This is a genomic window from Pseudomonas asiatica (assembly GCF_009932335.1).
Taxonomy (GTDB): Bacteria; Pseudomonadota; Gammaproteobacteria; order Pseudomonadales; family Pseudomonadaceae; genus Aquipseudomonas; species Aquipseudomonas asiatica.
Genome location: NZ_BLJF01000001.1, coordinates 3060162 through 3117832, shown reverse-complemented (window position 1 = coordinate 3117832; position 57671 = coordinate 3060162). Strand labels below are relative to the sequence as shown.

Here is a 57671-nt window from a genome sequence, read left to right as displayed (position 1 = left end):
CTGCACAAGCAGGAACGCGAGGCTGGTTTCGCGCTGCTCAGCGAGGCGCCGTTCCACCTGCGCCTGGTGCGTGTGGCCGACGAGCGCTACTGGTTCATGATGAGCAACCACCACATCCTCATCGATGCCTGGTGCCGTTCGCTGCTGATGAACGATTTCTTCGAGATCTACCAGGCCCTCGGCGAGGGGCGCCAGGCCCGCTTGCCGGTGCCACCGCGCTACCGCGACTACATCGGCTGGCTGCAACGCCAGGGCCTGGACGACGCGCGAGCCTGGTGGCAGGCCAACCTGGCCGGCTTCGAACGCGCTACCACCATCCCCAGCGACCGCCCGCTGCGCCACGACCATGCCGGTAGCGGCATGATCGTCGGCGACTGTTACACCCGCCTGGCGGTGAGCGACGGTGTGCGCCTGCGCGAACTGGCCCAGGCCCACCAGCTCACCGTCAACACCTTCGCCCAGGCGGCCTGGGCACTGGTGCTGGCGCGCTACAGTGGCGACCGCGACGTGGCCTTTGGCGTGACCGTGGCCGGGCGCCCGGTGAGCATGCCGCAGATGCAGCGTACCGTCGGCCTGTTCATCAACAGCGTCGCCCTGCGCGTGCAATTGCCGGTGGCGGGTGAGCGCTGCAGCGTGCGGCAGTGGCTGCAAGGCCTGCTGGAGCACAACATGGAGCTGCGCGAGCATGAGTACCTGCCGCTGGTGGCCATCCAGGAATGCAGCGAACTGCCCAAGGGCCAGCCGCTGTTCGACAGCCTGTTCGTGTTCGAGAACGCGCCGGTGGAAACCGCCGTGCTCGACCACGCCCAGCACCTGAATGCCAGTTCCGACTCGGGTCGTACCCACACCAACTTCCCGCTGACCGCAGTGTGCTACCCGGGCGATGACCTTGGCCTGCACCTGTCGTTCGACCAGCGCTATTTCGACTACCCGACCGTCGAGCGCCTGCTGGCCGAGTTCAAGCGCCTGCTGCTGGCGCTGGTGCAAGGCTTTGAAGGGGAGATGAGCGCACTGCCGTTGCTGGGTGCGGAAGAGCAGCGCTTCCTGCTGGAAGACTGCAACCGCACCGCGCGCGCCTATCCGTTGGAACAGAGTTACATCGCGCAGTTCGAGGCGCAGGTGGCCGCGCATCCGCAACGTACCGTGGCCCGCTGCCTGGACGCATCCTACGACTACGCCGGCTTGAACCTGGCGGCCAACCGTCTGGGCCATGCCTTGATCGCGGCGGGTGTGAACGTGGACCAGCCGGTGGCACTGCTGGCCGAGCGTGGGCTACCGCTGCTGGGCATGATCGTCGGCAGCTTCAAGGCCGGCGCCGGCTACCTGCCACTGGACCCGGGCCTGCCGGCGGCGCGTCTGCAAAGCATCATCCAGCTCAGCCGTACACCCGTGCTGGTGTGCAGCGCGGCCTGTGCCGGGCAAGGGCGGCAGTTGCTGGACCAGCTTGCGTTGGCGGCACGGCCGCAGCTGCTGGTCTGGGAAGACATCCAGGCCAGCCCGGTGGCCAGCCACAACCCCGGCATTCACAGCGGGCCGGATAACCTCGCCTATGTGATCTACACCTCAGGCTCCACCGGCCTGCCGAAGGGGGTGATGGTCGAGCAGCGCGGCATGCTCAACAACCAGTTGAGCAAGGTGCCGTACCTGGCGCTCGGCGAGCAGGACGTGATCGCCCAGACGGCCTCGCAGAGCTTCGACATTTCGGTGTGGCAGTTCCTTGCCGCGCCGCTGTTCGGCGCCAGGGTGGAGATCGTGCCGAATGCCATCGCCCATGACCCGCAGGGCCTGCTGGCGCATGTGCAGGCCACCGGCATCAGCGTGCTGGAGAGCGTGCCGTCGCTGATCCAGGGTATGTTGGCCAACGACCACCAGGCCCTCGATGGCCTGCGCTGGATGCTGCCGACCGGCGAGGCCATGCCTCCGGAGCTGGCGGCGCAGTGGTTGCAGCGCTACCCGCAGATCGGCCTGGTCAACGCCTACGGCCCGGCGGAGTGCTCCGATGACGTGGCGTTCTTCCGCGTCGATGCCGCCTCGACCCGTGGCAGTTACTTGCCGATCGGCACGCCGACCGACAACAACCGCCTGTACCTGTACGGCGAGGACCAGGCACTGGTGCCACTGGGTGCGACAGGTGAGTTGTGCGTGGCCGGCACCGGCGTGGGCCGTGGCTATGTCGGCGACCCGGTGCGCACAGCGCTGGCGTTCATTCCCCATCCTCATGGTGCACCGGGCGAACGCCTGTATCGCACTGGCGACCTGGCGCGGCAGCGCCTGGACGGGGTGCTGGAGTATGTCGGGCGCATCGACCATCAGGTGAAGATTCGCGGCTACCGCATCGAACTGGGCGAAATCGAAGCCCGCCTGCACGAACAGCCGGAAATCCGCGACGCTGCCGTTGGCGTGCAGGAGGGCGTCAATGGCAAGCACCTGGTGGGTTACCTGGTGGCGCATCAGGGCGTTGCAGCCGACGCTGCGTTGCTGGAACAGCTCAAGCAGCGCCTGCGTGCCGAGTTGCCGGAGTACATGGTGCCACTGCACTGGGGCTGGTTCGACAGCCTGCCGCACAACGCCAACGGCAAGCTCGACCGCAAGGCCCTGCCAGCCATCGACGTCGGTGGCCAGCACAGCCAGGCCTACCAGGCGCCGCGCAATGAGCTGGAAGAGGTACTGGCCGGTATCTGGACGGATGTGCTCAAGGCCGAGCGGGTCGGGGTGCACGACAACTTCTTCGAGCTGGGCGGGCATTCGCTGCTGGCCACGCAAATCGCCTCGCGGGTGCAGAAGCAGCTGCAACTGAACGTGCCGCTGCGGGCGATGTTCGAGTGCAGCACGGTGGAGGAACTGGCGGTGTATGTGCGGGGGCTGCAGGGCAGTGTGCTGGATGACGATAAAGTCGACCGGCTCAGTGACCTTATGGCTGAGCTGGAGGGGTTGTGACCTGAGCAGGTGAGGCCTGCACCGCCCCTGGATTGGTGCACAAAAGTTGAAATTGCTGGGGCCGCTATGCGGCCCTTTCGCGACACAAGGCCGCTCCTACAGATACGGCGTTGTTTCGAGGTTTGGCGCTGCACCTGTGAGCGGGCATGCCCGCGAACACCGGCGCAGCCGGTGCCATACCTGCAACCCCACCTTTCCCATGGTTCTTCGCCGTCATGATGCGGCCCCGATTTTTTCCTGCGACATCGACGCATTGATGAATGCTTCATCATAAGAGTTCGCATGGTAGCGAGCGAGAAACTCATGAGCATTCTCAAATGGCTCGAGGTGTTGATGAGCGAGCATGTAGAAACGATGGCAGTTTGTGGCAATTTCCTCGGTATAGTGAGATGAAATCAAAACACTAGCCCCGTTTTTGCACGCGTTTTTTATACCTAGCCATATGTGGTGTCTGAATTCTGGGTCTACCCCCGCAGTAGGCTCGTCGAGGATGATCAGGTCACTGCCCATGAGCAGTAGCGTCAGTGTGACAAAGCTCCGGACTTCGCCATAGCTGCAAGTAGATGCCTTCTTCTTGTAGATTTCAGCATACCGTTTCGACAGGGAATGTGACCATTCAGAGAGGCGTGAAAGCACCTCGCAGTGATCCGGTGCTGATCTGGAGTTTAACTGTGTAATCAGTTGGTAGACTTCGCTCATCCTGAGCAAGGGCGGTGGTGTCAGTACTTGAGTCAGATAAGCCTGCTGTCTGGATGAATTTATGATTGTGCCGTTGCTTGGTTTTCTGATGTTGCAGATCAGGTCGAAAAGCGTGGTCTTTCCTGCTCCGTTACTGCCCAGTACGCCTACGGCCTCTCCTTTTTTCAACTGTAACGTGATGTTTTGTAAAAGAGGGCTGCTGTTGTATGAGAAGTCCAGGTTTTTGATGGTGAGAAGGTGCATTTTAATAGCGGCTCCATATGGGGTGGATTCTGAATAGCTTTCCTGTTGCATAGAGCCCCGCTGTTGAAATGGCAAAAGCTGTCAGAAAACTAATAGTGAGTGGTATCTCTCCGGTAATTATTCTTGTGCTCAGGTGCAAGGGGTTGATCAACGTTGACCAGTGGGTCAGTTCGTCTTGTGTGGTGCCCAAATAGCCGGAAAGTAACATCAGGAATGAAAGTAGCGAAAATAGCGTCCCGGCTGTGCTGAATTTGATGGGCATCGCTGCAATTGCCAAGCCGATGCAGGCGAATATCAGGTAACTCGTATAGAACGCGGCTGTAAGGTACAGGAATTCTGATGGCGAGTAGGATCCGTATAGAGGCTTGGAGATGAAGTAGAAAAAGCTGGAGTACACGACACTGACCAATGTGTAGCTGACGGCGTGCGATGTGAGGAAAAGTGCAATTGCCTCGCGTTGGTAAATGAATGACCGGACGAAGCCACTTTCTCGTCGTCCGATTAGATAAAAGCCGAGGCCGAAGAAGGCAACGTTTGCAGCGATGTAGGCGTAGAACCACGCAGCAGAGGATATATAGAGAGTGTCTGGTGGCGCTGCAAGGGAACGGCTTTGCCTCAGTAGTATGAACATCAAGCAAGGCGCCGCCGCTGTCCACAGCAACGCAGTGGGTTCTCGCAGGTGTTCCAGGATCAACACCTTGGTGATCATGAGGATCTGTTTTCTTCGCGTTATGGGGTATGGCTTTTTGTTCATTTTTCTCGCCTTTAGTGTCTTCGCGAATGCAGGGGGTAAGGGTTTTATATTCAGGCTGCATGTACGTCAAGTTTGATGGGGCAATGTGTTGGCTGGGGTGTAATCTAGTTGTTTGAATTGCAGTTGGTATTGTGAGATGTATCTGAGGGGTATGTCTGATCGCGATCTGTTCACTGGTCATGGGAGTGAAAAAGACGTCTGTTTTTTGTAAGGCGGATCTGAAATTGTTGTGGGATTGTTATATGTTTTATCGCCGGGCGTTGTTTTCCGATGATCGGTTCGGAAAAGTGTTTGTCGCCTTAGGTGGTATAACTTAGTGTTGCCAAATGTGAACTTGGCCATTGGCTGGCATCTGGGCCGATGTGCTCGAGGACGAGCTGGAGGGGTTGTGACCAGAACAAGTGAGGTCTGCATCGCCCCTTGTAGGAGCGGCCTTGTGTCGCGAAAGGGCTGCACAGCAGCCCCAGCAATTTCAGCTTTTATGCAGCAATTTGGGGGCCGCTATGCGGCCCTTTCGCGACACAAGGCCGCTCCTACAGATACGGCGTTGTTTTCGAGGTTTGGCGCTGTACCTGTGGGAGCGGGCATGCCCGCGAACACCGGCGCAGCCGGTGACATAACACCGCGTTGAGTTCTTCGCGGGCTTGCCCGCTCCCACAGGGCCGCCACAGCCTTGTGCTACGAATGGGCTGCAAGGCAGCCCCGGCGATTTCACATCAGCGCTTGCCGAGAATCTTCCCAAGCAACTCCGGCCGCGGCGCGCCTTGCTGGCTCTGCAGGTTGCCCTGCTCATCCTGATAGAAGATCGCCGGGGTCGCCTGCAAGCCCATTTCTTCCATCAGCGCCATGTTCGCCGCCAGCTTTTGCTGCACCGCCTCCGGCACCTGCTCCAGTGCCTTCAACTTGCTGGCCTTGCCGGCCTTTTCATGTTCCTGTAGTGCCTTGGCCGGGTCTTTCGCCGCCAGCAGCGCCGCCGACTTGCCCGGGCTGTCCTCGCGGATGATGCCGACCATGATATGGCGCAACTGCACCTTGCCCGACTCCACCCATGGCCGCGCCTGTTCCCAGAACATGTTGCAGTACGGGCAGTTGGGGTCGCTGAACAGGTACACCTTGCGCGGTGCATCGTCCTTGCCGTCGGCGATCCAGGAGGTTTTCTCCATCTTCGCCCAGATTTCCTTGCTCATCGGCGCATACACCAGCTTTTTCAGCGGCTCGGCACTGAGGTCGTTGCCCTGTTCGTCGAACAGGCTGCCGACCAGTACATGCTTGCCGTCAGGGGTGAGGTACAGCGCCAGGCCGTTGTTCTGGTACTCGGCGGCATACCCGCGCAGGCCGTTGGGGGCGTCGAAGCTGCCTTTGATCACGGCGCCCTTGGCTTGTAGTTGCGCAATCGCCTTGGGCAGCTCTTCGGCCTGCAGGGTGGGGGCAGCCAGCAGGGCCAGGGACAGGGGCAGCAGTGCAGTCAGTCGCATGTCAGTTTCCTTGTGCGGCAGGGGCGGGCGCGGTGGCCCGGTCGAAAGGCTCCAGGGCGTGGCGCAGGCTGGCCCGGGACAGCTCGCCCAGATGGCTGCCGACCAGGCGCCCGTCGGCGTCGTAGAACAGGGTGGTGGGCAGCGCCATGGAGCCGACGCGCTGGGCCAGCAGACCGGTGCCGTCGAACAGCACGTGGGTCAGGCTCAGGCCGGTGGTGGCGAGGAAGGTGCTGACGTTTTCCGGGGTCTCGCCCTGGTTGACGAACAGGAAGGTCACGTGCGGGTAAGCGCTTTGCGCCTGTTGCAGCACCGGCATTTCGCGTCGGCAGGGTGGGCACCAGGTGGCCCAGATGTTGATGACCAGCGGATTGCCGCGGTAGCTGTGCAACGCCACGGATTGGCCGTTGGCCTTGCGCAGGCTCAAATCGGGCAGTTCGGTGCCCTTGCTGTACAGGTGGCCCCCGAGGCTGGCCAGGCCCCAGAACAGCGCACCGCTGAACAGCGCCCAGCCCAGCGGGCGGCGCAGGCCCGGATGGCGCCAGCCCTGCCACAGGGCGCCGAGCACGATGCCGGCAAGGCCCGACCAGAACAGGAAGCCGCCATCACGGATATCGATGATCTGCAGCAGATCGTCCTGGTACATCGGCCAGTAGGCCAGCACGAAGCCGGCGCGTGCGCACAGCAGGCCGATCAGGAACAGGTTGAACAGTGCCGATTCCGGGCTCTCGCCGCCACGCCGGGCGACCCACCAGCCGACCATGCTGGCGATCACCAGGGCGGTGAGCATCAGCAGGTGGTTGAGGGCCATGGTCAGTGGCCCGAGGGTTACGGTCAGCATCAGCCTTGGCTCCTGGTCTGGGTCCAGTGTTGCAGGAAGGCGGCTGCATCCACCTCACCAGTGATGCGCCGCGCGCGGCGTTCGTCGCCTTCCGGGCCGACCCAGATGATGCTGGGCGGGCCGGGTACCTGGTAGCGCTGCAGCAAGGCCTGGCTGGCCGGGGTGTCGGCGGTCACGTCCAGGCGCAGCAGGTGCACACCGGCCAGGCCGGCCTGCACGTCGCTGCGGGCGAACACCTGTTTTTCCATGACCTTGCACGACACGCACCAATCGGCATAGTAGTCGAGCATCACCCACTGGCCACGGGCCTTAGCCGCATCCAGTTCGCGTTGCAGGTCTTCGGGGCGGCTGACGGTGACGAAGGCGTCCTCGATGTGCTGGCCGGTGGCCGGCGCAGCGCCGCCACCGGCGAACGGGCGCAGCGGCTGCCAGAGGTCGTCGCCACCAGCCGCCGCACCCACCAGCAGCAGGCCGCCCCACAGGGCTCCCAGCAGTGGCAAGGCGCGCAACGCCGGCAACCGCTGCAGGGCCGGCCAGGCAGCCCAGGCCAGGGCAATCAGCAAGGCGCCGCTCAGGGCCAGCAGCAATGCTGCGGGCAGCAGGCTGCGCAAGGTGTATAGCGCCATGCCCAGGAACACGAAGCCGAACACGCCCTTGACCCGGTTCATCCAGGCGCCCGGGCGGGGCAGGTAGCGGTTGCCCAGGGTTACCAGCAACAGCAGCGGCACGCCCATGCCCAGGCCGAGGCTGAACAGCACCAGCGCCCCCTGCAGCACGTCGCCGCTCTGGGCGATGTACAGCAGCGCGCCGGCCAACGGCGCGGTCATGCACGGGCCCATCAGCAGGCCGGACAGCGCGCCCAGCAGCGCCGCGCCATACAGGTTGCCACCACGGGTGCCTTGCCCGGCGCGGTCGAGGCGGTCACGCACGGCGGCGGGCAGTTGCAGTTCGAAGGCGCCGAACATCGGCAGGGCCAGCAGCACGAACAGCCCCGCCAGGCTGCCCAGCAGCCAGGGTTGCTGCAGCCAGGCCTGCAGGCTGGCACCCAGCAGTGCGGCGACCACGCCCAGGGCGGCATACACCAGGGCCATGCTCAGTACATAGACCCCGGCCAGTATCCAGCCGCGCCGGGCGCTGGCGCCATTGCCCAGCACCAGCCCGGCGAGGATCGGCAGCATCGGCAGCGAGCAGGGGGTAAAGGCCAGCAACAGGCCCAGGCCGAAGAACGCGAGCAGGCTCCAGGCCAGGTGGCCTTTTTGCAGGTCGCTGGCCAGGGCCTGGTCACTGGCTTGTTCGACCGCCGGCGCCACACTGCCACCCAGGTCGACCAACGTGGTTTGCGGGGGGTAGCACAGGCCGGCGTCGGCACAGCCCTGCCAGCCCAGGCGCAGCTGGCCCTGGGCATCGGCCGGGAGCAGCAGTTCGAGCTGGTCGCGGTACACCGCACTGTCGCCGAAGAACTCGTCGTGGTGGTTGAGAGCGGCCGGCAGTTGCGGGTGCTGTTCGGCAGGCAGGCCGTCGAACTTCAGCCGTTTCTGATACAGGTAGTAGCCAGGCTGGATCTGGAAGAACAGGCGCATCTGGCCGTCGGCCTGGCGGTCGTGGGTAAGCACGAAGGCCTGGTTGACCGGCAGGAAGTCCGGTTTGACATCGAACGGGTTGGCCTGCAATGGGCCGGCCAGCAGTAGTGTCAGGAAGAGCAGGAGGACGCGCATGTCTTCGCCTTGGCAATACGTTGAAAGGGGTCATGCTGGCTTGGGTCGATTAACCCAAGGTTAACTCTGGTTTTTGGTCAGGGGGGGCGCATCAGGGCTTGCAGGTGTTTGCCGTGGGATTGTCTGCGCCTGGGAGATCGAGCGCCGCGCGGGCGGCGCTCGGTCTCCCAAGCGCCGAAGATCCTAAGACGAACGCCTACCAGCCCCAGAGCAAATTCCGCCCCAGATCCCAGACATGTCGCGACATATTGTCGGCTTGACTTTGCCTGCGCCAACACAATTGCTGTAAAGTTGACGTACAGGTCAGCTTTTCAGGCTAGTACCAGAATCAAAAAAAGGGCAGACCCCCTGCTGCCCAGAGGATCAAGCATGTCCAACCGTGATATTTCCCGGCGCGCCTTCCTGCAAGGCGGCCTGATCGCTGGTGTCGGCGTGACCATGGCGCCGCTTGGCAGCCAGGCATTCGCCGCGCTGATGGAGGAACGCGTCACCACCTCGCCGCAGAAGTGGATGAACCATGATGGCAAGGCACGTTTCCGTAACGATGCCTTGTCCAAGGTGTGCGGCGACAAGGTGTTCGCTCGCGACATCCGTGCCAAGGACATGCCCGGCTGGCCCGCACAGCAGGGCCATGCGCTGCTGCTCAAGGCGACCAAGGCCGATCGTATCTATGCCGGCCATGACCTCAGCCTGCTTGGCGCCGACCTGCAGCCGGACCGCATCGTCACCGCTGCCGACCTGGAAAAGGACGGCATCGCCTGGCCCGAGGCCCACTCGCCCGACCCGCTGCTGCCGCCCGGCAAGGTGCCTATGTTCATCGGCCACCCGGTGGCGATCCTGATCTGGCACGACTTCGAGCGCTTCCGTCAGGCCAAGCGCAAGCTGCAGTTCAATGACCAGGCGATCCGCTATGGCGCCCAGGCGCCGCTGTACCAGCGCGACCCCTACGGCAGCTTCCGCTTCGTGCGCGTGGGCGGTGCCACACCGTTCGACGACGATGAATTCTCCAGCCTGAAGAATTCCATGCTGTTCCCTACCATCCTCAACCGCAAGCCGGTGTGGTCGAAGCAGCCCAACCAGCATGGCGACCTGACCGAGCAGGGCCTGTTCTACGCCAAGCGCATGGCCGAGCAGCTGGACAACCCGCCCGAGGACTGGCTGGTGTTCGACGAGCGCTACAAGACGCCGTCCATCGAGCCGGCCGCCCTGGAGCCGGACAACGGCAACGGCTGGTACGACCCGGCCAGCGGCACGCTGCACTTTGTGGTGGCGACCCAGTGCCCGTTCGAAGTGGCGCAGGAATGCGTGCACATGATCAAGCCGTCGCGCTTCGCCCTGAACACGCTGAACATGCACCCGGGCTATACCGTGGGCTACGGCTCGAAAGACAACAACATCTTCGTCTTCTACGCCGCCGTGGCCGCGCTGTATGGCGCCGGTGTGCCGATCCGCCTGGCCAACGACCGCTACGAGCAGTTTCAGAGCGGTATCAAGCGCCATGCCTTCGATATCCGCTACCAGTTGGCGGTGGACAAGAAGGACAACAGCTTCAGGATCTTCCGCGCCGACATGACTTGTGACGGCGGCGGGCGTATCAACTACAGCCCCTCGGTGGCGGCGGTCGGCGCCACGGCGGCGCAGTCGATCTACTACATGCCGCAGAATGATCTGTCGGTCACTGCCTATCATTCCCGTGGCGTCGAGGCCGGCTCCATGCGTGGCTACGGCACCCTGCAGACCATGGCCGCCACCGAAATGATGGTGGATGAGATCGCCGGGCGCCTGGGCGTCGATGCCATCGACCTGCGCCGCGCCAACGCGCTGAAGTCGGGCATGAAGAACACCCAGGGCGCGGTCCCGGCCGGCGCCCTGCGCCTGTACGAGATTCTCGACAAGGCCGCCGTGCACGACTGGTGGCGCAACCGCGACACGCGCAAGCAGCAGATGGATGCCAAGGACCCGGACCACTGGTATGGCGTGGGCTTTGCCATCTGCCAGAAAGACTTCGGCACCGGCTCCGAAGCCCCCATGGCCAGCATCGAGTTCAGCCGCGACGGGCGCATCAGCCTGCGCCACATCGGCACCGAGCTGGGTACCGGCATGTCCACCTCCCAGGCCCTGGTTGTCAGCGATTTCCTCGGCCGCTCGGCCGACGAGGTGAAGACCGCGGTCACCGAATGGCCGGAGCTGCAGCTGACCACCAGCGGCAACCCGTACCTGATCAGCCAGCCCGAGCAGGACGCCGCGCTGCGCAACCCGCGCTGGGTCGGCAAGCTTGCTTCGCCGTCGTCGGCGACCAACTCGGCCTTCTACTTCAGCCATGCCACCCGCGAAGCGGCACGCGTGCTGTTCAACCACGGTCTGTGGCCGGCGGCCATGGCCATCTGGCGCCAGGGCCCGTACGGCGGCCAGGCCAACCCGCTGGTGGTGCGCCGCGAGAATGCGGTATGGGTCAACGGCGAGCTGACCGGCAACGGCCTGTCACCTATCCCGTTCGCCCAGCTGGCCCAAAAGGCCCATGAAATGGGCCTGGTCACCGGCGTCAGCGTGCACGGCTTCAACCGCTGGAGCTGGGCCGAGGCCGACTTCGTCATCGATGGCGTGCGCGAACGCTTCCCGCTCGATGCGGTGGCAGTCAAATACGGCGATGGCGCGGTGAGCGCCAAGAAGGCGCAGATGAGCAGCCACGGCTACCACCTGCTCGACCGGCAGAACGCCGCCTACCCCGACACCCAGCTGAACAACGCCATGGTCACCTACTACAGCCCGGTGGCGACCATTGTCGAAGTCAAGGTGAACAAGGGCACTCACGAAGTGCAGGTACTCAACCATCACAGCTGGGTCGAGTGCGGCCGGGTGCTTGTGCCGGAACTGGTCAAGGGCCAGCTCGAGGGCGGTATCGCCATGGGCATCGGCCATGCCTTGACCGAAGAAATGCCGTTGTACGAGGGCGGGCCCGGGGAGGGCGACTGGAACTTCAACCGCTACCGCCTGCCGCATGCGCGCGACGTGGCGGTCTGGCAGCAGACCAGTGAAATCCTACCGCCGCTGTCACCGACCGACCCGTCCAAGGGCATTGCCGAGGTGGTGATGATCCCGGTCGTGGGGGCCATCGGCAATGCTGTCGCGCATGCCATCGGCAAGCGCGTTCGCGATCTTCCCATCACCCCAGCCCGTATCAAGGAGGCCCTCAATGGCTAACCGTCCACTGCAACTGACCCTCAATGGTCAACCGGTCGGCCCGGTCGAGGTCCCCGACGACCTGGCGATGATCGACTACCTGCACGAACACCAGAACCTCACCGGCTCGCGCCTGGGCTGCGGCCAGGGCATCTGCCACGCCTGCGTGGTGATCGTCGACAACCCCGACGGCACCAGCGAGGAGGTGCGTACTTGCATTACCGGCGCGCATTACTTCGAGGGCAAGAAGGTCCGCACCATCGAGGGCCATGCCAAACAGGACGAGGCCGGCAACCTCACGCTGAACCCGATCCAGCAGAAGTTCGTCGACCTGTTCGCCTTCCAGTGCAGCTACTGCGCGCCGGGCTTCGTCAATGCCGCCACGGTGCTGGTGGAAACCGCCCAGCGCCAGCCGCTGAAGAAGAGCGAGGTGGAGGATCGCATCGAGGCGAGCCTGGGCCACCACATCTGCCGTTGCACCGGCTACGTGCGTTACTACGACGCCACCCGTACGGTGCTCAACGACCTCGGCCTGGTCAAGGAGGGTTGAGCATGGGTCTTGTTCGTAGCGCAATGGCGCTGGCTCTCGGGCTTGCCGTTACCTCGCTTGCCCAGGCAGCCGACCAGGCGCAGGTCAAGCGCGGTGAATACCTGGCCCGCGCGGCCGACTGCATGGCCTGCCACACCGCTGAAGGCGGTGCGCCGTATGCTGGCGGCCTGCCGATCCATTCGCCGTTCGGCACCATTTACGGCAGCAACATCACCCCGGACAAGCAGTACGGCATCGGCAACTACAGCGCCGACGAATTCTTCGCCGCGGTAACCGAGGGCAAGCGCAAGGACGGCGCCAACCTCTACCCGGCGATGCCGTACACCTCGTACCACCTGATCAAGCGCGAAGATTCGGACGCGATCCTCGCCTACCTGATGACCGTGCCGCCAATCAACCGCCCGGCACCGCAGACTGCGTTGCGCTTTCCGTTCAACGTGCGCCAGGGGCTGAGCGGCTGGAACATGCTGTACGGTAAAAGCGTGCAGTTGCAGCCGACCGAGGGCAAAAGCCCGGCCTGGCAGCGTGGGCAGTACATGGTCGAAGTCATGGGCCATTGCGGCGAGTGCCATACCCCGCGCAACCCGATCGGTGCGTTGCAGCAAGACCAGCGCCTGAGCGGCGGCCTGCTGGGTGGCTACCTGGCCCCGAGCCTGCTGGCCCAGGACCTGGCCGAGCGCGGCTGGACCCAGCCGGACCTGACCACCTTCCTCAAGCACGGCATCAGTGCTCAGGGCAGCATGTTCAACGAAATGTTCCCGGTGGTGCACCACAGCACCCAGCACCTGGAGGATGCCGACCTGGCGGCCATGGCCACCTACCTGCTGGGCGACCAGCCACCGTCGGCCAAGGCCATTCAGGCGGTGGCACTGGAGCAGATGAGCGACAGCGCCAGGCGCGGCCGCCAGCAGTACCTGAACGTCTGCGCCGGCTGCCATGGGGTGGACGGCGAGGGCAAGCCGCACATCGCCGTGGCCATGCGCGGCAACACGGTGCTACGCCAGGCCGACTCGCGCAACCTGGTCAAGGTGGTCCTCGAAGGCATTCGTGAACAGCAGTTCACCGGCTTCGAGCGCATGCAGCCGATGCCGGGCTTTGCCGACAAGCTCGATGACCAGCAGGTGGCGGATATGGTCAACTACCTGCGCCAGGCCTGGGGTGGATTGCCCGGTGACCTGAGCGTACAGCAGCTCGCCGAGCTGAAGGCGGAGTAAAGGGTGCAGCATCTCGATCTACAGGTGGTCCGCCAGGCGTTGCAGTGGTCGTGCGGCGGCCAGCGGGTGTGGTTGTGCACGGTACTCGCCACCTACGGCTCGGCGCCCCGTGCGCCGGGTTCGCTGCTGGCGGTGAACACCAGCGGGCAGTGGCTGGGTTCGCTGTCCGGTGGTTGCGTCGAGGACGACTTTCTCGAGCGCGTGGGCCGGGGGGAGTTTCCCGAGCCGGTGGCCATCGTGCGTTATGGCGATGGCAGCGACTCGCGTTCGAGCATCCGCCTGCCGTGTGGCGGCGTGCTGGAAGTGCTGGTGGAGAACCTGCCGGCCGAATGCGAGGTACAGGCGCACCTGCGTGAGCTGGAAAGCGCATTGCAGGGCCAGCGCCGTGTGCTGCGTGAAGTGAGCCTGCCCGAGGGCAGGCGCCTGCTTGCCGATGACCACAGCCAGGGGCCGCGTGTGCAGCGTGAAAGTGCCTGTGTACGCTTGCGTGTGGGGGCCGCCCAGCGCCTGCTGCTGGCCGGGTACTCCAGCGTCGCGCATTTCTGTGCCGAGTTCGGCAAGGGCATGGGCTTTGAAGTCATCCTCTGCGAGCCGCGTGACGAAGTGCTCGACGGCGTGCGGCTGGATGGCATCGAGGTGCGTCGCGAGCTGCCATCGGAGTTCATCGCCCATGGCGGTTGCCATGCCGACACTGCGGTGGTGGCGCTGACCCACGACCCGAAGATCGATGACCTGGCCATGCTCGAAGCGGTGCGCACCGAGGCGTTCTATATCGGTGTGATGGGCTCCCGGGTGACCTCCGACAAGCGCCGCGAACGCCTGCGGCGGATCGGTGGCCTGGGCGAGGTCGAACTGGGCCGCATCCACGCCCCGATCGGCCTCAACCTGGGCAGCAAGACCCCGGCCGAGATCGCTTTGGCGGTGCTGGCCGATATCCTTCGCGTGCGCAATGGTATCGAGCGGGTGGCGCTGTGAGTGTGGTTGCACTGATATTGGCTGCTGGCAGCAGCGTGCGTTTCGGGGCTGACAAGCGTCGGGCGCTGTTGGTTGATGGTCGCAGCTTGCTGGTGCACAGCGTGGAGCGGGCCTGTGCAGTGTTCGACGATGTGCGGGTGGTGTTGCGCGAGGGGGAGCGGGGCGTGGATCTGGGGCTGCCTGCGGGGTGCCGGGTCATCTCCAGCCCGGACTTCGCATTGGGCATGGGCCATAGCCTGGCGGCCGGCGCCGCCTCGCTGGCCGACAGTGAGGCGCAGGCAGTAGCGATTCTGTTGGGTGACATGCCCTGGCTGGAGCAGGCAACCCTTGCCCGGCTGGCTTCCAGGGCCAGCGCGTCGACCATCGTGTTGCCTTGCCATGAAGGGCAGCAAGGGCACCCTGTGCTGTTCGGGCGCGATTTCTGGCCGGCGCTTGCGCGCCTGACCGGCGATGAAGGGGCGCGTTCGGTGGTCAAGGCCAACCCGGCGAGTTGTGTCAGGGTAGAAGTGCCGGATACCGGTGTGCTGCTGGATGTCGACAAGCCTGATGCGGTGCACCGGTGAACGCACTTGTCAGGGCCTATTCATCTTCTTCGTCAGCCAGCTCATAGGGTTGAAGCTCGCTCAGTTGGGCGAGCAGTACCAGATGCTCGACTGCTTTGAGCTTTTCAAGCCGCTCGAGGCTGTCTGACCCTCCCAGCATCAAGGCAGGAACAAAGCCATACATTTCGTCTGCGGCCAACGTGCCGAGCCGTTCCCTGGCGGGTTCGAACAGGTCGTCGAAATAGATGCATTCGGTCATCAGCCACATGAGCAGGCCGTGGATCTTGTTGTCCCGCTCTTCGTCGCCTGAGCTGTGGGCGCCATCGAGGTAACGGGAATGGTACGCCGCAATGGTCAGCACCGAGCCGGTGTTCTCACCCCACAGGTACAGGTCGCCAAAAGCGCTACGGGCGATGAGGTGATAAGTGTCGCGTGCTTCGAAGTGCGTGCCTGACAGCCAATACGCTACTACGTCTTCGTAATCCTGAGGGTTTACCAGCCAGAACAGACCACCGCCGTAGCCGCACCAGCCGTGCTCTTGCCAGTAATCCAGGAGACGATTGGGGAGTTTGCCTTGGTAATGATCGAGGGCAGAGGGCGGTACTGGTTGGTGGCCGACGGGGTCGCCGAAGGTTTCGAGGAAGATGCTGAAGATGACGTCCATTTGATTAAGTCCGTTTTAGTGTTTAGAAGTCGGAGAAGCTGTAGGGTACCAGTGCCGAAAGTTGTGAAAGCATAATCAAGTGTTCAATTGTTTTTACTTTTTTAATTCGCTCCAGTCTTGCTTTTCCGCCGAAGACGAGTGCGGGGACGAAACCATACATTTCATCGTGATTGAGTGGGCCTAGATTGTTTCTTGACGGTTCGAATAAATCCTCGAAGTCATTGCTGTCCTTTTTAACCTGTAGAAAGAAAGATTGAACGTGCCTGTCAATGTTTGCTATTCGGCGGTTGTTGCCGCAATAGTGTGAGATATGGCTCGCAATGCATAGTGAGAAACCGGTTCTCTCTCCGTATAAGTAGAGGTCGCCAAACGCCCCGCGCGCGATCACATGGTAGGTGTCATGTTCGGCCAGGGACGTACCGTCAATCCAAGATGCAACGACGCCTTCATACTCTTGGGGGTCGACGGTCCAAAAAATACCATCACCATATCCACACCAGCCATGTGTCGTCCAATGTTCCAATAATTTCTTCGGCAGCTTTCTCCTGTAACGCTCGATGGTTGAAGGAGGAACCTCTTGCTTGTGAATAGGTGGTCCAATTGTATCGATAAAGACGGAATAGACGTCATCCATCATTTGGCTCCATATCAATCTAGCACTTGATCAGTTTGATGTTCATGAAGGAGGCATCTCCGCCTGATTTCAATGCTTCTTCGGCAGCTTGCTGTATACCCTTGATCTTGCTTTTCCACTGTGGGCCAATGGTGGAGTTGACTTGTTTGTCACCGAAATCGGCAATGACATCTCTTCCTCCAGCGGTCAGGTCCGGGTTGTGCAATGCCGCGAGCGTTGCCATCGTCTCCTTCGCTAATTTTGCAGCCGTCCTTTGGGCTTCACGTGGGCTCAAATCGTCTGGCAAGTCGTCCAGTATCCGTTGCTCTAACTTGTCTTGCATCTGTTTACGAGCTTTGCGCGCTACAATTGGGTTTCGCTTTACGGGATTGGCAACGTTTTCTAAAAACTCCTCAACCGTCAGCCGATTCAACCCATCCTGCTGCCCCTTCAACTGCCGTTCAAACTCGCCATGCTTGGCGGGTGGCAATTTGTCGGCCTTGAAGCACGCCACGGTATGCAACGGCATGCTACCGGGCTTCCCTGTCGAGGGCTCCTTGTCTTTCCCTGCCGGCCGATCAGGCTGCATCGGTTGCGGCTCACCCACCGCCCCCTTGCGCCGCTCCGGCACCTGCAGGTCCGGCCGTTTCTTCAACCCCTCTTCATGCTTGAGCATCCATTGCCCCAGCCGCGCACCTTTGCGGCTGGCCGCCATCTCCTGCGCGAGCACCCGGGCATCACCGCGGCCGCGGGTGAGGTACGACACGATCGCCCCCAACAACAGCAGCACGACTTCCACGTGGGCTTGGGCAATCTGATGCGTCGCCCGGGATATCGCATAGGGGTCGTCCCGGCAGAGCGGGCCCGTGCCTTCATTGCCGCAGGTGCCTTCCCAGGCGAAGCGAATGCCGTCGACGTAGTACTCGCCGATACGCGGCAAGCCCTCGATGAAGAACTCGGCGATGGAAGCCAGCCCTAGCGCGCCGAGGATCCAGCCACTGACCTTGAGGCCCATGGCCGCGCCCGCGCCGGCAAACGGAATGGTTCCGGCGCCGCCGGCGAATGCGCCAACCCCCGCGCCAAGCAGGCCACCGGTAATGGTGCTGCCGGCGACGATCATCGCCATCTGCCGCGCGACCATCAGCAGTTCGTCGACGATGCTGTTGATGTCGAGGTCGGCGAAGCGCTGGCGCAGCATGTGCGCCGCCTGCCATTCGGCGTGGTAGAAGGCGGTGCGGACGGCTTCTATCCGGCGCAGGTTGAGGCCTAGCGAGGCGACCTCTTCATTGAGGCTGGTGCGGAACTGGCCACCGCTTTGGTAGCCCACCATGGCGATGACACGTGACTCGATCTCGTGCCAGGAGGGCACGAGGTAATCCAGGTACATGAGGTGTCTCCCTGACAGCGTGTGCAGGGGGAAATCCCATCATGGATTCGGATCGGAAGTTTCTGAGCCAGTTGTAGGAAAATGCGACTTCGTTTCCGGCGTGTTCGGCGGAGTTAGGCTGTCGGGGTGGGCCTTGGGTGGGGCTTTAAATGTTTGTCGCTCCCGGGAGCGTGTGGCAGTTGCGCGGTGCTCGTTGCCGCAGGCGCCATACATCCCCAATCCCCCACAAAAGGTCCATAATCCCCCCTTAATCCGCCCAAGGTGCAATGCCAGCTACACCATTCCGGGAGCCCCACCATGCACGTTCTGCTCTGCGAGGACGACGACCTGATCGCCGCCGGCATCTGCGCCGGCCTTATCGCCCAGGGCCTGACCGTGGACCGTGTGGGCAACGCCGCCGATGCACGGGCGATGCTGCAGGCCGCGCAGTTCGACGTGATGATCCTCGACCTTGGCCTGCCCGACGAAGACGGCCTGAAGCTGTTGCGCCGCCTGCGCGAGAAAGGCGAGACGCTGCCAGTGCTGGTGCTCACTGCCCGAGATGCGGTCACCGACCGGGTCGATGGCCTGCAGGCCGGCGCCGACGATTACCTGCTCAAGCCGTTCGACCTGCGCGAGCTGGCTGCTCGCCTGCACACCCTGCTGCGGAGGGTGGCCGGGCGGGCGGTGAATGTGATCGAACACGGCCCGCTGCGCTATGACCCGAGCAGCTGCGAGGCAACCCTGGCCGGCCAGCCGGTCGACCTGTCCCGGCGTGAACAGGCATTGCTCCAGGCGCTGCTGCAGAACCCCGGGCGGGTGCTGTCCAGCGAGCAGCTCAAAGACTGCGTGTACGGCTTCAGCGACGAAGTCGAGAGCAATGCCCTGAACGTGCATATCCACCATCTGCGGCGCAAGCTGGGCAACGGCATCGTCGAGACCGTGCGCGGCCTGGGCTACCGGCTGGGCCCGGCGCAGGCGCCGGAGCAGGCCGCATCATGAGCCTGCGGGTACGCCTGAGCCTGATCCTGGGCAGCGCCTTCGTGATCATCTGGGCGCTGGCCGCCGCGTGGATGCTGCGCGACCTGCGCCAGCAGATGATGTTCTCCCTCGACCAGCGCCTGGTGGCTTCGGCGCGCATGGTCGCCGGGCTGATCGACCAGCTGCCGCAGCCGCTGACTGCCAAGGGTGGGGAGGCGCACTTTTCCGCCGACCAGTTCAGCGTGCCGGACGGCATGGCTTGCCAGGTCAGCTCGCTGCGTGGCGAGATTCTCGCCAGCAACCACAAGCACGATGGCGTCATGGACGATGAACGCAGTGGTTTCCGAGACCAGACTATCGACGACGCGCTGTGGCGCACCTTTACCTACAACCATGGCGATGTGCGCATTACTACCGCCGACCGGCACATGGAGCGCGAGGCACTGAACCAGTCGATCCTGCTGGCGGCCTCGGCGCCGGTGCTGATGGCCCTGCTTGGCAGCCTGGGGTTGTTGTGGATCGGCCTGGGCAAGGGCCTGGAGCCGCTCAACCGCATGCGCGATGCCCTGCGCCGCCGGCGCGCGGACAGCGTCGAGCCGCTGCAGGTGGCGGGCATGCCCAGCGAACTGCAACCGTTGCTGGAAACCCAGAACCAGCTGTTCCTGCGCATTGCCCAGACCATCGAGCGTGAGCGGCGCCTGACCGACGATGCCGCGCATGAACTGCGCAGCCCGCTGACGGCGATCAAGACCCACCTGCAGGTGGCACGGATGACCGATGGCGCCGTGCGCGAGCAGGCGCTGGAGCATGCCGAGCAGGGCGCCGACCGCATGCACCGCACGCTGGAGCAGTTGCTGATGCTGGCGCGGGTGGAAGGCAGCCTGTCGTTCGAGGATGGCGTGCAGTGCAGCGCCGAGCAGGTGGCCCGGCAGGCGGTGCAGGATGCCGGCGGCGGTGACAACCGGCGCATCGTGTTGCGTTTGCCTGACGCCGCTACGCAGATCTACCTGGGCATGCCTGCGCCGTTGGCGGTGGCGGCGCTGCGCAACCTGCTGGACAACGCCTTGCGCCATGGCGGCGACGAGGCGGTGGAGCTTGAGGTGCAGATGGCTGACGGCCAGGTGGGCTTCATGGTGCGGGACCATGGGCCGGGGATTGCCGAGGCGGACCTTGAGCACCTGACCGAGCGCTTCTGGCGTAACGGGCAGAGTGGTGGATGCGGGCTGGGGCTGGCGATCGTACAGGCGATCGTGCAGCGTTGTGCCGGTAGCCTGAAGTTCGACAGCCGCAGTGATGGGTTGCGGGTGTTGTTGCAGGTGCCGGCGCGCTCGGGGAATTGATTTTTATTGCCTGTGCCGGCCTCTTCGCGGGTAAACCCGCTTCCACAGGTACTGCATCAACCCTGAGATCTGTGCCAATCCTGTGGGAGCGGGTTTACCCGCGAAGAGGCCGGGCCTGCTTTCAAAAATCCCACAGCAACCGCTAAATCCTCCCCGCACTCAAGCGTTTTCCAAGCGACGAACACCAGCACTTTCGCTTGCTTGCGAGGATTCACCCATGTCCACCGCTTCCTGCCTTGCCCAGGTCCCGCCGGCCAGCGCGCCGCGTGCCTTGTACGAGTTCACCGATTCACCCTTGCTGCAACGCCAGCAACAACAGGAGTCCAACGCCCGCAGCTACCCGCGGCGCATCCCCCTGGCACTCAAGCGCGCCCGTGGCATCCATGTGGAGGATGTCGAAGGCCGCCAGTTCATCGACTGCCTGGCCGGCGCCGGCACTCTGGCGCTGGGCCACAACCACCCGGTGGTGGTCGAGGCGATCCAGCGGGTACTGGCCGATGAACTGCCACTGCACACCCTGGACCTGACCACGCCGGTCAAGGACCGCTTCGTCCAGGACCTGTTCGGCGTGCTGCCCGAGGCGTTACGCCGTGAAGCCAAGGTCCAGTTCTGCGGCCCGACCGGTACCGATGCGGTGGAAGCAGCGCTGAAGCTGGTGCGCAGCGCCACCGGCCGCAGCACCGTGCTGGCCTTCCAGGGCGCCTACCATGGCATGAGCCAGGGGGCGCTGAGCCTGATGGGCAGCCATGGGCCGAAGCAGCCGTTGGGGGCCTTGCTCGGCAACGGTGTGCAGTTCATGCCGTACCCCTACGACTACCGTTGCCCGTTCGGCTTGGGCGGCGAAGCCGGGGTCAGGGCCAACCTGCATTACCTGGAAACCCTGCTGCTCGACCCGGAAAGCGGCGTGCCGCTGCCAGCGGCGGTGATCCTCGAGGTGGTGCAGGGCGAGGGCGGGGTGATTCCGGCCGATATCGAGTGGCTCAAGGGTGTACGCCGTATCACCGAGCAGGCCGGCGTGGCGTTGATCGTCGATGAGATCCAGAGCGGTTTCGCCCGTACCGGGCGCATGTTCGCCTTCGAGCATGCCGGCATCATCCCGGATGTGGTCACCTTGTCCAAGGCCATTGGCGGCAGCCTGCCGCTGGCGGTGGTGGTGTACCGCGACTGGCTGGACACCTGGAAGCCGGGCGCCCACGCCGGCACTTTCCGTGGTAACCAGATGGCCATGGCGGCGGGCTCGGCAGTGATCGATTACCTGGTCGAGCATCGCCTGGCAGAGCATGCCGAGGCCATGGGCCAGCGCCTGCGCCAGCACCTGCAGCAGTTGCAGCGGGATTATCCGCAGTTGGGTGATATTCGCGGGCGTGGCCTGATGCTTGGGGTGGAACTGGTGGATCCGCAAGGCCACAGGGATGCGCTTGGGCATCCGGCGGCCAACCGTGAGTTGGCGGCGAAGGTGCAGCGCGAGTGCCTCAAGCGCGGGCTGATCCTGGAGCTCGGTGGGCGGCATGGGGCGGTGGTGCGCTTCCTGCCGCCGTTGATCATCAGTGGCGAGCAGATCGATGAGGTCGCGCAGCGCTTTGCCGAGGCGTTGATCGCGGCGGTCTGATCGATTGCCTGGGCCGCTGCGCGGCCCTATCGCCGGCAAGCCGGCTCCCACAGGGACTGCGCCGACCGGAAGGCTTGCGCTGTACCTGTGGGAGCCGGCTTGCCGGCGATAGGGGCGCAAAGCGCCCCCTGGCAATCCCGGCTACCAGCCGCGCCCGGAATTCACCCAGAAGTTCACCGACAGCGAGGTGGTCACAGACTCCACCTGGTGGAACCACCCTTCGGGCAGGAACAACAGGTCACCGGCCTGCAGCACCACGCGCAGGAACGGCACCTCGCGCGCCGCCGGGAAGCGCTGGTAGTCCGGGGCGTCGGGGTTGAAGTCGCAGCCGTCCAGGCCGCCCTTGGGGCTGGTCGACCAGGTACCCAGGGCCGGGCGATGGTGCGGCGCGGCAAGGATGAACGACTTTTGCCCCCATACCTGTGCGAACAGGTTGTCGGTGTCGTCGCGGTGCAATGGCGTCAGTGTGCCCTTGGGACCGATCCAGATGCGCGGCGCAATGAACTTCTCGCGGGCGAAGTACTGCGGGTAGCGAATCAGCGTCAGCAGCTTTTCCGGCACGATGTTGTTGCCCATGTAGGCCGGGGTTTCGCCGGGTTTGGCAGGGGTGTCCAGCGAGGCGATGAAGTCGGCCATGGAAGTGGAACGGAAGTCGCGGTCGGTGGAGAAGGTCTTCTTCACGTAGTCGCCGTGCCGGGTGATGCCCTGCAGTTCGGCGAAATGCTCCAGCGAAGCTTCGCGGCCCATGGTGAACAGCGGCCAGTCCTGCAGGGCATCGCTGATGACCACCGGCGTGCCGTGCGCCAGGTATTCGCCCTGGAAGCGCGCCAGCGGCATGTCGGCGCGGGCAATGCGTGCCACCTCGCGCTGCACCGGTTGCGCGGCCGACACCCGTTCGCTGAGGCGTGCCGGTGTCGGGTAGCGTTGGTTCATCGACACCTTGGTCGCCGGCGCGCCGCGCCGGGCGTTGCTGATGATCTGCGGCAGCAGGGTGGCCAGGCCTATGTTGCCGCTGATCTTCAGCCGGGCGCTGGCGAACAACTCTTCGACGTTGGCGGTGCCACCCATGATGCAGATGAAGTCACGCTCGGCCACCTCGATGGTGACGTCCGGGGCGCTGTGCCGGCCGGCACCGGTGCGGCTGCTGTCGCGCACCTCCGACCAGAAGGCCCGGTCCTGGCCGAAGACGAACTGGAAAACGCCTTCGATGCCGACGGCATGGGCGTTGGCGAACAGTTTGCTGAGGATGCTCTGAAGGTCCACGGTATGCCTCTGGCGGTCTTTCGTTGTGCAGGGATAACGAGTGCTTGCACCAACGATTTAGCCGTCTGGGTGGGTAATTTTCCGGGTTGCTGCTACGTCCCGTAGGGAGGCTCGAGTCACATTGTTCACCCAAGGAACCCACATGGCACTGCACCCTGATCTGGCGGCATTTCTGGAACTGGTCGAATTTGGCCGGCTGACGGGCAGGAGCCTGCCCATGCACGCGATGGACGTGGCCCAGGCCCGTGCCGAGTTCGAAGGCAGCTCGCAGGTACTCGACCCGAGCCCGCCCGGCAACGTCAGGGCCAGCGAGTTGCAGATTACCGCGCGCGACGGTGCCCGTCTGGCTGCTCGTCTGTACCGCCAGGGCGATGCTGGTGCTGCCTTGCAGCCAGTGATCCTGTACCTGCATGGCGGCGGCTATGTGGTCGGCAGCCTCGATTCACATGACTCGGTGTGCCGTCGCCTGGCGGCCCTGGGCGAGTTCGCGGTGCTGGCGGCGGACTACCGGCTGGCGCCGGAGCAGCAGTTCCCGAAGGCCCTGCACGATGTACTGGACGCCGCCAACTGGCTCGCTGAGCAGGCGGCCTCGCTGGGCCTGGACAACCGCCGGGTGGTGCTGGCAGGGGACAGCGTGGGTGCCAGCCTGGCGGCGGTGCTGGCCATTACGGCAGTGGAGCAGCCCGAGGCGCTGGCGTTCAAGCCGCTGGCACAGTTGCTGTTCTACCCGGTGACCGATATCTCCTGCTGGCGTGAGTCCCATCGCGAGCATGCCGAGGGTTACCTGCTGGAGACACCTACCCTGGAGTGGTTCTACCAGCACTATGCGCCGCAGCGCGAGCAGCGCCTTGACTGGCGGGTATCGCCGTTGCTGTCGACGCTGCGCGAGCCATTGGCGCCGGCTTGCCTGTTCGTGGCTGAATATGACCCGTTGCATGATGAGGGCGTGGCCTATCGTGACTGGCTGGTGGCGGGTGGGACGGCGGTGACCTTTGCCCGGGTGGAGGGGTTGACCCATGACTTCTTGCGCATGTCGGGGATTGTGGGGCAGGTGGAGGGGATTTACCGGGATGTCGGGGAGTGGTTGAAGCGGGTCGGTGGCCAGTCCTGACTTGAGCTCGCCGGGGGCGCGTTGCGCCCCTATCGCCGGCAAGCCGGCTCCCACAGGCACCGCACATGACTTGAAGTCGGTGCGGTCGGGGTGGGAGCTGGCTTGCCGGCGATAGGGCCGGTACTGGCAACCATCAAGCGCGCAGGTAGCGCTTCAGAATATCCACCAATCGCTCGATCTCCGCCTCGGTATTCAACAGCCCAGGCGCCGTCCGCACCACCGGCCCGACATCCCGGGACACCGCATCGACCACGATGCGCTGGCTGTTGAGATACCGGGCCACCTCGTCAGCATCCTGCCCCGTGACCCGGAAGAAGGTGAACCCCGCCGAATACTGCGTGCTGCGCGGTGTCACCAACTCGACCCCCGGCAGCGCCTCAAGCCGCTGCCTGAGATAGCCATTAAGCCCATGAATCCGCGCCTGCACCGCCGCCTTGCCCAGCTGCAGGTGCAGCTCGAACGCCTTGCCCAAGGCCCAGCGGTGCTCGAACGCGTGGTAACCCCCGGGCGTCATCACCGTGGCAAAGTCCTCGTTCTCGGAAAACGTGGCGATGGTCGGGTTCAGTTGCTTCAGTTCGGTGGACGCCGCGCAGATGATCCCCGTACCTCTCGGCCCGAACATCCACTTGTGCGTGCCGGCGATGAAGTAGTCGCAGTTGAGATCTGCAAAGCGCATGTCTTCGACGCCAAAGCCATGCACACCGTCGATCACGTAGATGATCTGGTCCTGCTCGTCACGCTGGCGATTGACCTCGCGCACCAGCGCGCCGATCTCGCCCACGGGCAGTTTGACGCCACTGCCCGAGTGCACCCAGGTCATGCCCAGTACTCGTGTTTTCGGCCCGATGGCTGCGGCGATGGTGGTCAGTACCTGGTCGCTGTTGACCTTGGCGGGGTCGTCGAACAGGCGCAACCGGTGCACCGGTGTGCCATCGCGCGTGGTGCGAAAGCCTATGGTATGGCGGGCGGCCGAATGCTCGTGCACGGTGGTGAGAATTTCCTGCCCCGGGGCAATCTTCAGCCCGCCATAGATCAGCCCCAGGCCTTCGGTGGTGCTGCCGGTCAGGGCAATTTGCCGGGGCGTCACTTCGAGGTAGCGGGCTGCCCATTCACGCACGGCGGCCTCGTGCTTCCACTCCGATTGGCTGTCCCAGTCGACCATGCGGGCCGGGTGGTGGTCGAAGCGGGCGCGTAGCGCCTCGATGGCTTCGCGCACGGGCCGTGGGTGCGAGGTGATCAGGAAGTTGGCAAAGTGCGCGTACGCCGGGTCCAGTTCGAACAGGTTGCGAAACCCGGCCCAGTCGCTGGCGGTTGCAGGCTGCGCAGCCGCCGCTTGGGCGGCAGGCAGCAGTGGGCCTGTGAGGGGCAGGGCGGCCGCAAGCAGGCCGGCCTGCTTGAGAAAGGTGCGACGATCGTTCATCAAATGGCTCGCAAGGGTCAGGGGGATGAGGTGGCGACAGGATGCGCGGCGCGCTGCACCTGCTCCCACACCCGCAGGAAGTTGCCGCCCCAGAGCTTGGCGATATCTGCTTCGGAGTAGCCGCGGCTGATCAGTTCGGCGGTGACGTTGCGTGCTTCACTGGCGTTTTGCCAACCGTCGATGCCACCGCCTTCGTTGAAGTCCGAGCTCAGGCCGACATGATCGATGCCGATCTTGCGCACGGTGTAGTCGATGGCGTCGCCATAGTCCTTGAGCGTGGCCGGCGGCTCCTCTTCGAGAATGCCGTACAGCGCGTTGGCGTACTGGCCGACCTTCTGCTCGGGCCAGCCGGCGATCACCGGGTCACCTGGCATCAGTGCGTAGTCGAGGTTGGCCAATGGCGGCAGGTCGTAGCGGGCGCGCAGGGCGTTGAGTTTGTCCTGGGTCTTGCTGCTCAAGGGCTTGAGGTAGGTGGAGAAGGCCACCAGCTGGACCAAGCCGCCGCTGTCCTTGATCAGTTGCAGCTCCTTGTCGGAAAGGTTGCGCCTGATGTCGACCATCGCCCGTGGCACCGAGTGCGAGGCCACCACCGGCGCGCGGCTGAGGGCAACGGCCTGGGCCAGCGCCTTGCTGGACATTTGCGACACATCGATGATCACGCCCAGGTCGTTCAGCCGCTGCACGGCGCGCTTGCCGACCGGCGACAGGCCGTCCAGGGCATCGGCGGTGTCATTGAAGAACGGCAGCGGACGCGAGGAGTCGGCCCAGCTGTTGTTGCCCACATAGCTGAACCCGAACATGCGCACGCCGCGCGCGGCCCAGCGGTCGAGCTGGTCGATGTCATCGCCCAGCGCATAGGCGTTGAGCATGCTGAGGAACACCGCGAACTTGCCTTCGCCGTGCAGGCGCCGCATGTCTTGCGGGGTATAGGCAATACCCACCTGCTGCGGGAAGTCGCGGACCATGGCGGTGATGGCGTTGTAGCGCACCTCCTGGGTGTGGCGGGCGGCTTCGACGAAACCTGGGGTCGGGCGGTGCGGGCCGCCGTCTCCGGTCCAGGACTCTGGCCAGGCGAAGATGGTCAGGGCCGCGCCGGACAAACGCCCGCGTGCGGCCTTGGCCAGGTCGAAGCGGCCATCGCCATCCTTGTCGGCCTCACTGCCTTCGGTGCCGAAGGTCAGCGGCAGGGTGACGTGGCTGTCGAACGAGATGATGCGTTCCTGCAGGTCGTTGGCCTGGCGGGTCACCTCCCTGGAATAGCCAGCGGGTGTGGCGAAGTAGTGCCAGGCGGCAAACCCGGCACCAGCGGCAACCGCCGCGGCCAGGCTGATAAACAGGGCTTTCTTCCAGCGTGGAGTCGTCATCTTGGTCTCAGTAGGTTCACCGTCGAGGGATGGGCACAGAGGCCGCCGCTACCTGCAGTGAACGAGCTTGCACCCGGGAAATTTAGCCGCTATCAGGTCGCTGGCGCAGGGCCCTGTAGGAGCGGCCTTGTGTCGCGATAGGGGTGCGCAGCGCCCCCAGGATCTTCGCACCTCTGCAAAATTGCCGGGGCCGCCTTGCGGCCCTTTCGCGACACAAGGCCGCTCCTACATTGACCGAGTTGCCCTCAGGGGCGGGGGTGGCAAGCCGCTAAATTTCGCCTGCCGTGCAACGTTCTAGCCTTGGACGGGCCGTGCTCCATGGCCGCAATGAATGCACAGGTATGCAATGACGATTTCCCGACGCGGTTTCATCGCCGGTGTGGCACTGACGGGTGTGGTGGTGCCCGGTGCGCTGGGGGCGCTGTATGTGCAGCGCCAGCGTGCCGCCGAGGAATTCCCGGAAACCCCTGGCGAGGCCGTCGTCGAGTTGGCCGATACCCGCCTGCAGCAGTTGGGCGATACCCTGCGCGGCATCTGGCGCTGGACGCTGCTGGGCAAGGATGCGGGGCTGGACGGCCTACCCACGAGTGAACTGGAGCTGTTCCTGGATGTGGCAACCAGCGGACGCGCCCTGCGCGGCTACCTGGATACTCCCGAGCGCCTGCGTGGGCAGGATGAGCCGCGCTACCGCGTGATAGGCGACCTGCTGGCGGACAAACCGGGCACCCTGCGCTGGCGCCTGTTTTCGGCCCAGGCCCGCTATGAATGCCATATCGTGCTTGACGAGGTCTGGGGCCGGTTCGGCAACGCCGGGCCGGCGACCCTAAACGGGCGCATTGCACGCCTGGACCGCGCTCTGACATTGCCCGTGGAGGACAACCAGTTCCTGGCCTTGAAGCGCACCTTCCCCGAGGCGCGCGAGCGTACCCCGCTGAACCCGCAGTTGTTGGCCTGGCTGACCACCCCGGAGCATCGCCTGTTCCACCAGCTGTGGCACTCGTCGCGGGACAAATGGCACAAGCTGGGCAAGGACAAGCAGGGCGCCCTTCGTGGCCTGGGCTGGCAGCCCGGGCCACGTGATCGCGAGCGTGACGCGCGGGGCCGGCACAAGGACCGCAACGGCTCGGGAGAAGACTTTTTATTCATGCACCGGCACATGCTTGGCAGAGCCCGTGCCTTGCAGGACTTACCGTCATGGACGCGCTTCCCGCTGCCGCAGCCGGAACTGGAGCGCGACCGGGCCGGATTCGCCCGCTACTTCGACAACCATGACGGCAATGCCCTGCCGCCCACCTGGCTGGCCAGCGGTGATGCGGAATACACCCAGTGGGTGCGCGACATCAAGACGCCGGATACCTTCCATGGCAACTTCCAGGTCTGGGAGTCGCGCTACACCGATCCGGAGTACCTCAGCACCTTGACCCTGGGCCAGTTCGGTTCGGAAGTGGAACTGGGCCTGCACGACTGGCTGCACATGCGCTGGGCGTCGGTACCGCGCGACCCGTCAAACGGTATGCCGGTGCCGACGGCGCGTACGCCGGATGATTTTGCCGAACGCTGGTTCGCAGAACAGAACGATTTTCTCGGTGACCCGTTTTCATCCCATGTGAACCCGGTGTTCTGGCACTTTCATGGCTGGATCGACGACCGCATCGAGGACTGGTTCCACGCCCATGAGCGGCTGCACCCAGGCGAGGTACGGCGCCTGGAAGTCAATGGCGTACCATGGTTTGCGCCAGGGCGCTGGGTGGAGGTGGCCGACCCGTGGCTGGGGCCGGATACCCATGGTTGCTCGACGGTGCCGGGTTTGCGGCCCGGGCGCAGTGTAGAGATGGACCCGGAGACCATGAAGCTGGCGTTGCGCATCATCTACAGCGATGACGACCTGCTCGACAAGCTGCGGCCCAAGGTACCGCAGCGGCCGTGGTATGCGCGCAACCTGAAGGTGGCGCAGCGCTCGCGTTGAAGCCCCCGAGGCTTGCGCCGCCTTTTTGTAGGAGCGGCCTTGTGTCGCGATGGGCTGCGCAGCAGCCCCCGGATTTCAGCGTTGATGCGGATAATGCCGGGGCCGCCTTGCGGCCCATCGCGACACAAGGCCGCTCCTACAACGGGGCGCGCAGGTGTTCTAGTTGCCAGCCACCCCCCAATGCCTTGTACAACGCCACGCTACCCTGCAACCGGGCCAGGCGCAGTTGGGCCTGCTGGTCCTGCGCCGCATACAAGGTGCGCTGAGTCTCCAGCACGCTCAACAGCGTCTCCGCTCCTGCGCCATAACGCTGCTGCGCCAGGTCGAATGCCAGGCGCGCCTGCGCCACTTCTTCATCCTGCCACTGCCGCTGGCGGTCCACGCCCTGGATCGCATTGAGCGCCTTTTCGACATCGGCAAAACCGGCCAGGATGCTGCTGCGGTAGGTCTCCAGCAACTCTGCCTGTTCAGCCTCGGCCAGTTCACGCGCGGCGCGCAGGCGGCCGTTGTTGAAGACCGGCGCGACCAGGCCGCTGGTGAGGGTGTAGTAGGAGCTGTCGAACAAATGGGCAAAGGTATTGGCGCCAGCTCCCAGGTTGGCCCCGAGGGTGAGCTTGGGCAGCATGGCGGCGCGGGCGACCTGCACATTGGCGCTGGCGGCGGCGAGCCGAGCTTCTGCTGCGGCAATGTCCGGGCGGCGGGTGAGCAGCTCGCTGGGCACGCCGCTGCCAATGGCGGGCCATTGCAGGGTGTTGATCGCGTCCTGGCTAGTGGGCAGCGACTGCACCGGGTCGCCGAGCAGGGTTGCCAGGGTGACCCGGCTGTCTTGCCACTTCTGTTCCAGTAACGGCAACTGACGTTGCTGCGCGGCCACCAGACTGCGCTGCTGGGCCAGTTCCAGGCGCGTGGCGGAACCGCTGCGCTGGCGTGCTTCGACCAGGCCCAGCACGTCCTTGGCATTGCGCAGGTTGAGGCGGGCAATGCGCAACTGTTCCTGCAAAGCCAGGCCCTGCAGGTAACTGTCGGCCACCGCGCTGACCAGGGTCAGCTCCACGGTCTGGCGGTCGAAGCGGCTGGCATCCAGGCTGCGCAGGGCGCTGTCACGGGTCGCTCGCAGGCCACCCCAGAAGTCGATTTCGTAGCTGGCGCTGAGCTGCATGTCGAACGAGGTGCTGGTGGGTTCGCCGCGGCTGACATCCAGCTGGTCGTAGCCGTCACCGTGCAGCAGGCGTTGGCGGCTACCATCCAGGCCCAGCTTCAGCTCCGGTAGCAGCGGCGCGCCGGCGATGACTGCGCGGGCCTGGGCCTGGCGTACCCGTGCCGTGGCAGCAGCCAGGTCGTGGGCATTGTGCAGGGCGTGCTGCACCAGGCGGTCGAGTTCGCGGCTGGCGAAGGCTTGCCACCACTGCGTCGTTGGCAGTTGGGCCGAGGGTGATGCGGCCTCGCCTTGCCAGGCAGATGGCGCGGCAATACCGCTGGCGGGTGTTTGCGGCGTGCTGCAGGCGGCGAGGCATACGCACAGGGGCAACAGGCTGATGCGGCTAGGCAGAGTCATGGGTTATTCGCTGGTAAGGGCTTTGACCGGGTCGAGGCGAGCGGCCTTGCGCGCTGGCATGAAGCCGAACACGATGCCGGTGACGACAGCACAGGCGAAGGCGCCGAGCATGGCAGGCAGGGCAAAGGCCACCGCCACTTCGGCCAGCATCAGGCCGCCACCTATGGCCAGGGCCAGGACGATGCCGGCCAGGCCGCCGACCATCGACAGCATCACCGCCTCGCTGAGGAATTGCCGCAGGATGTCGCGCTGGCGCGCGCCGGTGGCCATGCGGATACCGATTTCACGGGTGCGCTCGCGCACGGTCATCAACATTATGTTCATCACGCCGATGCCGCCCACCAGCAGCGAGATCGCGGCGATCGCCCCCAGCATCAGCGACAGGCTGTTCTGCGTGCGCGCTTCGGCCTGGATCAGCGCCGCGTCATTGGCCAGCTCGAAGTCCTGGCGGCCGTTGTGGCGCTGGCGCAGCAGCTTGTCGATGGCCGCTTCGGCCTCGTTGACACGCGTGGAGTCCAGGGCGGCAACGGCGATGTAGTCCGGGTCACGCTGGCCGAACAGGCGGATGGCTGCGGCGGAGTAGGGCACCACGATGCGCCCGTCGCTGTCCTGGTCGCCAGAGCTGGCGCCCTTGCCGGCCAGGATACCGACCACCTGGAACGGCACATTGCCGATCAACAGGTACTGCCCCAGCGGGTCGCGCCCAGGGTCGAGCATCTTTTCCCGCACTTTCTGGCCGATCACCGCCACCGCGGCAGCGTTGGCTTCATCGGCATCGCTGTAGAAGCTGCCTTGCACCGCCGGCCAGTTGAAAATTTCGGGGAACCCGGTGTTGTTGCCACCCACATAGAACCGCTGGCTGTTGTTGCCGTGGCGCACCATCATCTTTTCGCCGATCACCGGCATCACGTGCTTGACCTGTGGCAGTTGGCCGATGGCGGCGACATCGTCGAGGGTGATGGTGCCAGCCTGCTCGCCCAGGCTCGCCGGCTTGCCGTTCAGGTAGAGGATGTTCGAGCCGAAGGCTGCCATCTGCGCCATGACCTGGCGCTTGCTGCCTTCGCCCACTGCCAGCATCACCACCACCGAGGCCACGCCGATGACGATCCCCAGCAGGGTCAGGGCGGTGCGGAAGCGGTTGACCCACATCACCCGCCAGGCCGCCTGCAGGGCTTCGAACAATTCACCTTTCCATGCCCCGTGCAAGGTTGCGCCATGGTCCAGGCGCTGGCGCAGCTGGTCGGCCTGTAGCCCGCGACTGTTTTCGACCATGGGCTTGTCGGCGGCCGAATCGCTGATGATCAGGCCGTCGCGAATTTCGATCACGCGCTGCGCCCGCGCCGCGACATTGCGGTCATGGGTGATCAGGATGATCACGTGGCCCTGGCTGGCCAGCTCGTCGAGCAACGCCATCACTTCGGTGCCGCTGTGGCTGTCGAGGGCGCCGGTGGGTTCGTCGGCGAGGATGATATGGCCACCGTTCATCAACGCCCGGGCAATCGACACCCGTTGTTGCTGGCCGCCAGACAACTGGTGCGGGCGGTTGCCAGTGCGGCTGGCCAGGCCCAGGCGGCCGAGCAGGGCGCTGGCACGGGCGTGGCGTTCGTTGGCGGCGATGCCGGCATAGGTGGCCGGCATTTCGACGTTTTCCTGGGCCGAGCCCGAGGGGATCAGGTGGTAGCCCTGGAACACGAAGCCGAACGCCTCGCGGCGCAGCCAGGCCAGTTCATCGCTGCCCAGTTCGGCCACATCCTTGCCGGCGAAGCGGTAGCTGCCGGAAGTGGGGCGGTCGAGGCAGCCGAGGATATTCATCAAGGTCGATTTGCCGGAGCCAGAGGCGCCGACGATGGCGACGAACTCGCCGGGATGGATGCGCAAGCTGATGCCATGAAGGATATCGACCTTGGGCGTTTCGATGCCGCCGTAGGATTTACGGATGTCGACCAGCTCGATCAGGGGTGTGCTCATTCAACCTCCGCTGACGCCAGGGGCGCCTATCACCAGGCGTTCGCCTTCGTTGAGGCCGTCCAGCACCTGCACGCGCAGGCGGTCGCTTAGGCCGGTGCGTACCTGGCGCTGTTCCACCTTGCCGTCGCGGGTCAGCACATGCGCCAGGCGCAGGCCATCGCCGTCGTCCAGCGCGGCCAGTGGTACGGTCAGCACCTGGCTGGCTTTGCCGGCGACAAAGAACACCTGCGTGGTCATCTCGGCCATCAGGGCGCCGTCCGGGTTGTCGACATCCAGCAGCACGCTGTACTGCACCACCTGGCTGCCGGCACTGCCATTGCTGACGCTGGCCGGGCTGCCGCCGCCCTGGCTGGCCTGCTCCAGTGGCTTGGGCGGGATCGGCAGCACTTGCCGCACGGTGCTGGTCCAGCGGCGCTTGCCGCCGGCCAGGGTGGTGAAGTAGGCGGTCATGCCCGGGGTGACCTTGCCGATGTCGGCCTCCGACACCTGGGCCCACACGGTCATCGGCGAGAGCTTGGCGATGCGCAGGATCAACGGGGTTTGTTGTTGGGCATTGAGGGTTTGCCCCTCACGGGCGTCCACCGCCACTACCGTGCCGTCCATCGGCGCGTAGATGCGCGTGTAGCCCAGCTCGGCCTCGTCGCTGCGCAGGCTGGCCTGGGCCTGGCGGATCTGCGCCTGGAACATGTCGATGCGCGCCTGGGTGACCTTCAGCTGTGCGGCGGCCGTTTGCACGTCCTCGTCACGGGTGGCACCAGCGGTGGCCAGCTCCCGTTGGCGTTTGAGCTGCTGCCGGGCCAGTTGGAACTGAGCGCGTTGTTCGGCCAGCTGGGCCTTGAGGTTGTCGATCGAGTAGCGGCCGGCATCCAGCCGGGCCTGCTGGGTAGAAGGGTCGATCTCGACCAGCAGCTGGCCTTTGCGCACCGTGTCGCCGACCTCCACATGCAGGGTGTGGATCTGCCCCGATGCCTGGGCACCGACGTCCACGTAGCGCCTTGGTTGCAGGGTGCCCAGTGCGGTAACGCTGCTTTCGATGTCGGCGCGGGTCACGGCAACCGTGCTGATTGGCTGTGCACCGTAGGGCAGGGCCTTCCAGGCCAGCAGGCTGCCCAGGCCGAGCAGGCCCAGGCCGCTGAGCAGGAGCCGGCGCCGGGTGTTGGTTAAAGGTCTCATGCAGACATCCAGGCGAGTGGGTGCCAGATAGACGAAAGCAGCAGGAGGGGATTTAGCGAATATTGAGTAGGGGCTGACAGGTGTATGGCGACAGGCGCTAGATCGCCCATGACATACCCTTGTTGCTGAGAATAATTATAATTTGTAAGATCGCACGTTGACATCACTCGGTCCCGCGTTGCTGCCTGAAAGGGCTTTCTGGCATAGGCTGGCAGGACGATCTCAGGTAACGTCGTGGAACATTACTATCGCGAACTGGTGGGTTTCCTTTCTTCGCGCCTGGGCAGTCGTCAGGCCGCCGAAGACGTAGCGCATGATGCCTACCTGCGAGTGCTGGAGCGCACCGACGCCGAGCGCATCGAGCACCCGCGTGCTTTCCTTTACCGCACCGCGCTCAACCTGGTTGTCGACCGCCACCGCCGGCACCAGGTGCGCCAGGCCGAGCCACTGGAGGTGCTGGACAACGACGAGCGCTGGCACACCCCGGCGCCGACCCATGACATGCAGCTCGACCAGCGCCTGGCGCTTATGCAGCGTGCCCTGGATGAGCTGAGCAAGGTCTGCCGCGACTGCTTCCTGCTGCGCAAGCTCGAAGGCTTGTCACACCACCAGATTGCCGAGCACCTGGGTATTTCCCGCAGCCTGGTGGAAAAGCACATCGTCAACGCCATGAAGCACTGTCGTGTGCGCATGCGCGAGTGGGAATCCTGATCGCCGGGTTGAAGGCGGATGAAAATTCCGTCAGTCGATCACTTGATTTCCACGGTTTTCCCGACTTCTATCAAAGAAGACCCTTGCCAGGCGTAGCCTAGGCAGCAGCCGTTACTGGCGCAGTATGGTCATGGAGCCTAACCATTTCCCAACTGCCCAGGTCCCACCATGGCCAACAAGACCCTGCGCATCCTCATCGCCGATGCACACCCCTGCCAGCGCCTGCAACTGGAGCGGCTGCTCAACGGCCTGGGCTACTACCGGATAGCGCCAGTGGAAAGCTTCGAGGAGCTGCAGCGCCTGGTGCTGAGTGCCTTGCAGCCTTTCCACCTGTTATTGGGCAATATCGAGCTGGCCAGCCATGTCGGGGTCGATCTGGCGCGCTTCTGTCGCGTCAGCACGCAGATCCAGCATGCCCTGCTTTATCACTCCAACCAGTTGCAAGTGCCGTTGGTGCCGCAGACCGAGCGCCAGGCCGTCAGCATGAGCTTGCCCCAGGTGCCCGACAACGAGGCACTGGAGGCATTCATGGCGATCATCGATTCGCCGCTGCAGGTCGGCAGGCTACCGCTGCCGGGCGCCATGCCGGCTGCCACGGCGCGGCCACGGCCGAAGGCCAATTTCGTCAATACCATGTTCAACCGCTAAAGCCGCAGCGGGCGGGGCAAGGGGGCAGCTATTTGCTATCCTCTTGCCCTTTGCCGATTTGCGGACCCTGCCATGACTGCCATCGATACCGCTCGCCCGCCACGGTTCAGCCGCGGCGACCACCGGACCCTGGGCCTGGCGGCGTTGGGCGGCGCGCTGGAGATCTACGATTTCATCATCTTCGTATTCTTTGCGCTGACCCTAAGCCAGTTGTTCTTCCCGCCCGAGATGCCCGAGTGGCTGCGCCTGCTGCAAAGCTTCGGAATCTTTGTCACCGGCTACCTGGCGCGGCCGCTGGGCGGCATCCTTATGGCGCACTTCGCCGACCACCTGGGACGCAAGCGGGTCTTCAGCCTGAGCATCCTGATGATGGCCCTGCCGTGCCTGTTGATCGGGGTGATGCCGACCTACGCCGACATCGGCTACGCTGCACCGCTGATCCTGCTGGCACTGCGTATTTTGCAGGGCGCGGCGGTGGGCGGCGAGGTGCCGAGTGCCTGGACCTTCGTCGCCGAGCACGCGCCAGCCGGGCGGCGCGGTTATGCCCTGGGCTTCCTGCAGGCCGGCTTGACCTTTGGCTATCTGCTGGGGGCACTGACCGCGACCTTGCTGGCGCAAGTGTTCACCCCGCAAGAAATCCTCGACTACGCCTGGCGCTACCCGTTCCTGCTCGGCGGGGTATTCGGCGTGATCGGCGTGTGGCTGCGTCGTTGGCTCAGCGAAACACCGGTGTTCCTTGCCCTGCGCGCGCGCCAGGAGCAGCCGGTGAGCTTCCCGCTGCGGCGGGTGCTGGGCGAACACCGCCGGGCGTTGATCCCGGCGGCGCTGCTGACCTGCGTGCTGACTTCCGCCGTGGTGGTGCTGGTGGTGATTACCCCGACAGTGATGCAGCAGCGCTTCGGCATGAGTGCCGGGCACACCTTTGCCCTTAGCAGCGTGGGCATCGTCTTCCTCAACATCGGCTGCGTGCTCGCCGGGCTGCTGGTCGACCGTGCAGGCGCCTGGCGCGCGCTGATGCTCTACAGCCTGTTGCTACCGATGGGCATCGGTGCGTTGTATGCCAGCCTGGTGGGGCAATGGGGCATGACCTGGCTGGCCTATGCGCTGGCGGGCCTGTCCTGCGGTGTGGTGGGCGTGGTGCCGTCAGTGATGGTCGGGTTGTTCCCGGCCGAGATCCGCGTGTCGGGCATCTCCTTCACCTATAACGTGGCCTACGCGCTTTGGGCCAGCACCACGCCGCTGGCGCTGATTGCGCTGATGCCGTGGAGCCCGTGGGTGTGTGTCGGCTTTTGTCTTGCCATGGGCACGGTGGGGTTGCTGACGGCCTTGTACTTTGGGCGTCGGGAACCATTGGCGTTCGCGGCAGAGCCGATGCCGGTAATGTGTGGTGAAAAATAGTTTTCTGTTGTTTGTTCTGGCCTCATCGCCGGCAAGCCGGCTCCCACAGGGATAGCGCATGGCTCGAGGTCGATGCGGTCGAGGTGGGAGCTGGCTTGCCGGCGATGAGGCCGGTACAGGTAAAACAAAAAGCCCCCGGCTCGTGAGAACCGGGGGCTTTTTGTTAGTGCAGGTCAGGGGCCTTACATGTTCGGGTAGTTCGGCCCGCCAGCGCCTTCAGGGGTGACCCAGGTGATGTTCTGGGCCGGGTCCTTGATGTCGCAGGTCTTGCAATGCACGCAGTTCTGCGCGTTGATCTGGAAGCGCTTGCTGCCGTCTTCCTGGGTGACAACCTCGTACACGCCTGCCGGGCAGTAGCGCTGGGCCGGCTCGTCATACAGCGGCAGGTTGCTGGCGATCGGCACGTTCGGGTCGGTCAGCTTCAGGTGGCAGGGCTGTTCCTCTTCGTGGTTGGTGCTGGAGAGGAATACCGAGCTGAGCTTGTCGAAGCTGAGCTTGCCGTCCGGTTTCGGGTAATCGATCTTCTGCGACTCCGCCGCCAGCTTCAGGCAGGCGTAGTCCGGCTTGGTGTCGTGCAGGGTGAACGGCAGCTTGCCGCCGAACCAGTTCTGGTCCACATAGTTGAATGCCGCGCCCAGCAGCGGGCCGAACTTGTGCATGGCCGGGCCGAAGTTGCGGCTGGCGAACAGCTCCTCGTACAGCCAGCTGGCCTTGAAGGCGCTGACGTAACCGTTGAGCTGGTCACCGCCTTCGCTGCCGGCGATCAGTGCATCAGCCACCGCTTCGGCGGCGAGCATGCCGGACTTCATTGCGGTGTGGCTGCCCTTGATCTTGGCGAAGTTCAGGGTGCCCAGGTCGCAGCCGATCAGCGCGCCGCCGTTGAAGACCATTTTCGGCAGCGAGTTGAAACCGCCCTTGCAGATGGCACGGGCACCGTAGCTGATGCGCTTGCCGCCTTCGAGGTATTGCGCCATCACCGGGTGGTGCTTGAGACGCTGGAACTCGTCGAACGGCGACAGGTACGGGTTGGCGTAGGACAGGTCGACGATCAGGCCGACCACCACCTGGTTGTTTTCCAGGTGATAGAGGAACGAACCACCAGTGTTGTCCTTGGCCATGACGTCCAGCGGCCAGCCAGCGGTGTGCACCACCAGGCCCTGCTCGTGCTTGGCCGGGTCGATTTCCCAGATTTCCTTCAGGCCGATGCCGTAGTGCTGGACGTCGGCTTCGCTATCCAGGTTGAAGCGCTTGATCAGCTGCTTGCCGATGTGGCCACGGCAACCTTCGGCGAACAGGGTGTACTTGCCACGCAGCTCCATGCCAGGGGTGTACATGCCGTCTTTCGGGTTGCCTTCACGGTCCACACCCATGTCGCCGGTGACAATGCCGCGCACCACTCCGTTTTCATCGAACAGCGCTTCCTGGGCGGCGAAGCCCGGGTAGACTTCCACGCCCAGGTTCTCGGCCTGCTGGGCCAGCCAGCGGCACAGGTTGCCCAGGGAGATGATGTAGTTACCCTGGTTGTGCATGGTCTTGGGCACGAACAGGTCAGGCACCTTGGTCGAACTGCCTGCATCCTTGAGTACGTAGATGTCGTCACGCTTCACTTCGGTGTTCAGCGGCGCGCCGAGCTCTTTCCAGTCGGGGAACAGCTCGTTCAGGGCGCGGGGTTCGAACACCGCGCCGGAGAGGATGTGGGCGCCGACTTCAGAGCCTTTTTCCACCACGCAGACGCTGATTTCGCTACCGGCTTCGGCGGCCTTCTGCTTCAGGCGGCAGGCGGCGGACAGGCCCGCCGGGCCGGCGCCGACGATGACCACGTCGAATTCCATGTATTCGCGTTCCACTGGTTCTCTCCTACTCATCAAGGCTCGTGCTGTTGCTTTGTCTTATTGGGTGCGCGGGGCATTCGCAGCGGTTCTACGCAACGGCGGAACTGTAGCTGGGCAAATGACGGACTACACCGTTTTGTCTTGGCCGCGCATTATATCTACACCACTTGGCGGGTCCAATACAAACGTTTGTTTGAATTTGCCGCAGGCCAGTAAAATCACAGGAACGCGGCTGGAGGGTGACCGATTTGCCGTATTGACCGGATTGGGTGTTACGGTCAAGATACGAGCGGTTTTACGTTCGCCGTAGGCTTGCAGCCGGGCGCAGGTACACCTCTAAAGACCAGGTGTGGAGCAGGGTTTTGCGGCCTTTGGCCGGTTTGTAGTGGAGTTTACACGCCACGACAGAAAATGACCCGTGAGTATTTGTCGCAAGAGTCCGGACAAGACTGTTCGGTCACTGTGAAGTTACCGCCTCCCGGTACGTTTTTAGAGGTGCCCTTGTACCCACGCGCATCGCAGGGCTCTGCCCCTGGCGACTATCTATTCACCGGAGAGTAACGAGGAATCCATGAAGGTTCTTGTAGCTGTCAAACGAGTGGTCGACTACAACGTCAAGGTTCGCGTCAAGGCGGACAACTCCGGCGTCGACCTTGCTAACGTCAAGATGTCCATGAACCCCTTCTGCGAAATCGCCGTGGAAGAAGCCGTACGCCTGAAGGAAAAGGGCGTCGCGTCCGAGATCGTCGTCGTTTCCGTCGGCCCGGCCACTGCCCAGGAGCAACTGCGTACTGCCCTGGCCCTGGGTGCCGACCGTGCCATCCTGGTCGAAGCCGCTGACGAACTGAATTCCCTGGCCGTGGCCAAGGCGCTGAAAGCCGTTGTCGACAAAGAGCAGCCGCAGCTGGTCATCCTCGGCAAGCAGGCCATCGACAGTGACAACAACCAGACCGGCCAGATGCTGGCTGCGCTGACCGGCTTCGCCCAGGGCACTTTCGCCTCCAAGGTCGAAGTGGCTGGCGACAAGCTGAACGTCACCCGTGAAATCGACGGCGGCCTGCAGACCGTTGCACTGAACCTGCCAGCCATCGTCACTACCGACCTGCGCCTGAACGAACCGCGCTACGCGTCGCTGCCGAACATCATGAAGGCCAAGAAGAAGCCGCTGGAGACTGTTACTCCAGACGCGCTGGGCGTTTCCCTCGCCTCCACCAACAAGACCCTGAAGGTTGAAGCCCCGGCTGCCCGCAGCGCTGGCATCAAGGTCAAATCGGTGGCCGAACTGGTCGAGAAGCTGAAGAACGAAGCGAAGGTAATCTAAATGACTATCCTGGTTGTCGCTGAATACGAGAACGGTGCCGTAGCCCCGGCCACCCTGAACACTGTTGCTGCTGCCGCCAAGATCGGTGGTGATGTGCACGTGCTGGTCGCTGGCCAGAACGTGGGCGGCGTTGCCGAGTCCGCAGCCAAGATCGCTGGCGTGGCCAAGGTGCTGGTTGCCGATAACGCTGCCTACGCCCACGTCCTGCCAGAAAACGTTGCGCCGCTGATCGTCGAGCTGGCCAAGGGTTACAGCCACGTGCTGGCGCCGGCCACCACCAACGGCAAGAACATCCTGCCGCGCGTTGCCGCGCTGCTGGACGTGGACCAGATCTCCGAGATCATCTCGGTCGAGTCCGCCGACACCTTCAAGCGCCCGATCTATGCTGGTAACGCCATTGCCACCGTGCAATCGAGCGCTGCCATCAAGGTCATCACCGTGCGTACCACCGGCTTCGACGCCGTGGCCGCCGAAGGTGGTTCGGCTGCCATCGAAGCCGTTGGCGCTGCGCACAACGCCGGCATCTCGGCCTTCGTTGGCGAAGAGCTGGCCAAGTCCGACCGCCCAGAGCTGACCGCTGCCAAGATCGTCGTTTCCGGCGGCCGTGGCATGGGCAACGGTGACAACTTCAAGCACCTGTACAGCCTGGCCGACAAGCTCGGCGCTGCCGTCGGTGCTTCGCGCGCCGCGGTCGACGCCGGCTTCGTGCCGAACGACATGCAGGTCGGTCAGACCGGCAAGATCGTCGCGCCGCAGCTGTACATCGCCGTCGGTATCTCCGGCGCGATCCAGCACCTGGCCGGCATGAAGGACTCCAAGGTGATCGTGGCGATCAACAAGGACGAAGAAGCGCCGATCTTCCAGGTAGCCGACTACGGCCTGGTCGCTGACCTGTTCGAAGCGGTTCCGGAGCTGGAAAAGCTGGTCTGATCCGCCTGCTTCACTTATAAAGAACCCGGCCCTTGTACAGGGGCCGGGTTTTTTTTGGTCTGTACAAGGAGTGAGCAATGGTGCTGCGTAAAGCAGGCGGGGTGCTGGCATGCCTGGCGGTGCTGGTTTCGCCGCTGGCCATGGCGGCGGGCAAGTGTGAACGCCTGGTGGCAACCGGCAGCCCTGATTCACCGCCCTATTCATGGCAGGACCCCAACGACCCGAAACACCTGATCGGCGCCAACGTCGACCTGCTGCGCCAGGTGGCTGGCGAGCTGGGTGTGAAAGTGGAGGTGCTGAGCGCCGGCCGTCGTGACCAGGCGCTGGAAGAAGTACGTAGCGGGCGGATAGACCTGCTGCTCGACACCCCCATGCAGGTGGAGCAACTGACCGCGCTGGACTACATCCATCCACCCCTGCAGCTCAACGAATACCTGGTGTGGACGCGCCACGACGCCACACTGACCTTCGAGGGCCCGGCTGACCTGGCCCAGTACCAAGGCAGTTTGTCCGAGCGCGCGCGGCTGACCCCGGCCTTTACCGCTTTCGCCAAGGCCCAGCTGAAGCTGGTGCCGGCACAGAACCTGACCCAGGCATTCCAGAAGCTGGTGCTCGGCCAGGTGGATTATGTGCTCGCTGGCCGCTATTCGGGCATCGCCATGGCCCAGAGCCTGGGCATGAGCAATGACCTGATCACCCGCGGCCTGCCGGTGGATCGGCCGGGCCTGTACCTGGCGCTGTCGCACAATTCGGCCTGCAATGACAGCTGGCTGCGTGGGCAATTGGCGAAAAAACTGACAGAATTGCCGATCTCCGGAGCATCCGAGGCCGTGCTGCAACGTAATGTCGAGCGCTGGAAAGCGCAGCTGCAGGTGCCGTCGGACGCCCCCAAACACTAGGAAGATTGCGTGAGAACCCAACCACTAATCCTTGCCCTGGCCGTGCTCGGCCTGGCTGGCTGCGCCAACGATCCGGCCCCTAACGAGCAGATGCGCATCTCCGAACAGGCACTGGAGCAGGCCAGGGCCGTCGGTGCCACCGAGCAGGTCGATGCGCTCAAGCTGGCTGAAGACAAGCTGGCCCGGGCCAAGACCAACATGCTCACCGAAGACTACCGCGATGCGCGCATGCGTGCCGAGCAGGCCGAGCTGGATGCGCGCCTGGCCGAGGCCCAGGTACTGAACCAGAAGAGCGAAGAGCAACTGCAACTGCTGCAGTCGCGGGTCCAGCGCCTGCGCAAACAGTTGGAGGTGCAGCCATGATCCGTCGCATGCCATTGGCCGCGCTGGCAGTGCTGGCGCTGGCGGCAGGTTTGCAAGGTTGCGCCAGCCAGCGCAGCAGCGCAGCGCTGGATGATGCCACTGCAGCTTTCCAGAAGGTCAAGGATGATTCCAATGTGCTGCGCAGCGCGCCGCGCGACGTGATTCGCGCAGGCGAGTCGCTGGCCCGTGCCGAGCGCCTGTCCAGCTACATCGGCACCGGTGCCGACGTGCGCCATTACGCCTACCTGAGCCAGCGCTACAGCGAAATTGCCAGCGAGCATGCCAAGCTGGCGTTGAACCAGGAGCGCCAGGCCAAGCTCGACCTGGAGCGCCAGCGCCTGCAGCTGGCCCTGCGCGAGGCCAAGCTGGCCAGTGTTCAGCAGCAGGGCAAGTGGGTCGAATCGCAGATCGCCGCGCTGGCCTCGGAGCAGGCCGACCGTGGTCTGGTGATGACCCTGGGGGACGTGCTGTTCGACACCGGCCGCGCCGACCTGAAGAACTCAGCCAGCCGTACCGTGCTCAAGCTGGTGCAGTTCCTCCAGCTCAACCCGCGCCGGGTGGTTCGGATCGAGGGCTATACCGACAGCACCGGCCCGGCCGAGGACAACCTGAAGCTGTCCCGTGACCGGGCGCAAGCCGTGGCCGACATGCTGGTAGACCTGGGTATCGACGAGAAGCGCCTGCAGGTCGAGGGGTATGGCGACCAGTACCCGATCGAGGCCAATGCCTCGGAGCGCGGCAGGGCGCAGAACCGCCGGGTGGAGATCGTGTTCTCCGATGACAAGGGCAAGCTGGCGCCAGCACGCTGAATCATGTGAAAGGGGCCGCTTTGCGGCCCATTGCAGGCAAGCCAGCTCCCACAGGTGATGAACAGGGCTTGAGGTCAATGCATCAAGGTGGGAGCTGGCTTGCCGGCGATGGGCTGCGAAGCAGCCCCGCTTTTCGTCGGGCTACCCGGGCTTGATCGTTTCCATGGCTGTCACGCAACTGTATTGTTGACTATCCTGCGATCTGTCCCAGTACACTTTGCAACTGTTACGGTATCCTCTACCGTCAGACACAAGAACAACGAGCCCGTCCGCGCGTCGAGAGCCAGCCATGACCAACCTGCTGTTGTACCAGCGTATCGCCCAGCAACTGGCCGATGACATCCGTCGTGGTGTCTACCAGCCAGGCGAGCGGGTGCCCTCCGTGCGCAAGATGAGCGCCCAGCTCAATGTCAGCCATGCCACGGTGCTGCAGGCCTATGCCAATCTCGAGGACCAGGGGCTGATTCGTGCGCGGCCGCAGTCCGGCTACTACGTGCACCAGACCCCGGCCCTGACCGCGCAGACCCCGGACATCGCCCGCGTGGAGCGCCCCGGCCTGGTCACCCGCGCCAGTATCATCCAGCAGGTACTGACCGAGGCTCGCCGTGATGGCGTGTTCCCGTTCGGCGCCGCTGTGCCGCATGTCGACTACCTGCCGGTCCGTGCATTGCACCAGCAGATTGCCAAGGTGACGCGCTTCCACAGCCCGCGTGCCTTCAGCTACATGTTCAGCCCCGGCTTCGAGCCGCTGCGCCGGCAGATCGCCATTCGCATGCGTGATGCCGGCGTCCTGGTCGACCCGCGTGAAGTGATCGTGACCCATGGCTGTGTCGATGCGCTGCAGATGTCGCTGCGCGTGCTGACTCGTCCAGGCGACCTGATCGCGGCCGAATCGCCCACCTATTACGGTCTGCTGCAACTGGCCGACCTGCTGGGCCTGAAGGTGATCGAGATCCCCAGCGACCCGTCCACCGGCATCAGCCTCGAGGCGCTGCAACTGGCGGCCAACCAGTGGTCGATCAAGGCCCTGGTCCTGACCGCGCGCCTCAGCAATCCGCTGGGTGGCACTGTGCCGGAAGAGCGGCAGAAACAGTTGCTGCGCCTGGCGTCGGACTTCGATATCCAGATCGTCGAGGATGACATCTATGGCGAGCTGATGTTCGAGCAGGGCAAGACCAAGGCGCTCAAGGCATTCGACCGGCTGGACAGGGTGATCTATTGCTCGAGTTTTTCCAAGACCCTGTCCCCCGGCGTGCGCGTTGGCTGGATGATCGCCGGGCGCTATCAGGACGAGATCCAGCGCCTGCAAACCTTCACCACCCACTCGGCCTGCAGCGTGACGCAGATGGGTGTGGCGGCCTACCTGGAGAATGGCGGCTACGACCGGCACCTGCGTTACATCCGCCAGGAGTACCGCAAGAACCTCAGTGCCTACCAGCTGGCGGTGCAGCAACACTTCCCCGAGGGTACCCAGATGACCCGGCCGACGGGCGGTTTCATCCTTTGGGTGAGCCTGCCGGGGCGGGTCAACACCCAGGAGCTGCATGTGCGTGCGCTGGAGCAGGGCATCAGTATTGCGCCGGGGCTGATCTTCAGTAACACCGAGCAATTCAACCACTGCATCCGCCTTAATTGCGGTATACCGTGGAACAAGGAAGCCGAGCGCGCGGTGATCACCCTCGGTTTGCTGGCCCAGCAATTGTGCCGGGAGCCAGCGGCAGCATTTTTATAGGCTTGCCACGCGCCTGTGGAACAGGGAGCATACGCACTTTTCCTGCCAGTCTGTCCATTTGCCATGAATGCTCTGCGCCGTTTTGCCCTGATCTTGTGCCTTGTACCGCTCTGCAGCCTGGCTGGTGTTGCCCAGGCTGCGCAGCCGGCAGGCCAGGCGCAGGCGGCCAAGCCAGTGCAGAAAGCCAAGCCGGTGCAGAAGGCCGGAGCCAGGCCAGCGCACAAGCAACCAGCAAAAAAAGCCGGTAACAGCAAGGCCAGGCCGGCGCGCAAGCAGGTGAGCAAGGAGGTTGCCAAGCCGCTACCCAAGGCAAAGCTCGACCTCAGCCTGCCGGCCGAGATGGTCGATAACCTTGAGCCAAATGTGGGCAGCCTGTCGCCGATACAGCGTCGCAAACCTCTACTGCCCCCCATGTTCACTGAAAAGCCGGAGACCAGCGACAGCCCGTTCCAGCTCAATGGCCGGTTGATCAGCAATGAAATGCAGCTGCAGCTACGCAATGACAGCCGTCGGGAAGTGGAAGGGGCGGCCATCGATTTCGAGTACCGCCAGTAGCTGGCGAACTGACTGCCGGGTCACAGCAGATTTCATCGTGCCAGCAATTTCAAACGCCTGTTTGAGCGGTTACTATCCAGGGACGTTCGTCCCGTTTTGTTTCAGGGAGTCCTTATTTTGGTGAATAGCCATGAACTGTCGTGAGGGCTGTGGTGCCTGCTGCATCGCCCCGTCCATCACCTCCGCGATGCCGCGCATGCCCAATGGCAAGCCGGCTGGCGAGCGCTGCCTGCACCTGACTGTCGACAACCTCTGCGACTTGTTCGGCAAGCCCGAACGGCCTGCGGTGTGTGGTGGTTTCAAGGCGGATGTCGAGGTGTGTGGCAGTGATCGTGATGAGGCCATAAGGATTCTCGGCTGGTGGGAACAGATAACGGCGGCGTGACAGGCTGGATCTTCGAAAACAAGGATAAACATGATGAGATCGTTCAAGCGTATTGCTCTGCTGTGTGGCATGGGTGTTCTGCTGTCGCCTGCGGCCTGGGCCGAAAACTGGCAGGTGGCCAAGGACGAGGAGGGGATCAAGGTTTCCCTTAGCGAAGTGGCCGGTTCCAAGTACAAGGCCTATCAAGGTGTCACGGTGATCAAGGCGCCGCTGGCCAAAGTGCAGGCGTTGCAGGAGGACGTGGGCGGGGCTTGTGCATGGATTCACGAGTGCAAGTCGCAGAAGCTGCTCAAGCACGAAGGTGACCAAAGCTGGACCTACACCCAGTTCAATACGCCATGGCCGGTGACGCCGCGGGACTCGGTGTTGCATGTGACTACTGTGAAGAAGGCTGATGGCAGCCTGGTGCGCAACCTGAAGGAAGAGCCGACCTATATCCCGGAAGAGAAGGGCTTTGTGCGGGTGGCGAAGGTCGAAGGCTTCTGGAAGCTGGTGCCAAAGGGCGACAGCACGGAAGTGACCTATCAGGTGCACACCGAGCCGGGTGGCAGCGTGCCGGCGATGGTGGCCAACAAGTTCGTGGTGGACGCGCCGTTCAATACTCTGAAAGCGCTGCGTGAGCGGGCGGAGAAGAACTAAGGCTTTGTGTCGCTCGTGCTGGACTCTTCGCGGGTTTGCCTGCGAAGAGGCCAGCACAGGATGAATAAAAAAAGGCTGCCCGAGGGCAGCCTTTTTGCGTTCGGCTAGGGAAGCTTACTTGCGGTCCTGCAGCGCAACGATGTCGCGCTTCTGCTCGCCGGTGTACAGCTGGCGCGGGCGGCCGATCTTGTACGGGCTGGAGAGCATTTCTTTCCAGTGCGAGATCCAGCCCACGGTACGTGCCAGGGCGAAGATCACGGTGAACATGCTGGTCGGAATGCCGATTGCCTTGAGGATGATCCCCGAGTAGAAGTCGACGTTCGGGTACAGCGAGCGCTCGATGAAGTACGGATCGGTCAGGGCGATCTCTTCCAGGCGCATGGCCAGTTCCAGCTGCGGGTCGTTCTTGATGCCCAGCTCGCGCAGGACTTCGTCGCAGGTCTGCTTCATCACGGTGGCGCGCGGGTCGCGGTTTTTGTACACGCGGTGACCGAAGCCCATGAGCTTGAACGGGTCGTTCTTGTCCTTGGCCTTGGCGATGAACTTGTCGATGTTCGAGACATCGCCGATTTCATCGAGCATGGTCAGTACCGCTTCGTTCGCACCGCCATGGGCCGGGCCCCAAAGTGCGGCGATACCGGCGGCGATACAGGCGAACGGGTTGGCGCCCGACGAACCGGCCAGACGAACGGTGGAAGTGGAGGCGTTCTGCTCGTGGTCGGCGTGGAGGATGAAGATCCGGTCCATCGCCTTGGCCAGCACCGGGCTGATCGGTTTGATCTCGCACGGGGTGTTGAACATCATGTGCAGGAAGTTTTCCGCGTACGACAGGTCGTTGCGCGGGTACATCATCGGCTGGCCCATGGAGTACTTGTAAACCATCGCGGCCAGGGTCGGCATCTTGGCGACCAGGCGCACCGCGGAAATTTCGCGGTGTTGCGGGTTATTGATGTCCAGGGAGTCGTGATAGAACGCCGACAGGGCGCCGACCACGCCGCACATCACCGCCATCGGGTGGGCGTCGCGGCGGAAGCCGTTGAAGAAGGACTTCAGCTGCTCGTGAACCATGGTGTGGTTCTTCACGGTGCTGACGAACTGAGCCTTCTGCTCGGCATTCGGCAGTTCTCCGTTGAGCAGCAGGTAGCAGGTTTCGAGGTAGTCGGACTTTTCGGCGAGCTGCTCGATCGGGTAGCCGCGGTGCAGCAGGATACCTTTGTCGCCGTCAATGTAGGTGATCTTCGACTCGCACGAGGCAGTCGCCATGAAACCAGGGTCGAAGGTGAAGTGACCAGTGGCCCCCAACCCGCGGACGTCGATTACATCAGGACCAACGGTGCCGGTTAAAATGGGCAGCTCGACGGGGGCAGCGCCCTCGATGACCAACTGCGCTTTTTTGTCAGCCATGTGGCCTCCTATTAATGCTTGAAATCATCAGACAGACCCCCCACGCAGGGCCCGCACCACTATAGAGGGATAAATTCAGATGTCAATTTGCCTAAAGGCTTGTTGAAACAGGCATTGAGGCCTGATTTTTCGCGAAATTCTCGCCCATTTACGCCTTTTGTGCGCTAAAGGCAATGCGCTATTTGGGCTACCCCGTCACGTTGTCATAAGCAGCCTAACTGTCTATACTCGCAACCCGACCGCCAGGGGCTTGCAAGCCCGAACTGCTGGGGGTCGCCGTTCCCTGGGTGGTGGGTACCTGACCAGTACACTTACCAACAACTTTGCCCTGATTCGCTAGGGGCTCTTCAGTGTGAAAAAAGCCGTGAAAAGCCAACGACCTGTAAACCTAGACCTAAGGACCATCAAGCTCCCCGTCACTGCGTACACGTCCATCCTGCATCGTATCTCCGGCGTCATCCTGTTCCTCGGCCTTGCCATCATGCTTTATGCACTGGGCAAGTCGCTGGGTTCCGAGGAAGGCTTTGGTGAGGTGAAGGCGTGTCTGACCAGCCCGCTGGCCAAATTCGTGACCTGGGGCCTGCTGTCCGCCCTGCTTTATCACCTCGTGGCAGGTGTTCGTCACCTGATCATGGACATGGGCATCGGTGAGACGCTGGAAGGCGGCAAGCTGGGCTCGAAAATCGTGATCGTCATCTCCGTGGTGCTGATCGTTCTGGTGGGAGTTTGGGTATGGTAACCAATGTCACGAACCTGTCGCGTTCGGGCCTCTATGACTGGATGGCGCAGCGCGTTTCTGCGGTCGTTCTCGCGGCTTACTTCCTCTTCCTGATCGGCTACGTGGTCGCCCACCCAGGCATCGACTACACCCAGTGGCATGGTCTGTTCTCCAACAACGCGATGCGGATCTTCAGTCTGCTGGCCCTCGTTGCCCTGGGCGCTCACGCCTGGGTCGGCATGTGGACCATTGCGACCGACTACCTGACGCCTATGTCGTTCGGCAAGTCGGCTACTGCGATTCGTTTCCTGTTCCAGGCGGTATGCGGCGTTGCGATGTTCGCTTACTTCGTCTGGGGTGTGCAGATTCTCTGGGGTATCTGATCCATGGCTAGCATTCCAACCATTTCCTTCGACGCCATCATCATCGGTGGCGGCGGCGCCGGCATGCGCGCTGCGCTGCAGCTGGCTCAAGGCGGCCACAAGACTGCCGTAGTCACCAAGGTCTTCCCGACCCGTTCGCACACTGTATCCGCCCAGGGCGGCATCACCTGCGCCATCGCTTCGGCCGACCCGAACGACGACTGGCGCTGGCACATGTACGATACCGTCAAGGGCTCCGACTACATCGGTGACCAGGACGCTATCGAATACATGTGTCAGGAAGGCCCGGCTGCGGTCTTCGAGCTGGACCACATGGGCCTGCCGTTCTCGCGTACCGAAACCGGTCGCATCTACCAGCGTCCGTTCGGTGGCCAGTCCAAGGACTTCGGCAAGGGTGGCCAGGCTGCCCGTACCTGCGCCGCTTCCGACCGTACCGGTCACGCGCTGCTGCACACCCTGTACCAGGGCAACCTGAAAGCCGGCACCACCTTCCTCAACGAGTACTACGCAGTTGACCTGGTGAAGAACCAGGACGGCGCATTCGTTGGCGTGATCGCGATCTGCATCGAAACCGGCGAGACCCTGTACATCAAGTCCAAGGCCACCGTGCTGGCAACTGGCGGTGCCGGCCGTATCTACGCCTCCACCACCAACGCACTGATCAACACCGGTGACGGCGTGGGCATGGCCCTGCGTGCCGGCGTGCCGGTGCAGGACATCGAAATGTGGCAGTTCCACCCGACCGGCATCGCCGGCGCCGGTGTACTGGTTACCGAAGGTTGCCGCGGTGAGGGTGGCTACCTGATCAACGCCCACGGCGAGCGCTTCATGGAGCGTTACGCGCCGAACGCGAAAGACCTGGCCGGCCGCGACGTGGTCGCCCGTTCCATGGTCAAGGAAATCATCGCCGGCAACGGCGTGGGCCCGAACAAGGACCACGTACTGCTGAAGCTGGACCACCTGGGCGAGGAAGTGCTGCACAGCCGCCTGCCAGGTATCTGCGAGCTGTCCAAGACCTTCGCCCACGTCGACCCTGTGGTCGCGCCGGTACCGGTCATCCCGACCTGCCACTACATGATGGGCGGCGTTGCCACCAACATTCATGGCCAGGCCATTACCATGGACGCCGAAGGCAACGATCACATCATCCCGGGCCTGTTCGCCGTAGGTGAAGTGGCGTGCGTATCTGTTCACGGTGCCAACCGCCTGGGCGGCAACTCGCTGCTCGACCTGGTGGTGTTCGGCCGTGCTGCCGGCCTGCACCTGGAGAAGGCGCTGACCGAAGGCGTGGAATACCGCGACGCCAGCGACACCGACGTCGATGTTGCCCTGAACCGCCTGAACAAGCTGAACGAGCGCACCACCGGTGAAGACGTTGCCAGCCTGAAGCGCGAGCTGCAGAGCTGCATGCAGAACTACTTCGGTGTATTCCGTACTGGCGAATACATGCAGAAGGGTATCGAGCAGCTGGCCGGTCTGCGTGACCGTATCGCCAACGTCAAGATCAACGACAAGTCCCAGGCCTTCAACACCGCGCGTATCGAAGCGCTGGAGCTGCAGAACCTGCTGGAAGTCGCCGAAGCTACCGCCATCGCGGCAGAAGCCCGTAAAGAGTCCCGCGGCGCTCACGCCCGTGAAGATTACGAAGACCGTGACGACGAAAACTGGCTGTGCCACACCCTGTACTACCCGGGTGAGAAGCGCGTCGCCAAGCGTGGCGTCAACTTTGCGCCGAAGACTGTTCCAGCCTTCGAACCAAAAGTCCGGACTTACTAAGGGTAGCCGCTATGTTGCAAGTCGAAGTTTATCGTTACAACCCGGACACCGATTCGGCGCCGAAAATGCAGACCTTCCAGGTCGATACCGGCGGCAAGGATCTGATGGTTCTGGACGTGCTGGCACTGATCAAGGAACAGGACGAAGGTTTCTCCTATCGTCGCTCGTGCCGTGAAGGCGTTTGCGGTTCCGATGGCATGAACATCAACGGCAAGAACGGCCTGGCCTGCATCACCCCGTTGTCGGCGGTGGTGAAGGGCAACAAGCTGATTCTGCGTCCGCTGCCGGGCCTGCCGGTCATTCGTGACCTGGTCGTCGACATGAGCATCTTCTACAAGCAGTACGAGAAGGTGAAGCCGTTCCTGCAGAACGACACCCCGGCACCGGCCATCGAGCGCCTGCAGTCGCCGGAAGACCGCGACAAGCTGGACGGCCTGTACGAGTGCATCCTGTGCGCTTGCTGCTCGACCTCCTGCCCGTCGTTCTGGTGGAACCCGGACAAGTTCCTGGGCCCCGCCGCACTGCTGCAGGCCTATCGCTTCCTGGCCGACAGCCGTGACACCAAGACCCAGGAGCGCCTGGCGTCCCTGGATGACCCGTTCAGCGTATTCCGCTGCCGCGGGATCATGAACTGCGTCAACGTTTGCCCGAAAGGTCTGAACCCGACCAAGGCAATCGGCCACGTACGTAACATGCTGCTGCAAAGCGGCACCTGATACAAAGAGTTGTACCTGCAGTAAGCCGAGGTGCGGGTGGTGAGCCCGCACTGAGGTAAAACCCGAACAAGGGCCCACAAAGCCTGCGTTCATTACCTATGAAGATATGAGACCAGCAGGGGCTTCCGGGCTGGTACCCGGAAAATCAGCAGGATCCAAGTGGCGTGGTTCAGTCGCTGTATTCGGACTTTTCCAGGTTTGCTGTGGCTCTCGCCGATCAGTCCCCTAACCGAGGGTGACCAAGCATGCAAGAAAGCGTGATGCAGCGCATGTGGGAAAGCGCCCACCTTTCAGGTGGTAACGCTGCATATGTGGAAGAGCTTTATGAGCTCTACCTGCACGACCCTAACGCTGTGCCAGAAGAGTGGCGCACCTACTTCCAGAAGTTGCCCGCCGACGGCAGCACCGCTACCGATGTATCGCACTCGACAATCCGCGACCATTTCGTACTGCTGGCAAAGAACCAGCGCCGCGCCCAACCGGTATCCGCCGGGAGCGTGAGCAGTGAACACGAGAAGAAGCAGGTTGAAGTTCTGCGACTGATCCAGGCCTATCGCATGCGCGGCCATCAGGCTGCCAAGCTCGACCCGTTGGGGTTGTGGCAGCGTCCTGCGCCCGTAGACCTGTCGATCAATCACTACGGCTTGACCAATGCCGATCTTGATACGACCTTCCGTGCCGGCGACCTGTTCATCGGCAAAGAGGAGGCGAGCCTACGCGAGATCTTCGAGGCGCTCCAGAAGACATATTGTCGCACCATTGGCGCCGAGTTCACCCATATCGTCGATTCCGAGCAGCGCAGCTGGTTCCAGCAGCGTCTGGAAAGCGTGCGCGGCCGTCCGGAGTTTTCCGCTGACGTGCAGGCCCACCTGCTCGAGCGCGTGACCGCCGGTGAAGGCCTTGAGAAATATCTGGGCACCAAGTACCCGGGCACCAAGCGTTTCGGCCTCGAGGGCGGCGAAAGCCTGATCCCGATGCTGGACGAGATGATCCAGCGCTCCGGTTCCTACGGCACCAAGGAAGTCGTGATCGGCATGGCCCACCGTGGCCGCCTGAACGTTCTGGTCAACACCTTCGGCAAGAACCCGCGCGAGCTGTTCGACGAGTTCGAAGGCAAGAAGATGAACGAGCTGGGCTCCGGTGACGTCAAGTACCACCAGGGCTTCTCCTCGAACGTGATGACCCCGGGTGGCGAAGTGCACCTGGCCATGGCGTTCAACCCGTCCCACCTGGAAATCGTCTCGCCAGTGGTCGAGGGTTCGGTGCGCGCCCGTCAGGACCGCCGCAACGACACCGTTGGCGACAAGGTACTGCCGATCTCGATCCACGGCGACGCAGCATTCGCCGGCCAGGGCGTGGTCATGGAAACCTTCCAGATGTCGCAGACCCGCGGTTTCAAGACCGGTGGCACCGTGCACATCGTGATCAACAACCAGGTTGGTTTCACCATCAGCAACCCGCTGGACGCGCGCTCCACCGAGTACGCCACCGACGTTGCCAAGATGATCCAGGCACCGATCCTGCACGTGAACGGCGACGACCCGGAAGCCGTGCTGTTCGTGACCCAGCTGGCCATCGACTACCGCATGCAGTTCAAGCGTGACGTGGTCATCGACCTGGTCTGCTACCGCCGCCGCGGCCACAACGAGGCCGACGAGCCGAACGGCACCCAGCCTTTGATGTACCAGCAGATCAGCAAGCAGCGCACCACGCGTGAACTTTACGCTGAGGCACTGATCCAGGCCGGCCGCATCGATGCCGAGCGCGCCCAGGCCAAGATCGACGAGTACCGCAACGCGCTGGACAACGGCCTGCACGTGGTGAAGAGCCTGGTCAAGGAGCCGAACCGCGAGCTGTTCGTCGACTGGCGTCCGTACCTGGGCCATGCCTGGACCGCGCGTCACGACACCCGCTTCGACCTCAAGACCCTGCAGGAACTGTCGGCCAAGCTGCTGGAGATCCCGGAAGGTTTCGTCGTCCAGCGCCAGGTCGCCAAGATCTACGAAGACCGCCAGAAGATGCAGGCCGGTGGCTTGCCGATCAACTGGGGTTATGCAGAGACCATGGCCTACGCCACCCTGCAGTTCGAAGGTCACCCGATCCGCATGACCGGCCAGGACATCGGCCGTGGCACCTTCTCGCACCGTCACGCGGTGCTGCACAACCAGAAGGACGCCAGCACCTACGTACCGCTGAAGAACCTGTTCCCGGGCCAGCCTCAGTTCGAACTGTACGACTCCTTCCTGTCGGAAGAAGCGGTACTGGCCTTCGAATACGGCTACTCGACCACCACGCCGAACGCGCTGGTGATCTGGGAAGCCCAGTTCGGTGACTTCGCCAACGGTGCGCAAGTGGTGATCGACCAGTTCATCACCAGCGGCGAGCACAAGTGGGGCCGTCTGTGCGGCCTGACCATGCTGCTGCCACACGGTTATGAAGGGCAGGGCCCGGAGCACTCCTCCGCGCGCCTGGAGCGTTACCTGCAGCTGTGCGCCGAGCACAACATCCAGGTCTGCGTACCGACCACCCCGGCCCAGATCTACCACCTGCTGCGTCGCCAGGTCATCCGTCCGCTGCGCAAGCCGCTGATCGTGCTGACGCCGAAGTCGCTGCTGCGCCACAAGCTGGCCATCTCGACCTTGGAAGACCTGGCAGAAGGCTCGTTCCAGACCGTTATCCCGGAAATCGACAACCTCGATCCGGCCAAGGTCGAACGCCTGGTCCTGTGCGGCGGCAAGGTTTACTACGACCTGCTGGAAAAACGCCGTGCCGAAGGCCGCGAAGACATCGCCATCGTGCGTATCGAGCAGCTGTATCCGTTCCCTGAGGACGACCTGGTCGAAATCCTGGCGCCTTACACCAACCTCAAGCATGCGGTCTGGTGTCAGGAAGAGCCGATGAACCAGGGCGCCTGGTACAGCAGCCAGCACCACATGCGCCGTATCCTGGGCCGCCACAACAAGGCACTGGTCCTGGAATACGCCGGCCGCGACGCTTCCGCCGCGCCAGCCTGTGGTTACGCATCGAAGCACGCCGAACAGCAGGAAAAACTGCTGCAAGACGCCTTCACTGTTTAATGCCTTCGCGCACCTGAAACCGAATTTAAGGAAACACAGATAATGGCTATCGAGATCAAAGCCCCAACCTTCCCGGAATCGGTTGCCGATGGCACCGTTGCCACCTGGCACAAGCAGCCGGGCGATGCCGTCAAGCGTGACGAGCTGATCGTCGACATCGAGACCGACAAGGTCGTCCTGGAAGTACTGGCCACCGCCGACGGCGTGCTGGGCGCAATCGTCAAGGGCGAGGGCGACACCGTCCTGTCCGACGAAGTACTGGGTTCGATCGTTGAAGGCGGTGCTGCCGCCGCTGCACCAGCTGCCGCCCCGGCCGCTGCTGCCCCGGCTGCCGCTGCTGCCGACGCTGGCGAAGAAGACCCGGTTGCCGCCCCGGCCGCGCGCAAGCTGGCTGAAGAGAACGGCATCGACCTGGCTGCCGTTGCCGGCACCGGCAAAGGTGGTCGCATCACCAAGGAAGACGTCGTCGCTGCCGTCGCCAACAAGAAGTCGGCGCCTGCTGCAGCTGCCAAGCCTGCCGCCGCTGCCGCTGCTGCCCCGGTTGTCGTTGCCGCTGGCGACCGCACCGAGAAGCGCGTGCCAATGACCCGCCTGCGCGCCAAGATCGCCGAGCGTCTGGTCGAAGCCCAGTCGAGCATGGCCATGCTGACCACCTTCAACGAAGTCGACATGACCGAAGTCATGGCCCTGCGTTCGAAGTACAAGGACCTGTTCGAGAAGACCCACAACGGCGTGCGCCTGGGCTTCATGTCGTTCTTCGTCAAGGCTGCCACCGAAGCCCTGAAGCGCTTCCCGGCTGTCAACGCCTCGATCGATGGCAACGACATCGTCTACCACGGCTACGCCGACGTCGGCGTTGCCGTGTCCAGCGACCGTGGCCTGGTGGTACCGGTACTGCGTAACGCCGAGTCGATGAGCCTGGCGGAAATCGAGAACGGCATCGCCACCTTCGGCAAGAAGGCTCGTGATGGCAAGCTGGCCATCGAAGAGATGACTGGCGGCACCTTCACCATCACCAACGGTGGTACCTTCGGTTCGATGATGTCGACCCCGATCGTCAACCCGCCGCAGGCCGCCATTCTCGGCATGCACAACATCATCCAGCGCCCGATGGCCATCAATGGTCAGGTTGTGATTCGCCCGATGATGTACCTGGCGCTGTCGTACGATCACCGCCTGATCGACGGCAAGGAAGCGGTAACCTTCCTGGTCACCATCAAGAACCTGCTGGAAGATCCGTCTCGCCTGCTGCTGGACATCTAACCCTCTGGCTGCGTACCGTGCCGGCCCTGGCTTCGCAGGAAGCCATGCCGCGCGGTCCGCGGCTTGTAGCTTGTAGCTGATAAGGAATCTTTTATGACCCAGAAATTCGACGTAGTGGTGATTGGTGCAGGTCCTGGCGGCTATGTTGCTGCCATCAAGGCCGCACAACTTGGTCTGAAGACTGCCTGTATCGAGAAGTACACCGACGCCGAGGGCAAGCTGGCCCTGGGCGGCACCTGCCTGAACGTAGGTTGCATTCCTTCCAAGGCGCTGCTGGACAGCTCCTGGAAGTACAAGGAAGCCAAAGAGAGCTTCAACGTCCACGGTATCTCCACTGGCGAAGTGAAGATGGACGTCGCCGCGATGGTTGGCCGCAAGGCTGGCATCGTCAAGAACCTGACCGGTGGCGTTGCCACCCTGTTCAAGGCCAATGGCGTTACTTCCATCCAGGGCCACGGCAAGCTGCTGGCCGGCAAGAAAGTCGAAGTCACCAAGGCTGACGGCACCACCGAAGTCATCGAAGCCGAGAACGTGATCCTGGCTTCCGGCTCGCGCCCGATCGACATTCCACCGGCTCCGGTCGACCAGAACGTCATCGTCGACTCCACCGGCGCCCTGGAATTCCAGGCCGTGCCGAAGCGCCTGGGCGTTATCGGAGCTGGCGTGATCGGCCTGGAACTGGGCTCGGTATGGGCTCGCCTGGGTGCTGAAGTCACCGTTCTGGAAGCCTTGGACACCTTCCTGATGGCTGCCGACACCGCCGTGTCGAAAGAAGCCCAGAAGACCCTGACCAAGCAAGGCCTGGACATCAAGCTGGGTGCGCGCGTCACCGGCTCGAAAGTCAACGGCAACGAAGTCGAAGTGACCTACACCGACGCCAACGGCGAGCAGAAGATCACCTTCGACAAGCTGATCGTCGCGGTTGGCCGTCGCCCGGTGACCACCGACCTGCTGGCTGCCGACAGCGGTGTGACCATCGATGAGCGTGGCTACATCTTCGTCGACGACTACTGCGCTACCAGCGTGCCTGGCGTGTACGCCATCGGTGACGTGGTGCGCGGCATGATGCTGGCCCACAAGGCCTCGGAAGAGGGCATCATGGTGGTCGAGCGCATCAAGGGCCACAAGGCCCAGATGAACTACGACCTAATTCCGTCGGTCATCTACACCCACCCGGAAATCGCGTGGGTCGGCAAGACCGAACAGGCCTTGAAGGCCGAGGGCGTTGAGGTTAACGTGGGCACCTTCCCGTTCGCGGCCAGCGGCCGTGCGATGGCTGCCAACGACACCGGTGGTTTCGTCAAGGTCATCGCCGATGCCAAGACCGACCGCGTCCTGGGTGTGCACGTGATTGGCCCATCGGCTGCCGAACTGGTGCAGCAGGGCGCAATCGCAATGGAATTCGGCACCAGTGCCGAGGATCTGGGCATGATGGTCTTCAGCCATCCGACCCTGTCCGAAGCGTTGCATGAAGCAGCGCTGGCAGTGAATGGCGGCGCCATTCACGTGGCCAACCGTAAGAAGCGTTAATTATAAGAAACCACGGCGGGCTGCCCGTCGTGAGTCTTGCGTGCATGACTCACCGCGGAAAGTCCGCCGGACCGGATCACACGGGAAAACCCGGGGTCAACGGTCACAGGTGGTGCGGCGCCAGTGATGGCGCAGCGCCGAAGCGCAGTACCTAACGAAGACGGTAAAAAGCATGAATCTTCACGAGTATCAGGGTAAGCAGCTGTTCGCTGAGTACGGCCTGCCAGTTTCCAAGGGTTTCGCTGTCGATACCCCTGAGCAAGCTGCAGAAGCCTGCGACAAGATCGGCGGGAACGAGTGGGTGGTAAAAGCCCAGGTTCACGCGGGTGGTCGCGGTAAGGCGGGCGGCGTCAAGCTGGTTCGCAGCAAAGAAGACGCCAAGGCGTTCGCTGCACAGTGGTTGGGCAAGAATCTGGTTACCTACCAGACCGATGCCAACGGTCAACCCGTCTCCAAGATTCTGGTCGAATCCTGCACTGACATCGCCAAAGAGCTGTACCTGGGCGCTGTAGTCGATCGTTCGAGCCGCCGTATCGTGTTCATGGCTTCCACCGAAGGTGGCGTGGACATCGAGAAAGTCGCTCACGAAACGCCTGAGAAGATCCTCAAGGCCACCATCGACCCGCTGGTCGGCGCTCAGCCGTTCCAGGGTCGCGAGCTGGCATTCCAGCTGGGCCTGGAAGGCAAGCAAGTTCAACAGTTCGCCAAGATCTTCGTTGGTCTGGCCAAGCTGTTCAAGGATCACGACCTGGCCCTGCTGGAAGTGAACCCGCTGGTGATCAAGGCCGACGGCGACCTGCACTGCCTCGATGCCAAGATCAACATCGACGCCAACGCCATGTACCGTCAGCCGAAGCTGAAAACCTTCCACGACCCGTCGCAGGACGACGCCCGTGAAGCCCACGCTGCCAAGTTCGAACTGAACTACGTTGCCCTCGAAGGCAACATCGGCTGCATGGTCAACGGTGCCGGCCTGGCCATGGGTACCATGGACATCGTCAACCTGCACGGCGGCAAGCCGGCCAACTTCCTCGACGTTGGCGGTGGTGCTACCAAAGAGCGCGTTA

Annotated in this window: 47 protein-coding genes (2 of these 47 cut by a window edge); 31 read left to right on the top strand and 16 right to left on the bottom strand. The window is 63.4% G+C overall.

The features are described from left to right. Positions 1-2937, top strand: the final stretch of a protein-coding gene (locus tag GYA95_RS14405) for a non-ribosomal peptide synthetase (protein ID WP_015271129.1). 10017 nt of this gene lie to the left of the window's left edge; only the last 2937 of its 12954 coding nucleotides appear in the window; its start codon lies beyond the left edge, outside the window; it ends in the stop codon at positions 2935-2937. Positions 2938-3150: 213 nt separating this feature from the next. On the opposite strand, the gene GYA95_RS14400 is transcribed toward GYA95_RS14405, so the two are convergent. The 5 genes from GYA95_RS14400 to dsbD form a co-directional block, all read right to left on the bottom strand. Next, positions 3151-3879, bottom strand: coding sequence for an ATP-binding cassette domain-containing protein (locus GYA95_RS14400; protein ID WP_015271128.1), 729 nt, complete (start codon positions 3877-3879; stop codon positions 3151-3153). 1 nt (position 3880) lies between these two features. Next, positions 3881-4633, bottom strand: coding sequence for an ABC transporter permease (locus tag GYA95_RS14395; protein WP_043935785.1), 753 nt, complete (start codon positions 4631-4633; stop codon positions 3881-3883). Positions 4634-5349: 716 nt separating this feature from the next. Further along, a complete protein-coding gene (gene dsbG, locus GYA95_RS14390) occupies positions 5350-6108 on the bottom strand; it encodes a thiol:disulfide interchange protein DsbG (protein WP_015271126.1) in 759 nt (252 codons plus the stop codon). A 1-nt stretch (position 6109) separates the two neighbouring features. Continuing rightward, positions 6110-6946, bottom strand: coding sequence for a TlpA disulfide reductase family protein (locus GYA95_RS14385; RefSeq protein ID WP_015271125.1), 837 nt, complete (start codon positions 6944-6946; stop codon positions 6110-6112). Then, a complete protein-coding gene (gene dsbD / locus GYA95_RS14380; protein ID WP_015271124.1) occupies positions 6946-8661 on the bottom strand; it encodes a protein-disulfide reductase DsbD in 1716 nt (571 codons plus the stop codon). Before dsbD ends, GYA95_RS14385 begins: the two co-directional genes overlap by 1 nt. Positions 8662-9030: 369 nt before the next feature. Here dsbD and GYA95_RS14375 point away from each other — a divergent pair, with 369 nt between their 5' ends. Genes GYA95_RS14375 through GYA95_RS14355 form a run of 5 tightly spaced genes read left to right on the top strand, consistent with a single transcriptional unit; the run spans position 9031 to position 15143 of the window. After that, positions 9031-11862, top strand: coding sequence for a xanthine dehydrogenase family protein molybdopterin-binding subunit (locus GYA95_RS14375; protein WP_015271123.1), 2832 nt, complete (start codon positions 9031-9033; stop codon positions 11860-11862). Then, a complete protein-coding gene (locus GYA95_RS14370; protein ID WP_013973477.1) occupies positions 11855-12391 on the top strand; it encodes a (2Fe-2S)-binding protein in 537 nt (178 codons plus the stop codon). Before GYA95_RS14375 ends, GYA95_RS14370 begins: the two co-directional genes overlap by 8 nt. A gap of 2 nt (positions 12392-12393) precedes the next feature. After that, a complete protein-coding gene (locus GYA95_RS14365; protein ID WP_015271122.1) occupies positions 12394-13605 on the top strand; it encodes a cytochrome c in 1212 nt (403 codons plus the stop codon). Between the two features lie 3 nt (positions 13606-13608). Next, on the top strand, positions 13609-14580 hold the full coding sequence (locus GYA95_RS14360) for an XdhC family protein (protein WP_015271121.1): 972 nt from the start codon (positions 13609-13611) through the stop codon (positions 14578-14580). After that, a complete protein-coding gene (locus tag GYA95_RS14355; RefSeq protein ID WP_015271120.1) occupies positions 14577-15143 on the top strand; it encodes a nucleotidyltransferase family protein in 567 nt (188 codons plus the stop codon). Before GYA95_RS14360 ends, GYA95_RS14355 begins: the two co-directional genes overlap by 4 nt. 16 nt (positions 15144-15159) lie before the next feature. Here the strand turns inward: GYA95_RS14355 and GYA95_RS14350 are convergent, their stop codons facing one another. From GYA95_RS14350 to GYA95_RS14340, 3 genes are read right to left on the bottom strand one after another with little or no spacing between them, the layout of a single operon-like run. Continuing rightward, entirely contained in the window at positions 15160-15786 is a 627-nt protein-coding gene (locus GYA95_RS14350; RefSeq protein WP_015271119.1) for a GAD-like domain-containing protein, read from the bottom strand. A 22-nt stretch (positions 15787-15808) separates the two neighbouring features. After that, the gene (locus tag GYA95_RS14345; RefSeq protein WP_015271118.1) at positions 15809-16420 is read right to left on the bottom strand and encodes a GAD-like domain-containing protein; all 612 of its coding nucleotides are present in this window, start codon (positions 16418-16420) and stop codon (positions 15809-15811) included. Positions 16421-16439: 19 nt separating this feature from the next. Further along, on the bottom strand, positions 16440-17786 hold the full coding sequence (locus GYA95_RS14340; protein ID WP_015271117.1) for a DUF6861 domain-containing protein: 1347 nt from the start codon (positions 17784-17786) through the stop codon (positions 16440-16442). Between the two features lie 297 nt (positions 17787-18083). Between GYA95_RS14340 and GYA95_RS14335 the strand changes: the two genes are divergently transcribed. From GYA95_RS14335 to GYA95_RS14325, 3 genes are all read left to right on the top strand, one after another. After that, on the top strand, positions 18084-18767 hold the full coding sequence (locus GYA95_RS14335; RefSeq protein WP_161551414.1) for a response regulator: 684 nt from the start codon (positions 18084-18086) through the stop codon (positions 18765-18767). Further along, on the top strand, positions 18764-20086 hold the full coding sequence (locus GYA95_RS14330) for an ATP-binding protein (protein WP_015271115.1): 1323 nt from the start codon (positions 18764-18766) through the stop codon (positions 20084-20086). The genes GYA95_RS14335 and GYA95_RS14330 overlap by 4 nt, the downstream gene beginning before the upstream one ends. 217 nt (positions 20087-20303) lie before the next feature. After that, positions 20304-21695: an aspartate aminotransferase family protein gene (locus GYA95_RS14325; RefSeq protein WP_015271114.1), complete on the top strand. Its 1392-nt coding sequence runs from the start codon at positions 20304-20306 to the stop codon at positions 21693-21695. Positions 21696-21836: 141 nt separating this feature from the next. Here GYA95_RS14325 and GYA95_RS14320 read toward each other — a convergent pair whose 3' ends face one another. Then, positions 21837-22958, bottom strand: coding sequence for a cupin-like domain-containing protein (locus tag GYA95_RS14320; protein WP_015271113.1), 1122 nt, complete (start codon positions 22956-22958; stop codon positions 21837-21839). A gap of 142 nt (positions 22959-23100) precedes the next feature. Between GYA95_RS14320 and GYA95_RS14315 the strand changes: the two genes are divergently transcribed. Continuing rightward, entirely contained in the window at positions 23101-24069 is a 969-nt protein-coding gene (locus GYA95_RS14315) for an alpha/beta hydrolase (RefSeq protein WP_015271112.1), read from the top strand. A gap of 133 nt (positions 24070-24202) precedes the next feature. On the opposite strand, the gene pvdN is transcribed toward GYA95_RS14315, so the two are convergent. Then, positions 24203-25489, bottom strand: a complete 1287-nt coding sequence (gene pvdN / locus GYA95_RS14310; RefSeq protein WP_015271111.1) for a pyoverdine-tailoring periplasmic protein PvdN — start codon at positions 25487-25489, stop codon at positions 24203-24205. Between the two features lie 17 nt (positions 25490-25506). Further along, a complete protein-coding gene (gene pvdM / locus GYA95_RS14305; protein ID WP_015271110.1) occupies positions 25507-26853 on the bottom strand; it encodes a pyoverdine-tailoring dipeptidase-like protein PvdM in 1347 nt (448 codons plus the stop codon). 346 nt (positions 26854-27199) lie between these two features. On the opposite strand from pvdM, the gene pvdP reads away from it, so the two are divergent. Further along, positions 27200-28819 carry a pyoverdine maturation tyrosinase PvdP gene (gene pvdP, locus GYA95_RS14300; protein ID WP_015271109.1) on the top strand — a complete coding sequence of 540 codons (1620 nt, stop codon included), beginning with the start codon at positions 27200-27202 and terminating at the stop codon, positions 28817-28819. 136 nt (positions 28820-28955) lie between these two features. On the opposite strand, the gene GYA95_RS14295 is transcribed toward pvdP, so the two are convergent. Genes GYA95_RS14295 through GYA95_RS14285 form a run of 3 tightly spaced genes read right to left on the bottom strand, consistent with a single transcriptional unit; the run spans position 28956 to position 33515 of the window. After that, on the bottom strand, positions 28956-30374 hold the full coding sequence (locus GYA95_RS14295; RefSeq protein ID WP_015271108.1) for an efflux transporter outer membrane subunit: 1419 nt from the start codon (positions 30372-30374) through the stop codon (positions 28956-28958). 3 nt (positions 30375-30377) lie between these two features. Next, positions 30378-32342, bottom strand: a complete 1965-nt coding sequence (locus tag GYA95_RS14290) for a MacB family efflux pump subunit (RefSeq protein WP_015271107.1) — start codon at positions 32340-32342, stop codon at positions 30378-30380. Continuing rightward, positions 32343-33515 (bottom strand): efflux RND transporter periplasmic adaptor subunit, encoded by a 1173-nt coding sequence (locus tag GYA95_RS14285; protein WP_015271106.1) that lies wholly within the window; start codon positions 33513-33515, stop codon positions 32343-32345. Positions 33516-33749: 234 nt separating this feature from the next. Here GYA95_RS14285 and GYA95_RS14280 point away from each other — a divergent pair, with 234 nt between their 5' ends. The 3 genes from GYA95_RS14280 (at position 33750) to GYA95_RS14270 (ending at position 36272) form a co-directional block, all read left to right on the top strand. Then, positions 33750-34226, top strand: coding sequence for a sigma-70 family RNA polymerase sigma factor (locus tag GYA95_RS14280; RefSeq protein ID WP_015271105.1), 477 nt, complete (start codon positions 33750-33752; stop codon positions 34224-34226). A 168-nt stretch (positions 34227-34394) separates the two neighbouring features. Then, positions 34395-34874, top strand: a complete 480-nt coding sequence (locus GYA95_RS14275; protein ID WP_015271104.1) for a hypothetical protein — start codon at positions 34395-34397, stop codon at positions 34872-34874. Positions 34875-34946: 72 nt separating this feature from the next. Further along, positions 34947-36272, top strand: a complete 1326-nt coding sequence (locus GYA95_RS14270; RefSeq protein WP_015271103.1) for an MFS transporter — start codon at positions 34947-34949, stop codon at positions 36270-36272. A gap of 182 nt (positions 36273-36454) precedes the next feature. On the opposite strand, the gene GYA95_RS14265 is transcribed toward GYA95_RS14270, so the two are convergent. Next, a complete protein-coding gene (locus tag GYA95_RS14265; protein WP_075045849.1) occupies positions 36455-38137 on the bottom strand; it encodes an electron transfer flavoprotein-ubiquinone oxidoreductase in 1683 nt (560 codons plus the stop codon). A 538-nt stretch (positions 38138-38675) separates the two neighbouring features. On the opposite strand from GYA95_RS14265, the gene GYA95_RS14260 reads away from it, so the two are divergent. From GYA95_RS14260 to GYA95_RS14220, 9 genes are all read left to right on the top strand, one after another. Then, a complete protein-coding gene (locus tag GYA95_RS14260) occupies positions 38676-39425 on the top strand; it encodes an electron transfer flavoprotein subunit beta/FixA family protein (protein WP_015271101.1) in 750 nt (249 codons plus the stop codon). Then, a complete protein-coding gene (locus GYA95_RS14255) occupies positions 39426-40355 on the top strand; it encodes an electron transfer flavoprotein subunit alpha/FixB family protein (protein WP_013973453.1) in 930 nt (309 codons plus the stop codon). A gap of 77 nt (positions 40356-40432) precedes the next feature. Continuing rightward, positions 40433-41254, top strand: coding sequence for a substrate-binding periplasmic protein (locus GYA95_RS14250; RefSeq protein WP_015271100.1), 822 nt, complete (start codon positions 40433-40435; stop codon positions 41252-41254). A gap of 9 nt (positions 41255-41263) precedes the next feature. After that, positions 41264-41617, top strand: a complete 354-nt coding sequence (locus tag GYA95_RS14245; RefSeq protein ID WP_013973451.1) for a DUF4398 domain-containing protein — start codon at positions 41264-41266, stop codon at positions 41615-41617. Further along, positions 41614-42426, top strand: a complete 813-nt coding sequence (locus tag GYA95_RS14240; protein WP_015271099.1) for an OmpA family protein — start codon at positions 41614-41616, stop codon at positions 42424-42426. The genes GYA95_RS14245 and GYA95_RS14240 overlap by 4 nt, the downstream gene beginning before the upstream one ends. A 289-nt stretch (positions 42427-42715) precedes the next feature. After that, complete coding sequence (locus GYA95_RS14235; RefSeq protein ID WP_013973449.1) at positions 42716-44158, top strand: aminotransferase-like domain-containing protein; 1443 nt, start codon at positions 42716-42718, stop codon at positions 44156-44158. Positions 44159-44221: 63 nt separating this feature from the next. Continuing rightward, on the top strand, positions 44222-44713 hold the full coding sequence (locus GYA95_RS14230; protein WP_015271098.1) for a hypothetical protein: 492 nt from the start codon (positions 44222-44224) through the stop codon (positions 44711-44713). 130 nt (positions 44714-44843) lie between these two features. Next, on the top strand, positions 44844-45098 hold the full coding sequence (locus GYA95_RS14225; protein ID WP_023661894.1) for a YkgJ family cysteine cluster protein: 255 nt from the start codon (positions 44844-44846) through the stop codon (positions 45096-45098). A gap of 33 nt (positions 45099-45131) precedes the next feature. Further along, a complete protein-coding gene (locus GYA95_RS14220) occupies positions 45132-45737 on the top strand; it encodes an START domain-containing protein (RefSeq protein WP_015271097.1) in 606 nt (201 codons plus the stop codon). A 114-nt stretch (positions 45738-45851) separates the two neighbouring features. Here the strand turns inward: GYA95_RS14220 and gltA are convergent, their stop codons facing one another. Then, on the bottom strand, positions 45852-47141 hold the full coding sequence (gene gltA / locus GYA95_RS14215; RefSeq protein ID WP_013973445.1) for a citrate synthase: 1290 nt from the start codon (positions 47139-47141) through the stop codon (positions 45852-45854). 352 nt (positions 47142-47493) lie between these two features. On the opposite strand from gltA, the gene sdhC reads away from it, so the two are divergent. The 8 genes from sdhC to sucC all read left to right on the top strand — a co-directional run. Beyond that, positions 47494-47880 (top strand): succinate dehydrogenase, cytochrome b556 subunit, encoded by a 387-nt coding sequence (sdhC, locus tag GYA95_RS14210; RefSeq protein WP_012315350.1) that lies wholly within the window; start codon positions 47494-47496, stop codon positions 47878-47880. After that, a complete protein-coding gene (gene sdhD / locus GYA95_RS14205; protein ID WP_003254214.1) occupies positions 47874-48242 on the top strand; it encodes a succinate dehydrogenase, hydrophobic membrane anchor protein in 369 nt (122 codons plus the stop codon). Before sdhC ends, sdhD begins: the two co-directional genes overlap by 7 nt. 3 nt (positions 48243-48245) lie before the next feature. Beyond that, a complete protein-coding gene (sdhA, locus tag GYA95_RS14200) occupies positions 48246-50018 on the top strand; it encodes a succinate dehydrogenase flavoprotein subunit (RefSeq protein ID WP_013973442.1) in 1773 nt (590 codons plus the stop codon). An 11-nt stretch (positions 50019-50029) separates the two neighbouring features. Further along, positions 50030-50734 (top strand): succinate dehydrogenase iron-sulfur subunit, encoded by a 705-nt coding sequence (locus GYA95_RS14195; RefSeq protein ID WP_011534752.1) that lies wholly within the window; start codon positions 50030-50032, stop codon positions 50732-50734. A gap of 245 nt (positions 50735-50979) precedes the next feature. Further along, positions 50980-53811 (top strand): 2-oxoglutarate dehydrogenase E1 component, encoded by a 2832-nt coding sequence (locus GYA95_RS14190; RefSeq protein WP_015271096.1) that lies wholly within the window; start codon positions 50980-50982, stop codon positions 53809-53811. 42 nt (positions 53812-53853) lie between these two features. Continuing rightward, positions 53854-55074: a 2-oxoglutarate dehydrogenase complex dihydrolipoyllysine-residue succinyltransferase gene (odhB, locus tag GYA95_RS14185; RefSeq protein ID WP_013973440.1), complete on the top strand. Its 1221-nt coding sequence runs from the start codon at positions 53854-53856 to the stop codon at positions 55072-55074. Between the two features lie 93 nt (positions 55075-55167). Next, positions 55168-56604: a dihydrolipoyl dehydrogenase gene (lpdA, locus tag GYA95_RS14180; RefSeq protein ID WP_013973439.1), complete on the top strand. Its 1437-nt coding sequence runs from the start codon at positions 55168-55170 to the stop codon at positions 56602-56604. A 172-nt stretch (positions 56605-56776) separates the two neighbouring features. Next, a protein-coding gene (gene sucC / locus GYA95_RS14175; protein ID WP_003254205.1) for an ADP-forming succinate--CoA ligase subunit beta crosses the window boundary here: on the top strand, positions 56777-57671 show its 5' portion. It continues 272 nt past the right edge of the window; 895 of the gene's 1167 nt are visible here — the first part of the coding sequence; its start codon is at positions 56777-56779; the stop codon falls past the right edge of the window.

Coding starts and splice junctions, on each gene's coding strand:
- GYA95_RS14240 (WP_015271099.1), top strand. CDS start 41,614: ATGATCCGTCGCATGCCATTGGCCGCGCTGGCAGTGCTGGCGCTGGCG.
- lpdA (WP_013973439.1), top strand. CDS start 55,168: ATGACCCAGAAATTCGACGTAGTGGTGATTGGTGCAGGTCCTGGCGGC.
- GYA95_RS14340 (WP_015271117.1), bottom strand. CDS start 17,786: ATGTACCTGGATTACCTCGTGCCCTCCTGGCACGAGATCGAGTCACGT.
- GYA95_RS14220 (WP_015271097.1), top strand. CDS start 45,132: ATGAGATCGTTCAAGCGTATTGCTCTGCTGTGTGGCATGGGTGTTCTG.
- GYA95_RS14315 (WP_015271112.1), top strand. CDS start 23,101: ATGGCACTGCACCCTGATCTGGCGGCATTTCTGGAACTGGTCGAATTT.
- GYA95_RS14195 (WP_011534752.1), top strand. CDS start 50,030: ATGTTGCAAGTCGAAGTTTATCGTTACAACCCGGACACCGATTCGGCG.
- odhB (WP_013973440.1), top strand. CDS start 53,854: ATGGCTATCGAGATCAAAGCCCCAACCTTCCCGGAATCGGTTGCCGAT.
- pvdP (WP_015271109.1), top strand. CDS start 27,200: ATGACGATTTCCCGACGCGGTTTCATCGCCGGTGTGGCACTGACGGGT.
- GYA95_RS14265 (WP_075045849.1), bottom strand. CDS start 38,137: ATGAGTAGGAGAGAACCAGTGGAACGCGAATACATGGAATTCGACGTG.
- GYA95_RS14395 (WP_043935785.1), bottom strand. CDS start 4,633: ATGAACAAAAAGCCATACCCCATAACGCGAAGAAAACAGATCCTCATG.
- GYA95_RS14225 (WP_023661894.1), top strand. CDS start 44,844: ATGAACTGTCGTGAGGGCTGTGGTGCCTGCTGCATCGCCCCGTCCATC.
- GYA95_RS14365 (WP_015271122.1), top strand. CDS start 12,394: ATGGGTCTTGTTCGTAGCGCAATGGCGCTGGCTCTCGGGCTTGCCGTT.
- GYA95_RS14330 (WP_015271115.1), top strand. CDS start 18,764: ATGAGCCTGCGGGTACGCCTGAGCCTGATCCTGGGCAGCGCCTTCGTG.
- GYA95_RS14190 (WP_015271096.1), top strand. CDS start 50,980: ATGCAAGAAAGCGTGATGCAGCGCATGTGGGAAAGCGCCCACCTTTCA.
- GYA95_RS14345 (WP_015271118.1), bottom strand. CDS start 16,420: ATGGATGACGTCTATTCCGTCTTTATCGATACAATTGGACCACCTATT.
- GYA95_RS14230 (WP_015271098.1), top strand. CDS start 44,222: ATGAATGCTCTGCGCCGTTTTGCCCTGATCTTGTGCCTTGTACCGCTC.
- GYA95_RS14370 (WP_013973477.1), top strand. CDS start 11,855: ATGGCTAACCGTCCACTGCAACTGACCCTCAATGGTCAACCGGTCGGC.
- dsbG (WP_015271126.1), bottom strand. CDS start 6,108: ATGCGACTGACTGCACTGCTGCCCCTGTCCCTGGCCCTGCTGGCTGCC.
- gltA (WP_013973445.1), bottom strand. CDS start 47,141: ATGGCTGACAAAAAAGCGCAGTTGGTCATCGAGGGCGCTGCCCCCGTC.
- pvdN (WP_015271111.1), bottom strand. CDS start 25,489: ATGAACGATCGTCGCACCTTTCTCAAGCAGGCCGGCCTGCTTGCGGCC.
- GYA95_RS14385 (WP_015271125.1), bottom strand. CDS start 6,946: ATGCTGACCGTAACCCTCGGGCCACTGACCATGGCCCTCAACCACCTG.
- GYA95_RS14260 (WP_015271101.1), top strand. CDS start 38,676: ATGAAGGTTCTTGTAGCTGTCAAACGAGTGGTCGACTACAACGTCAAG.
- sdhA (WP_013973442.1), top strand. CDS start 48,246: ATGGCTAGCATTCCAACCATTTCCTTCGACGCCATCATCATCGGTGGC.
- sdhD (WP_003254214.1), top strand. CDS start 47,874: ATGGTAACCAATGTCACGAACCTGTCGCGTTCGGGCCTCTATGACTGG.
- GYA95_RS14290 (WP_015271107.1), bottom strand. CDS start 32,342: ATGAGCACACCCCTGATCGAGCTGGTCGACATCCGTAAATCCTACGGC.
- GYA95_RS14285 (WP_015271106.1), bottom strand. CDS start 33,515: ATGAGACCTTTAACCAACACCCGGCGCCGGCTCCTGCTCAGCGGCCTG.
- GYA95_RS14325 (WP_015271114.1), top strand. CDS start 20,304: ATGTCCACCGCTTCCTGCCTTGCCCAGGTCCCGCCGGCCAGCGCGCCG.
- dsbD (WP_015271124.1), bottom strand. CDS start 8,661: ATGCGCGTCCTCCTGCTCTTCCTGACACTACTGCTGGCCGGCCCATTG.
- GYA95_RS14255 (WP_013973453.1), top strand. CDS start 39,426: ATGACTATCCTGGTTGTCGCTGAATACGAGAACGGTGCCGTAGCCCCG.
- GYA95_RS14350 (WP_015271119.1), bottom strand. CDS start 15,786: ATGGACGTCATCTTCAGCATCTTCCTCGAAACCTTCGGCGACCCCGTC.
- GYA95_RS14235 (WP_013973449.1), top strand. CDS start 42,716: ATGACCAACCTGCTGTTGTACCAGCGTATCGCCCAGCAACTGGCCGAT.
- GYA95_RS14400 (WP_015271128.1), bottom strand. CDS start 3,879: ATGCACCTTCTCACCATCAAAAACCTGGACTTCTCATACAACAGCAGC.
- GYA95_RS14275 (WP_015271104.1), top strand. CDS start 34,395: ATGGCCAACAAGACCCTGCGCATCCTCATCGCCGATGCACACCCCTGC.
- GYA95_RS14295 (WP_015271108.1), bottom strand. CDS start 30,374: ATGACTCTGCCTAGCCGCATCAGCCTGTTGCCCCTGTGCGTATGCCTC.
- GYA95_RS14375 (WP_015271123.1), top strand. CDS start 9,031: ATGTCCAACCGTGATATTTCCCGGCGCGCCTTCCTGCAAGGCGGCCTG.
- GYA95_RS14250 (WP_015271100.1), top strand. CDS start 40,433: ATGGTGCTGCGTAAAGCAGGCGGGGTGCTGGCATGCCTGGCGGTGCTG.
- GYA95_RS14335 (WP_161551414.1), top strand. CDS start 18,084: ATGCACGTTCTGCTCTGCGAGGACGACGACCTGATCGCCGCCGGCATC.
- GYA95_RS14270 (WP_015271103.1), top strand. CDS start 34,947: ATGACTGCCATCGATACCGCTCGCCCGCCACGGTTCAGCCGCGGCGAC.
- pvdM (WP_015271110.1), bottom strand. CDS start 26,853: ATGACGACTCCACGCTGGAAGAAAGCCCTGTTTATCAGCCTGGCCGCG.